52 protein-coding genes (1 of these 52 cut by a window edge) are annotated in these 57,671 nt (G+C 59.2%); 41 read left to right on the top strand and 11 right to left on the bottom strand.

Going from position 1 to position 57,671, the window contains the following annotated elements; all coding sequences use genetic code 11:
* The first annotated feature begins 179 nt into the window (after positions 1-179).
* From KGB25_RS05165 to KGB25_RS05130, 8 genes are all read left to right on the top strand, one after another.
* Positions 180-1,460 carry a cytochrome P450 gene (locus KGB25_RS05165; protein ID WP_223434437.1) on the top strand — a complete coding sequence of 427 codons (1,281 nt, stop codon included), beginning with the start codon at positions 180-182 and terminating at the stop codon, positions 1,458-1,460.
* Complete coding sequence (locus KGB25_RS05160) at positions 1,457-1,666, top strand: ferredoxin (RefSeq protein WP_223434433.1); 210 nt, start codon at positions 1,457-1,459, stop codon at positions 1,664-1,666. Before KGB25_RS05165 ends, KGB25_RS05160 begins: the two co-directional genes overlap by 4 nt.
* A 52-nt stretch (positions 1,667-1,718) precedes the next feature.
* Positions 1,719-3,338 carry a GMC family oxidoreductase gene (locus KGB25_RS05155; protein WP_223434432.1) on the top strand — a complete coding sequence of 540 codons (1,620 nt, stop codon included), beginning with the start codon at positions 1,719-1,721 and terminating at the stop codon, positions 3,336-3,338.
* Positions 3,335-4,825, top strand: a complete 1,491-nt coding sequence (locus KGB25_RS05150) for an aldehyde dehydrogenase family protein (RefSeq protein ID WP_223434431.1) — start codon at positions 3,335-3,337, stop codon at positions 4,823-4,825. The genes KGB25_RS05155 and KGB25_RS05150 overlap by 4 nt, the downstream gene beginning before the upstream one ends.
* Before the next feature lie 63 nt (positions 4,826-4,888).
* Entirely contained in the window at positions 4,889-6,556 is a 1,668-nt protein-coding gene (locus KGB25_RS05145) for a DUF1302 domain-containing protein (RefSeq protein ID WP_083376106.1), read from the top strand.
* A 27-nt stretch (positions 6,557-6,583) separates the two neighbouring features.
* The gene (locus KGB25_RS05140) at positions 6,584-7,945 is read left to right on the top strand and encodes a DUF1329 domain-containing protein (RefSeq protein ID WP_223434430.1); all 1,362 of its coding nucleotides are present in this window, start codon (positions 6,584-6,586) and stop codon (positions 7,943-7,945) included.
* Between the two features lie 210 nt (positions 7,946-8,155).
* On the top strand, positions 8,156-9,193 hold the full coding sequence (locus tag KGB25_RS05135; protein ID WP_083376108.1) for an amidohydrolase family protein: 1,038 nt from the start codon (positions 8,156-8,158) through the stop codon (positions 9,191-9,193).
* The gene (locus KGB25_RS05130; protein WP_223434429.1) at positions 9,190-10,377 is read left to right on the top strand and encodes a phosphotransferase; all 1,188 of its coding nucleotides are present in this window, start codon (positions 9,190-9,192) and stop codon (positions 10,375-10,377) included. The genes KGB25_RS05135 and KGB25_RS05130 overlap by 4 nt, the downstream gene beginning before the upstream one ends.
* Positions 10,378-10,437: 60 nt before the next feature.
* Here KGB25_RS05130 and KGB25_RS05125 read toward each other — a convergent pair whose 3' ends face one another.
* Positions 10,438-11,322, bottom strand: a complete 885-nt coding sequence (locus KGB25_RS05125) for a DMT family transporter (RefSeq protein WP_223434427.1) — start codon at positions 11,320-11,322, stop codon at positions 10,438-10,440.
* A 64-nt stretch (positions 11,323-11,386) separates the two neighbouring features.
* Positions 11,387-12,232, bottom strand: coding sequence for an SDR family oxidoreductase (locus tag KGB25_RS05120; RefSeq protein WP_083376110.1), 846 nt, complete (start codon positions 12,230-12,232; stop codon positions 11,387-11,389).
* A 421-nt stretch (positions 12,233-12,653) separates the two neighbouring features.
* Between KGB25_RS05120 and KGB25_RS05115 the strand changes: the two genes are divergently transcribed.
* From KGB25_RS05115 to KGB25_RS05080, 8 genes are all read left to right on the top strand, one after another.
* On the top strand, positions 12,654-14,315 hold the full coding sequence (locus KGB25_RS05115) for a DUF1302 domain-containing protein (RefSeq protein WP_223434425.1): 1,662 nt from the start codon (positions 12,654-12,656) through the stop codon (positions 14,313-14,315).
* A gap of 30 nt (positions 14,316-14,345) precedes the next feature.
* On the top strand, positions 14,346-15,713 hold the full coding sequence (locus KGB25_RS05110; RefSeq protein WP_083376112.1) for a DUF1329 domain-containing protein: 1,368 nt from the start codon (positions 14,346-14,348) through the stop codon (positions 15,711-15,713).
* Between the two features lie 95 nt (positions 15,714-15,808).
* On the top strand, positions 15,809-16,939 hold the full coding sequence (locus KGB25_RS05105; RefSeq protein ID WP_223434424.1) for a YCF48-related protein: 1,131 nt from the start codon (positions 15,809-15,811) through the stop codon (positions 16,937-16,939).
* Between the two features lie 35 nt (positions 16,940-16,974).
* On the top strand, positions 16,975-19,506 hold the full coding sequence (locus KGB25_RS05100) for an efflux RND transporter permease subunit (protein ID WP_223434423.1): 2,532 nt from the start codon (positions 16,975-16,977) through the stop codon (positions 19,504-19,506).
* 46 nt (positions 19,507-19,552) lie between these two features.
* A complete protein-coding gene (locus KGB25_RS05095; protein ID WP_223434421.1) occupies positions 19,553-20,524 on the top strand; it encodes a lactoylglutathione lyase in 972 nt (323 codons plus the stop codon).
* Positions 20,521-21,339 carry an enoyl-CoA hydratase/isomerase family protein gene (locus KGB25_RS05090; RefSeq protein WP_223434420.1) on the top strand — a complete coding sequence of 273 codons (819 nt, stop codon included), beginning with the start codon at positions 20,521-20,523 and terminating at the stop codon, positions 21,337-21,339. Before KGB25_RS05095 ends, KGB25_RS05090 begins: the two co-directional genes overlap by 4 nt.
* A 30-nt stretch (positions 21,340-21,369) precedes the next feature.
* Positions 21,370-22,191: an SDR family NAD(P)-dependent oxidoreductase gene (locus KGB25_RS05085; protein ID WP_083376117.1), complete on the top strand. Its 822-nt coding sequence runs from the start codon at positions 21,370-21,372 to the stop codon at positions 22,189-22,191.
* Positions 22,192-22,289: 98 nt separating this feature from the next.
* Positions 22,290-23,894, top strand: a complete 1,605-nt coding sequence (locus KGB25_RS05080; protein WP_223434416.1) for a phytoene desaturase family protein — start codon at positions 22,290-22,292, stop codon at positions 23,892-23,894.
* 163 nt (positions 23,895-24,057) lie between these two features.
* Here KGB25_RS05080 and KGB25_RS05075 read toward each other — a convergent pair whose 3' ends face one another.
* Positions 24,058-24,723 (bottom strand): TetR/AcrR family transcriptional regulator, encoded by a 666-nt coding sequence (locus tag KGB25_RS05075; RefSeq protein WP_223434415.1) that lies wholly within the window; start codon positions 24,721-24,723, stop codon positions 24,058-24,060.
* 182 nt (positions 24,724-24,905) lie between these two features.
* On the opposite strand from KGB25_RS05075, the gene KGB25_RS05070 reads away from it, so the two are divergent.
* From KGB25_RS05070 to KGB25_RS05050, 5 genes are all read left to right on the top strand, one after another.
* Complete coding sequence (locus KGB25_RS05070) at positions 24,906-26,183, top strand: cytochrome P450 (protein ID WP_223434414.1); 1,278 nt, start codon at positions 24,906-24,908, stop codon at positions 26,181-26,183.
* A 51-nt stretch (positions 26,184-26,234) separates the two neighbouring features.
* Positions 26,235-27,266 (top strand): hypothetical protein, encoded by a 1,032-nt coding sequence (locus KGB25_RS05065; protein ID WP_223434413.1) that lies wholly within the window; start codon positions 26,235-26,237, stop codon positions 27,264-27,266.
* Positions 27,267-27,351: 85 nt separating this feature from the next.
* A complete protein-coding gene (locus KGB25_RS05060; RefSeq protein ID WP_223434412.1) occupies positions 27,352-28,140 on the top strand; it encodes an SDR family NAD(P)-dependent oxidoreductase in 789 nt (262 codons plus the stop codon).
* A gap of 32 nt (positions 28,141-28,172) precedes the next feature.
* A complete protein-coding gene (locus KGB25_RS05055; RefSeq protein WP_223434411.1) occupies positions 28,173-29,471 on the top strand; it encodes an MFS transporter in 1,299 nt (432 codons plus the stop codon).
* 23 nt (positions 29,472-29,494) lie between these two features.
* Positions 29,495-29,845, top strand: a complete 351-nt coding sequence (locus KGB25_RS05050) for a nuclear transport factor 2 family protein (RefSeq protein WP_083376123.1) — start codon at positions 29,495-29,497, stop codon at positions 29,843-29,845.
* 43 nt (positions 29,846-29,888) lie between these two features.
* Here KGB25_RS05050 and KGB25_RS05045 read toward each other — a convergent pair whose 3' ends face one another.
* The 4 genes from KGB25_RS05045 to KGB25_RS05030 form a co-directional block, all read right to left on the bottom strand.
* The gene (locus tag KGB25_RS05045; protein ID WP_223434410.1) at positions 29,889-30,722 is read right to left on the bottom strand and encodes an oxidoreductase; all 834 of its coding nucleotides are present in this window, start codon (positions 30,720-30,722) and stop codon (positions 29,889-29,891) included.
* Positions 30,723-30,807: 85 nt separating this feature from the next.
* The gene (locus tag KGB25_RS05040) at positions 30,808-32,043 is read right to left on the bottom strand and encodes an NAD(P)/FAD-dependent oxidoreductase (protein WP_223434409.1); all 1,236 of its coding nucleotides are present in this window, start codon (positions 32,041-32,043) and stop codon (positions 30,808-30,810) included.
* Positions 32,044-32,063: 20 nt separating this feature from the next.
* On the bottom strand, positions 32,064-32,384 hold the full coding sequence (locus tag KGB25_RS05035; RefSeq protein WP_223434408.1) for a 2Fe-2S iron-sulfur cluster-binding protein: 321 nt from the start codon (positions 32,382-32,384) through the stop codon (positions 32,064-32,066).
* Positions 32,385-32,411: 27 nt separating this feature from the next.
* Complete coding sequence (locus tag KGB25_RS05030) at positions 32,412-33,674, bottom strand: MFS transporter (RefSeq protein ID WP_223434407.1); 1,263 nt, start codon at positions 33,672-33,674, stop codon at positions 32,412-32,414.
* A gap of 362 nt (positions 33,675-34,036) precedes the next feature.
* On the opposite strand from KGB25_RS05030, the gene KGB25_RS05025 reads away from it, so the two are divergent.
* The 6 genes from KGB25_RS05025 to KGB25_RS05000 all read left to right on the top strand — a co-directional run bounded on the left by KGB25_RS05025 (position 34,037) and on the right by KGB25_RS05000 (position 39,485).
* A complete protein-coding gene (locus tag KGB25_RS05025) occupies positions 34,037-34,273 on the top strand; it encodes a ferredoxin (RefSeq protein WP_020300797.1) in 237 nt (78 codons plus the stop codon).
* Between the two features lie 51 nt (positions 34,274-34,324).
* Positions 34,325-35,083, top strand: coding sequence for an SDR family NAD(P)-dependent oxidoreductase (locus KGB25_RS05020; protein ID WP_223434406.1), 759 nt, complete (start codon positions 34,325-34,327; stop codon positions 35,081-35,083).
* A gap of 66 nt (positions 35,084-35,149) precedes the next feature.
* Positions 35,150-36,100: a VOC family protein gene (locus KGB25_RS05015; RefSeq protein ID WP_223434405.1), complete on the top strand. Its 951-nt coding sequence runs from the start codon at positions 35,150-35,152 to the stop codon at positions 36,098-36,100.
* A gap of 1 nt (position 36,101) precedes the next feature.
* On the top strand, positions 36,102-36,986 hold the full coding sequence (locus KGB25_RS05010) for a fumarylacetoacetate hydrolase family protein (RefSeq protein WP_223434404.1): 885 nt from the start codon (positions 36,102-36,104) through the stop codon (positions 36,984-36,986).
* Positions 36,987-37,024: 38 nt separating this feature from the next.
* Positions 37,025-38,611 (top strand): MFS transporter, encoded by a 1,587-nt coding sequence (locus KGB25_RS05005; protein WP_223434403.1) that lies wholly within the window; start codon positions 37,025-37,027, stop codon positions 38,609-38,611.
* An 88-nt stretch (positions 38,612-38,699) separates the two neighbouring features.
* Entirely contained in the window at positions 38,700-39,485 is a 786-nt protein-coding gene (locus KGB25_RS05000; RefSeq protein ID WP_020300792.1) for an IclR family transcriptional regulator, read from the top strand.
* Positions 39,486-39,494: 9 nt separating this feature from the next.
* Here the strand turns inward: KGB25_RS05000 and KGB25_RS04995 are convergent, their stop codons facing one another.
* Positions 39,495-40,685 carry a thiolase family protein gene (locus tag KGB25_RS04995; protein ID WP_223434402.1) on the bottom strand — a complete coding sequence of 397 codons (1,191 nt, stop codon included), beginning with the start codon at positions 40,683-40,685 and terminating at the stop codon, positions 39,495-39,497.
* Positions 40,685-41,083 carry a Zn-ribbon domain-containing OB-fold protein gene (locus KGB25_RS04990; protein ID WP_223434401.1) on the bottom strand — a complete coding sequence of 133 codons (399 nt, stop codon included), beginning with the start codon at positions 41,081-41,083 and terminating at the stop codon, positions 40,685-40,687. Before KGB25_RS04990 ends, KGB25_RS04995 begins: the two co-directional genes overlap by 1 nt.
* 139 nt (positions 41,084-41,222) lie before the next feature.
* Between KGB25_RS04990 and KGB25_RS04985 the strand changes: the two genes are divergently transcribed.
* The 4 genes from KGB25_RS04985 (at position 41,223) to KGB25_RS04970 (ending at position 45,108) form a co-directional block, all read left to right on the top strand.
* The gene (locus KGB25_RS04985; RefSeq protein ID WP_223434400.1) at positions 41,223-41,924 is read left to right on the top strand and encodes an SDR family NAD(P)-dependent oxidoreductase; all 702 of its coding nucleotides are present in this window, start codon (positions 41,223-41,225) and stop codon (positions 41,922-41,924) included.
* A complete protein-coding gene (locus KGB25_RS04980; RefSeq protein ID WP_223434399.1) occupies positions 41,921-42,919 on the top strand; it encodes a fumarylacetoacetate hydrolase family protein in 999 nt (332 codons plus the stop codon). Before KGB25_RS04985 ends, KGB25_RS04980 begins: the two co-directional genes overlap by 4 nt.
* A gap of 123 nt (positions 42,920-43,042) precedes the next feature.
* Complete coding sequence (locus tag KGB25_RS04975) at positions 43,043-44,443, top strand: Rieske 2Fe-2S domain-containing protein (RefSeq protein WP_083376135.1); 1,401 nt, start codon at positions 43,043-43,045, stop codon at positions 44,441-44,443.
* An 89-nt stretch (positions 44,444-44,532) separates the two neighbouring features.
* On the top strand, positions 44,533-45,108 hold the full coding sequence (locus tag KGB25_RS04970; protein WP_020300786.1) for an aromatic-ring-hydroxylating dioxygenase subunit beta: 576 nt from the start codon (positions 44,533-44,535) through the stop codon (positions 45,106-45,108).
* Positions 45,109-45,192: 84 nt separating this feature from the next.
* Here the strand turns inward: KGB25_RS04970 and KGB25_RS04965 are convergent, their stop codons facing one another.
* Entirely contained in the window at positions 45,193-45,933 is a 741-nt protein-coding gene (locus KGB25_RS04965) for a DUF2889 domain-containing protein (protein ID WP_083376136.1), read from the bottom strand.
* A gap of 101 nt (positions 45,934-46,034) precedes the next feature.
* On the opposite strand from KGB25_RS04965, the gene KGB25_RS04960 reads away from it, so the two are divergent.
* Positions 46,035-46,835: an SDR family NAD(P)-dependent oxidoreductase gene (locus tag KGB25_RS04960; protein WP_223434398.1), complete on the top strand. Its 801-nt coding sequence runs from the start codon at positions 46,035-46,037 to the stop codon at positions 46,833-46,835.
* Between the two features lie 125 nt (positions 46,836-46,960).
* Here KGB25_RS04960 and KGB25_RS04955 read toward each other — a convergent pair whose 3' ends face one another.
* On the bottom strand, positions 46,961-48,592 hold the full coding sequence (locus KGB25_RS04955) for an ATP-dependent acyl-CoA ligase (RefSeq protein ID WP_223434397.1): 1,632 nt from the start codon (positions 48,590-48,592) through the stop codon (positions 46,961-46,963).
* Between the two features lie 183 nt (positions 48,593-48,775).
* Here KGB25_RS04955 and KGB25_RS04950 point away from each other — a divergent pair, with 183 nt between their 5' ends.
* From KGB25_RS04950 to KGB25_RS04910, 9 genes are all read left to right on the top strand, one after another.
* The gene (locus KGB25_RS04950; protein ID WP_263286174.1) at positions 48,776-49,507 is read left to right on the top strand and encodes a TetR/AcrR family transcriptional regulator; all 732 of its coding nucleotides are present in this window, start codon (positions 48,776-48,778) and stop codon (positions 49,505-49,507) included.
* Positions 49,508-49,855: 348 nt separating this feature from the next.
* Entirely contained in the window at positions 49,856-50,920 is a 1,065-nt protein-coding gene (locus KGB25_RS04945) for an amidohydrolase family protein (protein ID WP_020300781.1), read from the top strand.
* Entirely contained in the window at positions 50,920-51,771 is an 852-nt protein-coding gene (locus KGB25_RS04940) for a fumarylacetoacetate hydrolase family protein (RefSeq protein WP_223434396.1), read from the top strand. The genes KGB25_RS04945 and KGB25_RS04940 overlap by 1 nt, the downstream gene beginning before the upstream one ends.
* Positions 51,772-51,784: 13 nt before the next feature.
* Complete coding sequence (locus KGB25_RS04935) at positions 51,785-52,687, top strand: 3-hydroxyacyl-CoA dehydrogenase (RefSeq protein ID WP_223434395.1); 903 nt, start codon at positions 51,785-51,787, stop codon at positions 52,685-52,687.
* Positions 52,684-53,859, top strand: a complete 1,176-nt coding sequence (locus KGB25_RS04930) for a thiolase family protein (RefSeq protein WP_223434394.1) — start codon at positions 52,684-52,686, stop codon at positions 53,857-53,859. Before KGB25_RS04935 ends, KGB25_RS04930 begins: the two co-directional genes overlap by 4 nt.
* A 1-nt stretch (position 53,860) precedes the next feature.
* Positions 53,861-54,364, top strand: coding sequence for a carboxymuconolactone decarboxylase family protein (locus tag KGB25_RS04925; protein WP_223434393.1), 504 nt, complete (start codon positions 53,861-53,863; stop codon positions 54,362-54,364).
* A gap of 139 nt (positions 54,365-54,503) precedes the next feature.
* Positions 54,504-55,781 carry a cytochrome P450 gene (locus KGB25_RS04920; RefSeq protein WP_223434392.1) on the top strand — a complete coding sequence of 426 codons (1,278 nt, stop codon included), beginning with the start codon at positions 54,504-54,506 and terminating at the stop codon, positions 55,779-55,781.
* 112 nt (positions 55,782-55,893) lie between these two features.
* Positions 55,894-57,201, top strand: coding sequence for an amidohydrolase family protein (locus KGB25_RS04915; RefSeq protein ID WP_083376144.1), 1,308 nt, complete (start codon positions 55,894-55,896; stop codon positions 57,199-57,201).
* Positions 57,202-57,311: 110 nt separating this feature from the next.
* On the top strand, positions 57,312-57,671 hold the start of the coding sequence (locus KGB25_RS04910) for an acyl-CoA dehydrogenase family protein (RefSeq protein ID WP_083376145.1). Its footprint extends 789 nt past the window's final position; the window shows 360 of its 1,149 coding nt (coding positions 1-360); its start codon is at positions 57,312-57,314; the stop codon falls past the right edge of the window.

The raw sequence follows: 57,671 nt of genomic DNA, 5'->3' as shown, positions 1-57,671 counted from the left end.
GGTGATCGGCACACAATGACAGAGGATGTTTGGCACCAGCAGAATTAGTTTTAGAACATTTTCAACGAAAGTGTTAATGAATTCCGTTTATGCCGTACAGATTTGCGCTTCTGTTCGTTGTGGCTTTGCGCCTGCGGCCTTACCGTTTCTCCAGTCCGATAGAGACCTGGAGAACAATAATGAGTAACGCTCCTGAAACGCCTGCACCTGTTCCTGCGCACATCCCCATGCACCTTGTCCGCGATTTCGATCTGTGGGCGGAGCTCACCGCCCAAGGCGAAAACGCCTATGCCTGGGCCGCCGAACTGCACCGGACAACCCCGCCGATTTTCTGGATTCCACGTTTAAGCTTCTTACCCGGCACCTGGGTACCTCGGCGTGCCGAGGACCTGCGGCGTATTCTGCAAGACCCGCAAACCTTCAGCAGCGTCGGCCTTACACCCTACGCGATGTTGCTCGGTGAAAGCTGGCGCCTGGCGCCACTGGAAATCGATCCGCCTGAACACGCCAAATACCGCGCATTGCTTAATCCGCTGTTCACGCCGAAAAAGGTTGAGGCCCTGGAGCAGAACATCCGCCAGTTGGCCAACCAATTGATAGATGAGGTGCAAGCCGACGGTCGTTGCGATTTCAACGAAGCGTTCGCCAAACCGTTTCCCACGTTGATCTTCTTGACCCTCATGGGCTGGCCGCTGGAAGACCGGCCATTGTTCCAGCACTGGACGCAGACACTGATCAAAAGCGTCGACCTGCAAACGGTGACCGACAACGCACGGGCGATCACCGACTGGATCCGCAACCACATCGCCGAGCGGCGTGCCAATCCCGGTGATGACTTCACCAGCTATCTGCTGACCAGCGAGATTGATGGCCGGCCGCTGACCGACGATGAAATGCTCGGCATCAACTTCCTGATTTTCATTGCAGGCCTGAATACGGTGACCTCTTGCCTGGGTTTGTTTTTCCGGCATCTGGCGCGCAATCCCGAGCAGCAAGCCCAACTGCGGGCCAACCCCGAACTGATTGGCGACGCGGTGGAAGAGCTGCTGCGCTCTTACTCGATCGTCAATATGCGCCGCACGGTGACCTGCGACGTGCAGATCGGCGAAGTCATGATGAAGAAAGGCGACATGGTGCTGATCAGCACCGAGTTGGCCAACCTCGACCCCGAAGTATTCGATGAGGCTGACAAAGTCGACTTCCAGCGCAGTGCCGGTGCATCGCCGCACATGGCGTTTTCCTATGGTGTGCACCGTTGCGTCGGCTCGCACCTGGCGCGCCGTGAACTTCGGATTGCCCTGGAGTTGTGGTTGCAACGGCTGCCGCCCCTGCGCATCGCTGACGACACCACGCCCAAATTCAACGCCTTCGGCGTATTCGGTATGGAAGACTTGCACCTGCAATGGGACCAGCCGGGCACCACGGCAACCGCCTCGAACAAACAGGTGGCCAACGCATGAAAGTGTTGATCAATCAATCCGGCTGTGTGGGTCATGCCCGCTGCAACAACGTCGCGCCCACGCTCTATCCACTCGATGACAACGGCTACATCGCCAGCAGCGGCTTCAGTGTACCGATTGGGGAAGAGGGGCTGGCGAAACGGGGCGCCCGGGCCTGCCCGGAACGGGTGATCGAGGTTCGCGAGACATCAGACGAACCCCGGTGAGTGCCGCCCTGTCGATGGAAGACTTTCAGCAACCCGCAAAAGAAGAACAACAATGAGCAAAACCTACGACTACATCATCATCGGTGCGGGGTCATCTGGCTGCGTTTTGGCCAATCGCTTGTCCGCCGACTCGACCGTTTCGGTGCTGCTGATCGAGAGCGGCCCGGATCACACCAGCCCGTTGATTGCCATGCCCCGTGGCATTGGCAAACTGCTCAGCCCCGGCAATCCGCATGTGTGGAGCTACAAGGCGGCACGCGGTGAGGGCATGAGCGACGAGCAATGGCTCAAGGGCAAAACGATTGGTGGCTCCAGTTCGGTCAACGGCATGGTCTACGTACGGGGAGCACCCGCCGATTATGACCATTGGGAAGCGCAAGGCTGCGCCGGTTGGGGCTGGAAAGACATGGGCCGGCAGTTTGTCGCCCTCGAAGACCACCAGTTGGGCAAGAGCCAATGGCGCGGAGTCGGTGGTCCGCTCAAAGTCACCGTGCACCCGTCGGGCCACGCCCTGTGCGATGCCGTCATCAGCGCGGCCGGTGAGCTGGGTGTGGCGCGCACTGAAGACACCAATCATATCGACTCGGTCACTCAGGGTGGCTTCGGCTATCAGCCGCAAACCACCTGGAAAGGCAAGCGATTCAGCGCCGCCAAGGCCTTTCTCGACCCGGTGCGCGCACGTCCGAATTTGACGGTAATGACCGGCACGGATGTGCAACGCATCGAGTTCAGCAAGCACCGTGCCTGTGCCGTGCAGGTCAACAACAGTGCCGGCAAGGGACGCTTCGAAGTGCGCCGCGAGGTGTTGTTGTGCGCCGGTGCCATTGAATCGCCGAAGCTGTTGCAACTGTCTGGCATCGGCCCGGCCGCACTGTTGAACTCGCTGGGTATCCGTGTGCTGCACGACGCCCCCGAGGTCGGGCGCAACCTGCGTGAGCACGTGTACATGGCCATGCAGTACCGGGTCACCCGTGGCAGCTTCAATCATTGCTTCCATGGGATTGGGTTACTCGGTGCAGTGGCCCAATACTTTTTGCGCAAGAAAGGACCGATGACCCACGCCGCCCACGAGGCCGGCGGCTTTATTAAGACCCGCCCCGAACTGGAGCGACCGGACGCGCAAATTGGCGTCAGCCTCTATTCCATGGACGGTGACGGCAACAAGGTCGAAATCGACAAGCAGCCCGGCCTGACCATCGGCGGCTATTTCCTGCGTCCACAGAGCCAGGGTGAGGTGCGCATTCAATCGGCAGACGCCACGGTTCCACCCCGGATTAACGCCAATTATTTGAGCGCCGAGATCGATCGCACCTCCGCAATTGCCCTGTTTCGCTGGTTCCGCCGTCTGGCTGCGCAGCCGGTGCTCAAGCCATTCATTGTCGGCGAGCTGACACCGGGGCCGAAGGTTGAAAGCGACGCGCAAATTCTTGCCGCGTTCCGCCGCTTCGGCCAGACCGCCTATCACGTTTCCGGAACCTGTCGCATGGGTGCCGACAGCGCCTCGGTGCTCGACCCTGAACTGCGAGTGCGTGGCGTCGAGGGCCTGCGTGTGGTCGACACCTCGGTGATGCCGTGCCTGGTTTCTGGCAACACCAATGCCCCGGCCATGGCCATTGCCATGCGCGCTGCAGAAATCATTACCGGCAAAGTCTCAGGAGATCCAACACCATGAGTGTTCCCTTTACCCAGCTGGACAAGCTGTACATCAATGGCGCGTGGGTGGGTGTCGACGGTCCGCGCGAAGCGGTGCTCAACCCCGCCACCGAAGCGGTCATCGGTCATGCACCGAGCGGTGATCTGCACAGCGCCGACGCGGCCATTGCCGCCGCTCGCAACGCCTTTGATAACGGCCCCTGGCCGTGGCTGAGCATGACCGAACGGGCCGGGTACATGCGGCGGATGCACGCCGTTTTGGTGGCCAAAAGGGAGCAGATTGCCGCGCTGATCATCGCTGAAGTCGGCTGCTCGCAAGGCGTGACTTACGCCATGCAGGTAGATATGCCGCTGGGCCATGTGCTGACCGCGATCGAGCATTCTCTGCACAGCGACAGCCTGCAGATTCCGGTGCAGGCCAATCCCAACCCGTTCAACCCGACCGGGCCGATGATTCTCGGCAGCGGCACGGTGGAACGTGAGGCCATCGGGGTGGTGGCTGGCATCACTGGCTACAACTTTCCGTTTCTGCTCAACCTGGCCAAGGTGTTTCCCGCCTTGCTGGCTGGCAACACCCTGGTACTCAAGCCTTCGCCATTTACCCCGTACTCGGCGCTGTTGTTCGGTCAGATCGCTGAAGAAATCGGCTTGCCCAAGGGCGTGCTCAACATTGTCACCGGCGGTATCGAAGTGGGCAGCCTGTTAAGCAGCGACCCGCGGGTGGACATGGTCTCGTTCACCGGTTCGGAAACGGTGGGCATGAGCATCATGAGTCAAGCGGCGCCGACCCTGAAGCGCGTGCATCTGGAACTGGGCGGCAAATCGGCATTGATCGTGCGCGGCGATGCCGACATTCAGGCCACCGCCTTGGGGGCCGTTGCCGGGCTGGCGGTCAACGCGGGGCAGGGCTGTGCGCTGCTGACGCGCTTCGTGGTGCATCACTCGGTACGCGAGCAATTCGTGCAGTGCGCCAAAGCCATTGCCGGGCAGTGGAAGGTCGGTGACCCGGCGGATCCCAGCGTGATGATGGGCCCGCTGATCCGCGAGTCGCAGCGCGCCAAGGTCGAGCATTTCATCGCCAGCGGCCGCGATGCCGGGGCCACGCTGGTGTGTGGTGGTGGCCGACCTGCGCACCTACGCCAGGGCTTCTTCAGCGACATCACCCTGTTCGATGACGTGCGCAACGACATGCTGATTGCCCAAGAGGAAATCTTCGGGCCGGTGGGGGTGGTGATCGGTTTCGACAGCGATGACGAAGCCGTGGCCATCGCCAATGATTCGCGCTTTGGCCTCAACGCTGCCGTGGCCTCGGCCGATGCCGCCACCGCCTACGCCCTGGCCAGACGCATCCGCGCGGGCAGCGTGTACCTCAATGGCGGCAGCGGCAGCCTGCCTTATGCGCCGATTGGCGGCTTCAAGCGTTCAGGCCTGGGCCGCGAATTCGGGCCGAACTGGCTCAAAGAGTTCACCCAGGAAAAATCCATCATTTACCCCATCGGGCGCTAGCCATGCCGCCCTGCGACCGGGGTGCAGACAAACGACTGACAATAAAAACAAAAGGTGGTTTGCATGAAAAAGATCAGTAAACAGGGGCGCATGCGAGCCCAGCGGGCGATGGTACTGCTGGCGGTCGGGGAAATGGCGTTGGGTTTCGGTGGTGCGGTGTTGGCGGCGCCGATCGAACTGTCCAACCCGGACTTTCACCTGCGTTGGGACAACACCCTGCGCTACAACCTGGGGATGCGCATGGAAGACCAGGACCGGCGCATCATGAACAACCCCAACTACGATGAATCCGACGGCAAGTTCGACAAGGGCGACATCGTCACCAACCGTATCGACTTGCTCACCGAACTCGACTTTGCCTACCGCAAGGACTGGGGAGCACGGCTCAGCGCTGCCGGCTGGTATGACCAGGCGTACCACGATAACGATGTGCGCAGTCATGTTGCCGGATTCCAGACCAGCTACGACAACGATCATTACAGTTCGGAAGTGAAGCGCTACGTCGAAGGCCCCTCGGGGGAAATACTCGACGCCTTCGTCTGGAAGAACTTTCGTCTGGGCGATGCATCGGTCAACGTCAAGATTGGCCGCCATACCAACTTCTGGGGCGAAGGATTGCTGTTCGGCGCCCATGCGATTTCCTACTCGCAGGCGCCGCTCGATGGCGCCAAGGCGGTGACCAGTCCTGGCATTGAAACCAAGGAAGTGTTCTTGCCCATCGGACAGATATCCGTCAAGGCCCAGGCCACCGACAACCTGACCCTGGCCGCGCAGTATTTCTACGAGTGGGACTACACGCGCATCCCGTACGGCGGCACCTACTTTGGCGCGGCGGACCCGTTTTTCGAAGGCCCGGACCGCTTGCCGGTAGCCCCGGGTTTTTCCTTCAATCGGGAAAAATCGAAATACGGTCGCGACTCCGCCAACTGGGGTCTGATGGCCAAGTACGACGTTGAAGCGATCCAGTCGACGTTGGGCGCGTACTACCGCCAGTTCGATGACTACCAACCCTGGCTGGCGCCAGAAATTTCGGCTGCCACCGGCAGCTACCGCCTGGTATACCCACGCAGCGTCAAACTGGTCGGCCTGAGTCTTTCGACTGTGCTCGACACGGTGTCGATCGGTAGCGAGATCTCGTATCGCAAGGGCGGTGCCTTGAACGCGGTCGGCGTCGACCCCTCCGACAACGAAGGGCCGCGTGGCGATACTTTCCACTTCGTCGCCAACGCCGTGTACGGCGTGCCGCGTAACTTTATCGCCAACAACGCCACCCTGGTGGGCGAGTTCGCCTACAGCCATCTGCGCAAAGTGACCGAGCACGAAGAGCTTTATCTGGGTGAGAACAGCAGCAACTGCGTCGATCCACGAGTGGGCACGCCCGGCTCAGGTGGCAAACGCGACGGCTGTTCGACCCGGGATTACGCGGCTATCGCGGTCAATTACACACCTCAATACCTGTCGGTATTCCCGTCCTGGGACATGACCGTTCCGCTGACCGTCAATTATGGTCTGTCGGGCAACGCCGCCAGCGCCGGCGGTGGTAACGAAGGCGCGCTGACCTGGTCTGCCGGCGTGCAACTGACCTATGCCCAACGTTACGAATTTGGCTTGCGTTACTCCGACACGGACGCCCAATCGAAGAACATCCCCGGGGACACCGTCGGGGGGAACGGCGCCGTGGGCGGAACCGACCGTGGCTGGCTGGCCTTTACCTTCAAAACCTCCATCTAAAAGAGCCAAGAAGCGGAGTACCTGTTTATGAAAGGACAATTTGCATGGGCATTGGCGCTGTTGAGCATCGCTACTTGCAGCCAAGGGGCGGCACCGGCCGACCAGGTGGCACAAATCGGTAAAACTGTGACGCCGTTCGGCGCGATCATTGCGGGTAATGCCGATGGCAGCATTCCCCCGTACACGGGTGGCCTGACGCAGAGCCCGCCAGGCTTCAGGCCGGACAGCGGATTCTGGGCCGACCCCTTCAAGGATGAAAAACCGCTGCTGCGGATCAACTCGAAAAACATGGAGCAGTACGCCGACCGCTTGAGCGGCGGGCAAAAAATGCTGCTGAGTAAATTCCCCGACTACTATCTGGATATTTACCCCACCCACCGCACCGCGGCGTACCCGCAAGCGTTGCTCGATGCCTCGCTGCGCAACGCCAGCAACTGCCGCACGACCAAGGACAACCTCGCGGTCGATCCGGCGTGCCGAGGGGGGCTGCCGTTCCCGCTGCCGCAAAACGGCAACGAGGTCATCTGGAATCAGCAACTGCGCTACAAGGGCACGGGGTACACCACCACGGCATCGTCCAACAGTTGGGTAGTCGATTCCCAGGGTTCGGTGACCAAGACCGCCGAGTCCGCGACCATGGAAGAGGCGCCGTACTACCAGACTCAGCAGGCCGATCGCGATCCGCAGTTGTATTACCGCGCCTGGGCGTTGGACAGTTACCCGGCCCGCAGCGCCGGGCAACTGATCATCCTCGCCGACTACCTCGACCCGCAAAGCCAGCCACGGCGTGCCTGGAGTTACACTCCAGGGATGCGCCGCATCAAGTTGGCGCCGGAGTTCGCCTACGACACGCCAGTGCCCAACCAGGGCGGTGTGAACCTGTTCGACGAATTGCAGATGTTCTCCGGCAGCCAGGACCGCTTCGACTACAAACTGGTGGGCCGCAAGGAGATGTACATTCCGTACAACGCCTACAAGTTCTACTTCAGTTGCGGCCAGGAAGAACAGTTCAAGCCGCATCATGCCAACCCGGCTTGCGAGCGCTGGGAACTGCACCGGGTGTGGGTGGTGGAAGCGACCCTGAAACCGGGTAAACGCCACGTCTACAGCAAGCGCACTTACTACCTCGACGAAGACACCTTTGGTGCCGGCCTGTATGACGCCTGGGACCAGGGCGGGGTGCTGTATCGCGCACTGTTCCAGAGCGGCGTGCAGCTGTACGACAAAAACCTGCCGTACACGGTGAAAAACGTCAGCTATGACTTCAACAAAGGCATGTGGTCATTGCTCAACGATGGGCTCAAGGGCGGATATCGGGTACACGATGCGCCATTATCGGAGCGCGATATGAAACCTGAGTCGATTGTTTCACAGGAGACACAACGCTGATTTCATCGAGTGGACACGCATTTGCGGCCTGAGAGGGCCGCTTTTTTTTGTGCGGATTTTATAAAAAGGCAGCCCTGCGACTCATATTTAAATGAACACATATTAGAAATGTGTTTATATTATTAGAGGTGCAGTTATCCCTTAAATTGATCCGAATGCCCTGCGAGCGGGTCGTTCGGTCTGCTGGCTAATTACAACAAGGAGAACGCCATGCTGATTGATGTCCACGCCCACTTGCTGACTGAGGGCATGCTGAACCGCCACGAGTTTTGGGGGCCATTCATGAAAGTGCAGGGGCTGACCGTGGGGCATTTTTCCCTCGGCACCAAGCAACCGGCCAAAGCCGCGACGGATGCCGAAGCGCAGGCCAATATCCTCGCGCGCATGAGCCACGCCAGCCGTCGCAAGCTGATGGCAGAGCGGGGTGTCGACAAACTGGTGATGTCGACGCCGTCTCACTGCTTTATGTATTGGGCGGGTGATTTCGCTAATGAATACGCACGCATTTGCAACGACGAGTTGTCGGCATTTTGCCGGGCTGATCCCGACCACTTCGATTTCTGGTGCCACGCCAACCTCGCGGATCCGCTGAATGCGGCCAAGGAAATCGAACGCGCGGTGACTCAGTTGGGCGCCAAGGGTGTGTGCGTCGGCGGGGCCAACTTCAATGGTCTGGAGGCTCACGACGAACGCCTGTTCCCCGTCTGGGAAAAACTCACCCAGCTGGATGTACCGATCATGGTGCACGGCTTCAACCAGTCGATTTACTGGGGTGAAAAACACACGGACGACAAGTTCGAAACCACGTCCATCGTTGGTGACTGCGTCGATGAAACGCTGTTCTTCTGGTACCTGATCTGCGGCGGCGCGCTGGATGTTTTCCCGACGTTGAAAACCTACATCACTCACGCCGGTGGCATGGCGGTGTTCCAGTTGGGGCGCCTGAGCGAACTGAATCGGGCCATGGCACCGGACTCGCGCAATCAGCGGCCGTTGATGGATTACCTGCAGAATTTTTACTTCGACCTCGACGTTCATGCGCCCGGCTTGCGTCGCGGTGTTGCCGAGGTGGTGGGGGCGGAGCGTCTGCTGTACGGCACCAACTTTGGCGGGGCCTATGACCATGGCGATCTGACCGAAGGCATCGGCTTGTCTGCTGAAGACCGCGAGAGGATTCGCAGCGGTAACGCGATTGAACTGCTCAAGCTGAAGGTGCCGGCCAACGCTGGTCGGGTGCTGACACCGTGACGGATAGTCCGCTGGGGCGGCCTTACCCGCAGCGCAGCGGACGCCTGCCTCGACACCTGAGCGAGATCGACGCCGCCTGGCTTACGCAATTATTGCAGCCGCGCTACCCAGGCATCGAGGTGCTGGCGTTGACGGCGGTGGAGGTACGTAACGGGCACACCACCAAATTCCGCGTCAGACTTGAGTTGAATGAGGTCGGTCAGCGCGCGGGTATTCCTGCGCACGTGTGCCTGAAGTCGAATTGGTCCGAAGGTTTCGAGAGCGGCGATATCTGTGAGCTGGAAGCGCGCTTTTATCAGTTGGCGAGCGGCTGGCCCGACGCGCCACTGCCAGAAATCTATTTCACCGACTGGGACGCCGATGGAGGCGGCCGAGGCGTGGTGATGATGGAAGACCTCGGCCTGGCCGCGGGGCAATTTGGCCATAGCACCGATCACCTGGGCGTGGACGGTGTGGCTCGGGGGCTGGAATCACTGGCGACCTTGCATGCTGCCACCTGGAACAGTCCGCAGCTACGGGGCCAGGGCTGGCTGCCGGTGTCGATGGACAACCCGGTGGACAGCGACGGTCTGCTGCGCATGTACAACTACATCAAGGTCAATCTGCGCAAACCGGAATACCAGCGGTTGTTGCCGAAATGGATGTACGAGACACCGGAGTTGTTCAGCCATGCCTTCGACGAATTGGCTGCCTTCGAACGGGAGCAGACTTCTCCCAGTTGTCTGATCCATGGCGACTCGCACCAGGGCAACAGTTTTTTACGCAGTGACGGTCAACGTATCTGGCTGGATTGGCAACTCGCCCGGTATGGCCGGCCATGGCGCGATGTCGCGTACTTCATGCTGGGTGCGTTGACCGTGGCGGAGCGCCGAGGCGATGCGCAGCGATTGCTGGCGATATACCGCGACAAATTGATCAGCCTCGGTGCCCAGGGCGTGCTCGACCAGAACGCGGCCTGGGAGCAATTGCGACGTTGGCCGGTTTGGGGGATGCAGACCTGGATGTCGAACATGGATGAATGGGGGCAGGCAGGGCTGCCGATGGTGGAACGTTTTTTCGCCGCCGCAGAAGACTTCGATACCGTACGTTTGCTGACGCATGGCCGTAAGCCTCGGCGGACGCCTTTGCTTGGGCAGGATGCGCGGCCACTGACGCAAGCCTATCAGCACCTGTTGGATAATTGAGCGAGACCAATCAGGAATAGTGCGGACTCGCTCGACAATGCGAAACCATGGGCAAGTCAGTCAGGTAGCGGCTTCGGTCAGGAGCCGTACGGGTTTCCATTGCGCCAATCCAATCCCCAGCAAAATCAATCCGCCGCCGACCGCGTGGTACAGGTGCAATGTTTCCCCCAGCAACACAATCGCCAACACCGCGGTAAATAACGGAACCAGGTTCATCAGCACGGCGGTTTTTTCCGGACCCAGGGTTTGCAAACCACGCATCCACAAGCCGGGTGCCAGCGCCGAGGCAAACAGACCTGCGAACAACACCAGCGGGACATTAGCGGTTGTCAGGGCTATCGAAGGGGCCAGCACAAAGGGCGGCACCAACAGCAGGGTGCCGCAGATTATTTGCACGTAAAGGCTTTCCCAGGTCGGCAGGGGAATCTGCCAGCGCTTGACCAGCACGCAGTACAACGCGTACGACAGCGAGGCCAGCAACATCATCAATTCCCCTCGGCCAACCCCGTGTGCAAAGAGCGAGGGCAGGTCGCCTGCGGCCAGCAACCACGTCAGCCCGGCAAACGACACCAGAGCACCGACCAATAACGTCGCGGTCGGTCGGGTATTGAGCAGGGGAAAGGCGAGCAGCACGGTGAGCAGAGGCATTGTCGCCAGGATCAGGCCCATGGAAGTGGCGCTGACAGTGTGCGCAGCGAAATACGCCAGCGACTGGTACAGCGACATGCCGAGCAGGCCCAGCAACCACAGCTTGGCCAAGTGCGGCCGAATCTGCCGCCGCAACCGCCAGACCCTGGGCAACAACACCGGTGACAACACCAGCAGCGCGACCAGCCAGCGGTAAAAGGATATGGCGGCGGGGTCAATCACCCCAACCGACAGGCGATTGACCACGGTACTGGCGGCCCAGATCAGTGTGGCAAGAACAGGGAACAGCAAGTTCATCACGGGTGCGCCAACGTTGAGGGTGCGCAGTGCGCACCGGAGCGGTTGTCGATGTGTAATCGCGTTATTCGCTGGCAGCGTTACGTGCGGCGATCGTCGCGGCAAAATCGCGTTTAAGGGTTGGGAAGTAGGCAATCTGTCCGCCCATGCCGCCGGCAATGTCGATCGAGGCGGCGCTGATGAAACTGGCATATTCGCTGGCGAGAAACAGTGCCATGCCGGCAACGTCTTCTGGTTTACCGTAGCGGCCGAGCGGTACTACCTTCATCACCATGGCGTCGAATTCCTCGCGACTGACGCCCGGTCCCATTTCCTTGTAATGACGGTCCCACTGGCCGGTATCGATCCAGCCCATGTTCAGGCTGTTGACCAGGATATTGTCCTTGGGCAGCGACATGCCCAGTGAGCGGGAGAGGGCGATGCACGATGCGCGGTTAATCACCGAAGGGATGCCGTCGGGCGTTGGAATCACCCCGGCCAGGGCGTTGATTTCGATGATCCGCCCCCAGCGCTGTTCACGCATGAACGGCACCACCGCCTGCACGAAGCGGAAATGCCCCATTTGCAGAATGTTGGCATGTTCGAGGATGACTTCCGGGGTCAGGGTGTCGAGGTTGCCGCCACGGCCTTGACCGGCGTTGTTCACCAATACATCGACCCCGCCCCACGCGTGTGCAACTTCAGCAACAAACGCCTTGACCCCCTCACTGTCCGTCACGTCGACAGCCCGGGCAATCACCGCCTGGGCGTGTTCCGCGAGTTGCGCGCCAACTTCGCGGACGTCTGCCTCGCTGCGTGCGCATATCGCTACCCGTGCCCCTTCAGCTGCGAATGCCCGGGCGATGGCCAGACCAATGCCTCGGGAAGCGCCTGTGATGATCACGCGCTTGGCCCTCAAATCAATATTCATGGTGGCTCCTCTTGTTTTTTTTCTGTCGGTTCAACTGCGGTTTTTCCTGCGCAACGCCACGAGTTTTGTGGGTATGACAGGGGCTATTGAAAGCCTAAAGCCGAAAAGCGTCAAAGTTTATTTGAACGTTTATTGGTTTTGTGTGCAGTATCTACCAGTGGGAGCACCTTTGCTGGAACGATCCTTCACTTTGATGGGTGTAAAATTCTAGATAGAGAATTGAAATCTTTATGTGGAATTTTATTTTGCGATCCGTTACGGTGACTTCAGCTGAGGAGGAGAGCGGTTCTGGATGCGTGCCAGACCTCTTGAGCGGACTGTCCAGGCGAGACATTCAACGATATTGTGGGGTTGCGCAAATCGCTGGAAGGACCGTTTGAACGCACATAGCGACTGAAAATAACAATAAAAGGTAGTGTGTATGAATCATAAGACCAAGCAGAGTCGGCTGGTACTGGCTCAAGGTGCGCTTACGCTGATGATGGTTGGGGGCGCTCAAGGCGTCATGGCGCTCTCGTTCGATCTGCCGAACCCCGACTATCGCCTGCGCTGGGACAACACAGTCCGCTACAACCTGGGCATGCGGACTGACAGTCAGGACAGTCGCATCATGAACACGCCGAACTTCGACGAGTCCGACGGCAAATTCGATAAAGGCGATATTGTTACAAATCGTCTCGATGTGTTGAGTGAACTCGACTTTTCCTACCTCAACGAGTGGGGCGGACGCCTCAGCGGTGCAGGCTGGTTCGACCAGGCTTATAACGATCACGATGTGAAAAGTAACGTTCCCGGCTTCGCCACCAGCTATCACAACAACCGCTACAGCGATGAAGTGAAGCGCTACATGAACGGCCCGTCGGGAGAGATTCTCGATGCCTTCGTCTGGCGCAACTTCAACATCGGCGAGACACCGGTCAACCTGAAAGTCGGTCGGCATACCAACTACTGGGGCGAGAGCTTGCTGTTCGGTGCACACGCCGTTTCCTACTCCCAGGCACCCAGCGATGGCGTGAAAGCCTCTACCAGCCCGGGTATCGAAACCAAGGAAGTGTTCCTGCCGGTCGGGCAGATCTCGGCCAAGGCCCAGGTCACTGATCACCTCTCCGTTGCCGGTCAATACTTCTATGAATGGGAGCCCACTCGCATTCCTTATGGTGGTACCTATTTCGGCGCGGCCGATCCCTTGTTCGAAGGGCCAGACCAACTGCCAGTAGCGGCTAACGGAGCGACGTTGCAGCGTCAGGATTCGCGCTTCGGTCGCGACGGCAAAAACTGGGGCGTGATGGCCAAACTCAACGTTGAAGAAGTCGAATCGACGTTCGGCGCCTACTATCGCCAGTTCGACGACTACCAGCCTTGGCTGGCCCCACAGGTCAAGGCAGCGCTGGGTTCGTATCGGGTTGTTTACCCGCGTGGCGTGAAGCTGGCGGGCGTCAGTTTTGCCCGGGTTTTCAATACGGTCGCGGTCGGCTCTGAACTGTCCTACCGCATGAACGGTGCCTTGAATGCCACCGGCGTCAGCGCGCTGGACGACGAAGGCCCGCGCGGCGACACCATTCACTTTATCGCCAACGCTGTTTACGGCGTCCCGCGTAACTTCATTTCGAACAACGGGACTCTCGTCGGTGAGTTCGCCTACAGCCACTTGCAGCGCGTGACCGAACACGAAGAGCTCTATAAAGGTGTCGGAAAAGCCGCTTGCACCAACGCCAGAACGCCAGGCATCGCCGGGTCCGGCAGTGAGTCGGATGGCTGCTCCTCGAAAGATTATTACGCGGTCGCGGTCAACTACACTCCGCAATACATCTCGATCTTCCCCTCCTGGGACATGGATGTACCTCTCACTGTCAATTACGGCCTGCATGGCAACGCACCAACAGCCGGTGGCGGCAGCGAAGGCGCGCTGTCTTACTCCGTTGGCGTCAAACTCACTTATGCCCAGTTGTATGAATTCGGCCTGCGTTATGCCGATACAGCGGCCCAACCGAAGAACCTGGCCAATGGCACCGTCGCCGGTAACGGCAACGTAGGTGGTGAAGACCGCGGCTGGCTGGCTTTTACCTTCAAGACCTCCTTCTGATAAATCAAACAAGAATCGGAGAACGTGTTCATGAAACGTCCACTTGCATTAACTGCCGTCCTGATGAGTTTTGCGACCTGTAGCCTTACAGCAGCCGCTGCTGGCGACGCCTCGGACCTGGGTAAGAGCCTGACGCAGTTCGGAGCGATTCAGGCCGGTAACGCCGATGGCACGATCCCCGCTTACGAGGGCGGCCTGACCACCGCACCAGCGGGTTTCAAGCCCGACAGCGGGTTTTGGGTTGATCCGTTCAAGGATGAAAAACCCCTGTTTCGCATTGACGCCAAAAATGTCGACAAGTATGCGGACAAGCTCAGCGAAGGGCAGAAAACCCTGATCAAGAAATACCCGACTTACTACATCGACATTTACCCAAGCCATCGCACCACCGCCTATCCCAAAGCGGTGCTCGATGCCACCGTGCGTAACGCCGGCAGCTGCACGATCCAGAAAGACGGCCTGGCCGTTGATCCATCCTGCCGTGGCGGCCTGCCGTTCCCGATTCCGAAGACCGGCAACGAAGTGATGTGGAACCAGCAGGTGCGCTACAAGATCGGCACCGGCTACTCGACCACGTCTTCGTCCAACAGCTGGGTAGTCGACGCCAACGGCTCGATCACCAAGACCGCCGAACAGGCGACATTCGAAGAAACCCCGTACTACCAGGTGACTCAAGCGGATCGAGATCCACTGATGTACGCCCGGGTGTTCTCGCGCAATGACTATCCGGCCCGGCGCTCCGGTGAAGTGGTGGTGCTCACTGACTTCCTCGATCCGTTGGCAAAGGCCCGTCGCTCGTTCAGTTATTCCCCAGGCCAGCGCCGGGTAAAACTGGCACCGGAATTTGCATTCGATACGCCCGTGGCCAGCCAGGGCGGTGTGACGCTGTTCGACGAACTGCAAATGTTCTCCGGCAGCCAGGACCGCTTTGACTACAAGCTGGTTGGTCGCAAGGAAATGTACATCCCGTACAACGCTTACAAGTTCTACTTTGGCGTCGGTAAGCAGGAAGATCAGTTCATGCCGCACCACGCCAACCCGGCGAACGAGCGTTGGGAGCTGCATCGGGTGTGGGTCGTGGAAGCGACGTTGAAGCCGGGCATGCGCCACGTCTACAGCAAACGCACCTATTACCTGGATGAAGATACTTTCGGGGTCGGCCTGTATGACGCCTGGGACAAGAGCGGCGCGTTGTATCGCTCGATCTTCCTCAGCGGCGTTCAGCTCTACGACAAAAACATTCCCTACAACGTGAAAAACGTCGTGTATGACTTCAACAAAGGCATGTACGCGTTGCTCAACGATGGTTTGAAAGGCGGCTACAAGTTCATCGACAAACCACTCTCCGAGCGTGACATGAACCCTGAAGCCATTGTGGCCCGGGTCACCCAGCGCTGATGTGATTTCGCCTGTCCTGCCTGCCGGTTTGCGCATCAAGCCGGGCAGGCAGAACAGGTGAGTTTGCCACGCGGGATGGTTAAGGAATAAAAATAATGACTAGCCCTTGCCCTGCTTCTTTTCTTCTTTCTACTTCGCGCCTGCTCCTGGCTGTCGCGTTGACGGTCGGCGCGAGCTCATTGCTGACAACGCCTGCCTACAGCGCCGCCGCGTTGTCGGCCGACTCGCTCGACGTGCCAGCGCAGCGGGTCGATGAACACCTGCCCGCACCCTTGCTGTCGGTCGCCACGGCGGGCAACACGATGATCGGCGTCGGCCTGCACGGGTTGATCCAGCGCTCCACCGATGAAGGCCGCACTTGGCAACAGGTCGCTAGCCCGGTGTCCAGCGATCTGGTGCAAGTACGGTTTCGCGGCGAGCGTGATGGCTGGATCGTCGGTCACGATGCGGTGGTCATGCACACCACCGACGGCGGTGACAGCTGGCAAGTGCAACTCGACGGGCGCCGCCTGTTGACCTTGCTTAACGCTTACTACGGCCCTCGCGCTGAACAAGGCGATGAAGTCGCCGCCCAGATGCTCAAGGAAGTGGCGATGGCCGCCAGTACCTCGGCGACGCCGGACGTGTTGGCCGCACCCTTTCTCGATGTGATGTTCGATGAGCACGGCAGCGGGTTTGCCGTGGGTGCCTTCGGCCTGTTGTTGCACAGCACGGACGACGGCCAGAACTGGCAACCGTGGACCGAGCGCAGTGACAACGATCGGCGCATGCACCTGTATGGCCTGGCGGAACAGGCCGGCACTTTTTACATCGGCGGTGAGCAGGGTCTGCTGCTGCGCCTGGATGGTCAGCAACAACGTTTCGTGAAAATCGATACGCCCTACACAGGCACGTACTTCGGCGTGCGCGCCTTCGACGGTCTGCTGCTGGCGTACGGACTGCGCGGCAATCTGTTTGCCAGCCGTGATGACGGCCAGCAGTGGCAGCCGGTGGCAACCAATCTCAATAGCAGCCTCGTCAGCATCGTCGAGCAGGGTTTTGCCTTGATCGTCGTGAGCCAGGGTGGGCAACTGGTCAGTGTTGACCGGCAGAGTTTGCAGGTCACGCCGCTGGCAGACGCGCGGGTAGGCGAGGTGTATGCAGCCAGTGCCACCAAACAGGCTGGGAGCCTGCTTGTCACGCGCTTCAGCGGCGCCAAGGTCATCGATATCGCCCAGGCCAACTAACGCCGTCGGCACGATTCCCCTACGAGAAAGAAAAAATGGTCGAGCAAAAATTCAACAGCGGGATGCCAGTGATTGCCAACCTAGAGGACTTTGACAAAAACTCCGGTGGCTGGTTTGAACGGGTCATTTTCCGTCATCGCATGGTGGTCGTCGTTGCCTGCTTGCTCGCCACGGTGGTGTTGGGCTTCTTTGCTACACGGCTTCAGGTGAATGCCAGCTTCGAGAAAATGATTCCCAGCTCCAGCCCGTACATCAAGAATTACCTGGCCTATAAAAACCAGTTACCGGGCCTGGGTAACAGCATTCGCGTAGTGGTGGAAAACAAATCCGGTGATATCTACGACGCCGACTATCTGCTGGCGCTGCAAAAGGTCAACGACACCCTGTACCTGATTCCGGGAATCGACCGCTCCTGGATGAAATCGCTGTGGATGCCCATCGTTCGCTGGAAAGAAGTGACGGAGGAGGGCATTGATGGCGGTGCGGTCATGCCATCGGATTACGACGGCAGCGACAAGTCGATCAAGGCCCTGCGCCGCAATATCATGCGCTCCGGGATCATTGGCAACCTGGTGGCCAACGACGGTCAGTCGAGCATGATCGTCGCGCCGCTGCTCGATACCAATCCGCAGACCGGGCAACCCCTGGATTACGGTGATTTTTCCAAGCAGCTGGAAGCGCAGATTCGCTCGCTGGAAAGTGACAAGGTGGGCATCCACATTGTCGGTTTCAGCAAGCTGGTCGGCGACCTGATCGACGGCCTGTATTCGGTCATGCTGTTCTTTGGCGCATCGGTACTGATCGCCGGGTTGTTCGTCTATTTCTATACCCGCTGCCTGCGCAGCACGTTGCTGCTGGTGAGCGTGGCGGTGGCGGGGGTGGTGTGGCTGCTGGGTTTGATGCAAATCCTCGGTTACGAACTGGACCCTTACTCGATCCTGGTGCCGTTCCTGATTTTTGCCATCGGGATTTCCCATGGCACACAAAAAATGAACGGCATTCTTCAGGACATTGGCCGTGGCACCCATAAATACATCGCTGCGCGCTATACCTTCCGCCGTTTGTTTCTCACCGGCCTGACGGCGCTCCTGACCAATATCGTCGGTTTTGCCGTGCTGGTGATCATTGATATCCCGGTGATCCGCGACCTGGCCCTGACCACCAGCATCGGTGTCGCCGTGCTGATTTTCACCAAACTACTGCTGATTCCGGTGGCGCTGTCGTACCTGGGCGTCAGTAAGAAAGCCGCGCGTATCGCCATCGCCAAAGATCAGGCGGGCGCAGAAAATCGGGGCTTGCTCGGACACCTCTGGCACAGTCTCGACCGCTTCACCGAACGTCCGTGGGCCACGGCGGTCATCGCCTTGTCGCTGCTGGTGACCTTGGGTTGCAGTGTGGTGATGATGCACCTCAAGGTGGGCGATCTGGACCCCGGCGCGCCCGAGTTGCGCGCGGATTCGCGCTACAACCTCGACAATGCCTACATCACCAGCCACTACGGACTTTCCAGTGACCAGTTTGTGGTCATCATGAAGACCAACGAAGACAGCTGCCGTCTGTACCAGTCGCTGCAAAGCATGGACAAACTGGCCTGGCGCCTGCGCCAGACGCCCGGTGTACAGACGACCCAGTCGCTGGCCGAAACCGTGCGGATGATCAGCTCCGGCATGGCTGAAGGCAGCCCGAAATGGCTGAGCATCAGCCGTGACCAGGCGATCACCAACTCGGCGGTGGATGCGGCGATGATTTCTGCTCCGGGGATCACCAACCAGCAGTGCTCGGTCACTCCATTGATCGCCTACCTGGCCGATCACAAAGCGGACACCCTGAGCCGGGTTTTGAAGGTCTCAGAAGAGTTTGCCAAGGAAAATAACAGTCCCGCTGGCGCTGAACAGCCCGTGGAATTCCTCTTGGCCGCAGGTAATGCCGGCATCGAAGCCGCCACCAACATCGAGGTAGAGAAGGGCATCATCACCATGTACCTGGCGGTGTATGGCGCTACGGCCTTGCTCTGCCTGCTGACCTTCCGCAGTTGGCGCGCAACGTTGGTGGCGCTGATTCCTTTGCTGATGACCACGATCATCTGCAAGGCGCTGATGGTCTGGTTGGGCATCGGCCTGAAAGTGGCGACCTTGCCGGTCATCGCCGTGGGTGTCGGTGTCGGGGTCGACTACGCGTTGTATCTGCTCAGTGTGCAACTGGCCGTGCAGGAACGCGGTGGCAGCCTGGCGGTTGCGTATCGCCGCTCGCTGGACTTCACCGGTCGTGTCGTTGCCCTCGTTGGCCTGACCATGGCCGCCGGGGTGATTACCTGGGCCTGGTCGCCGATCAAGTTTCAGGCGGACATGGGCATTCTGCTGACCTTCATGTTCCTGTGGAACATGCTCGGTGCGCTGGTGCTGATCCCGGCCCTCTCGCACTACCTGCTCAACCCTAAAGGCAACTCCAAGGCCGGCGTGACCCTCGATCTGGAGGACGCGCGCGCCCAGCAGGAACCGCGCAAACCCGCGGCCGGCGCACCTGCACCCCAATTGACTGAGCTCGCCTTACCCCGGCGCGTCCGCTGACTAATAGCCGGGCACAGACCTGGCTGGCAACTGCAAGGAGAGAACAATGTTCGAGTTATTGATGAGTGCCGACATGATGGTTCCGGACCCGGACGGCATGACGGAAATGTTGGTCGACAAGCTCGGCATCTACAAACACGAACGCTGGCGCCAGGCGTTCGATAATCACCCGTACATTGCGCATTTCCTGCGGGTGCACAAATCCCTGGCGGTGTCGCCCACGCGCATCGAACCGCAATGGCACCTGGACCGGCCGAACCCCGGTGATCCGTTGTTCCATGACTTTCTGGAAAGCCTGAAGGATTTCCAGGGGCATCATCGGCCGATGCTCACGCACTCCATCGTGCTGGCCCTGCACGGGGACAAGTTCGACGCGCTGGTCGACAAACTGATGCGTCGTCGCTTGCCGTTCCGCATGGCGCAGCGCACCCCGGAAATGCCCTTCGACCGCTTATGGCTGGGTGCTACTCCCGAGCAACCGTATTACCAACCCACTGTGGATGGCGGTTTGTGCATTGAAATCATGCCGACCGAGCCTTTGCAGATGCCGCCGGAAACCTATCAGTTACCGCCGATGCAGCCGCGCGATCTCAAGCCTGGCGATATGGTCCGCGTCACTGCTCGTGGCTTCCTGGTGCGCGATCTCGACGAAACCCTACGCAAGGTCTCGACCAACCTTGACTGGGAACCGAGCGGGCCTGTCGAGAACATCGGCAGCGAAGGTTATCGCCGTGCGCGAATGGGTTTTACCGTGCCGAACAGTGCCACCCTCGATGTGCTCGAGGCGACGTACTGGAACACCGACGCCGGCCACTACGTCAATAACTGGGGGCCGGGTCCGTACTACATCCGCATCGGTGTCAACGACCTGGCGGCCAAGGCTGAGGATCTGCGGTCTCGCGGCACGCGGTTCCAGTGGATCGAATCCTCGGAGGCCGTCGGCGGCCGTGCGTTGATCAAGATCGATCCACAAGAACTCAATGGCCAGGTCTTCGAGTTCGAGGAGTGCCCTGTATGAGCACAGCGCAAAAACCGCAGCCTCCCGTGCTGATCAACGACGCGGTGCGCCTTGAGCGTGATTCCATGGTGGGCTGGGTGGTACTGACCCGGCCCCGGCAGATCAATGCCATCAACGACGACATTCGTCAGGGCGTGCCGCAAGCACTGGCGCTGCTGCAGCAAGACCCGGACATTCGCGTGATCGTGATTCGTGGGGAAGGGGAGCGGGGCTTTTGTGCGGGGGCCGATATCAAGGAGCGCCGCGGCCCGGAATCGAGCCTGCAAGTTCGGCAGCGCATGGAACAGGTGCGCTGGATCGAAGCCCTGGACGGCATCAGCAAACCGGTGATCGCTGCTATTCATGGTTATTGCATGGGCGGTGGGCTGGAACTGGTGCTGGCGTGTGACATCCGCTTCGCCGCGCCCGATGCCGTGTTCGCCTTGCCGGAAACCGGCCTGGGGCTGATTCCCGGTGGCGGTGGTACGCAACGGCTTTCCCGAGTGGTCGCGCCGGGCCAGGCGTTGGACATGTTGCTCACCGGAGACCGGGTGGGTGCCGAGCAAGCGCAGCGCATTGGTCTGGTCAGTCGCTTGGCCAGTGATAATGCCAGCCTGCTGGACGAAGTCCGTGCCTTTGCTCAGCGCATCGCCAGCAAACCACCCACCGCGTCGGCTTTTGTCAAACAAGCGGCTCGGGCGGCACTGGACATGGACCTCAAACGTGGCCTGGATCTGGAGCTTGATCTGTTCGCCTTGCTGGCCCCGACCAAGGATGCCCGCGAAGCGGCCCAGGCGTTCAGCGAGCGGCGCGAACCGCGGTTTACCGGCGAGTAAAGCGCCACCCAAAACAATAAGGAACAGAACATGAGCACAGGAAAACTGGCAGGACGAGTGGCCATTATTACCGGCTCCGGTGGCGGCCTGGGCGCTGAGTGCGCACGGGTGCTGGCGTCGCATGGTGCAAGTATTGCGGTGGTCGATATCAATTTCGAGGGGGCCACAGCCGTGGCCCAATCACTCCTCGCCGAGGGTCATCAAGCCTTGGCGATCGCCACTGACGTGTCCTCGGAAGACGCCGTGCGGGCGATGGTTGCTCAGGTTAAACAGCATTTTGGCCGTATCGATATTCTGCACAACAACGCGGCGATCCTGAACGCCGAGCAACGTCAGCTGGACCGCGATTTCGTCAATCTCGACATGCAGGCCTGGGACCGCGCCATCGCCGTCAACCTTCGTGGCGCGGTGCTGTGCACCAAGCATGTGATACCGGTCATGCTGGAGACCGGCAAGGGGTCGATTATCTTCGCCACTTCGGGGCTGGGCATGCAGGGCGATATGTCCCTGACCGGCTACGCCACCTCGAAGGCGGGGCTGATGATGCTGCCGCGCATGGTCGCCTCGCAATACGGCAAACAAGGCATTCGCGGCAACGCCGTGCAGATCGGCCTGGCGCCTTCGGAACACGCCATGCCTGAACCCTTGCTCGACATCCTGCGCGACAACCACTGCACCGCCGAGCTGGGCACGCCTCGGCAGATTGCCGATGTGGTGGCGTTCCTGGCCAGTGACGAATCCTCCTTCGTCACCGGTACCACGCTGGTCGCCGACGGTGGTTTCAGCAGCCACACCCCCTCCCTGGTGGCGATGCGCGCGCTGTTTGCGCAGATGGGTCGCACCGGCATGTAACCCTTGCCCGGCGCACCCTGTGCGGTGCGCCGCGGCTGATCTTTGCCGCCATAGCCGCCGTGTGCCGCCGTGGTTGAACTTCGACTTGGAATTAATTGATGAACCAGAACCAAAATGCGAGCACTACGGATTTTGATGTGATCATCGTCGGCGGTGGCACCAATGGCCTTTCGGCTGGCTGCTACCTGGGCTTGGAAGGCAAGAAAGTGCTGGTTCTGGAGGCATTGGACAAGGTTGGCGGAATGGCCTCCTCGGGTTACCTGATACCGGAAGCGCCGCAGCATCTGGTTCATCCCTGTGCCCTGGACATGATGTCGATGCGCGTGCATTCCCATGTACCAGCGGAGTTGGGACTTGATCGACACGGTTTCAAATCGATAGAGCTTGCGCCGGGGTACGTGTACCTGCACCCGGATGGGCAATCTCTGATTTTCTGGCGCGATCGCGAGAAAACCGCCGCCGAGATCCGCCGGTTCAGCAGCAAGGACGCCGAGGCGTTTCTGCAGTTCATGAAAGTCATCGACATGTTCCTCGATATCGCGTTGCCGATGATGCGTGTCGACCCGGCCAAAACAAACCTCGGTGTGAAGCTGAAAATGCTTGGCACCGCGATCAAACACAAAGCCTTGAAACCCGAATTGATGGCGCTGATGACGGGCTCTGCATTGCAGGCGGCGCGTGAGCGCTTCGAACACCCGGTGACCATTTCCGCAATGTGCGCACTCACTGGCCTGGCGGGGGACATCAGCGCCGATGGCGGTGGCATCTATTACGCCTTGCTCGGTTTCCTCCATCGTTTTGGCGTGGGCCGGGTATTGGGTGGCATGCAGCAGTTGAGCAATGCCATGCAGGCTCGACTGGAAGAGCTGGGCGGGCAAGTGCTGGTGTCGGCCAGCGTCAGTGAAATCGTTGCCAGGGACGGTCTGATCAAAGGCGTGAAACTGGCGGATGGTCGTCAGTTCACCGCACGGGCAGTCATTGCTGGCTGCCACCCCAAGCCGGCGCTGGATATGGTTACCCCCGGCGAGATTCCCCAACACCTGTTGACACGCATTGCCATGGCGCCGGCCAACGGCAAAGGCTCGGGGCCGTTAAAGATAGATGTTGCCTTGCGTGGGCAGATTTCTGTGCCACGTTTCGCTGCCATTCGCGGCGACGGCGTTGATCTACGTAAAACCGTCATGCTGATCGGTACCGAAGAAGCCGTGCTGGAAAACTTCGCCGCCTGCGCCCGTGGTGAAGTGCCGAAGTTGCCCTATATCACCGTGGCCGCACCGAGTGCGGCCGACCCGTCACAAGCGCCAGCCGGGCAAGATGTGTTGTACATCTATCCGCCGGTAATGCCGGTCAATCCCAATGAAGGTTGGGACGCGCTGCGTGAGCGGGTGGCCGACCAGGTGCAGGAACAGCTGTATGACTACATCGATGGGATCGAGGGGCAGGTGATTGGTCGACACATCGAGGCGGCTCCGGATTTTACTGCGCGCTTGAACACAGTGAATGGCTGCGTGGTGCATATCGACACCACCTCGATGCGCTCGAGCACCATGCGACCGGCGTACGGTTTGGGTGGCGATACCTTGCCTGTGGCGGGGTTGTATCTGGGCAGTGCCGGTAGTCATCCGGGCGGCGGGGTCAATGGCATGGCCGGGCGTTTGGCAGCCAAGCGGGTGAGCAAGTATTTGCGTAAAAAGGCTGACTAAAGCGGGTCGCTGATCCCAAGCCCCACAGAGAACCCACTGTGGGATCAAGCCTGCTCGCGAAGAGGGAGTGTCAGTCCCCATGAATGTGGGCTGACCCACCGCCTTCGCGAGCAGGCTCGCTCCCACAGGGAAAGCTCATTGGGCGAGAGTGTGTGAACGGCGCTTAAACGCCGTCGACGTTCTTTTCTGCCCCCAGCGAAATACTCGCCAGCACAAAATCCGCCGAGTACTGCCGCCACGTGGCCATGCCTTGCTCCGAGTCCGTATCCAGTCCTGCAAGTGCCGACATCGAATACCGATTGGTAAACCAGCCCGTAGTCACCAACGAAGCACTGGCCAACAACAAACGCGGGTTGATGCCGGCGCGAAAATCACCACTGGCGGCGCCGCGCAACAGAATCGCGTCAAGCTTTGCAATCAGCTTCGGTGCCATTTCCAGAAAGTGGTTACGCGGTGTTTCGTGGGTGTCATGGTAGCGAATGCCTTCCAGCGCCAGGCTGCCGAGGAAGGGGTCCAGACGGTACTGGTCAAAAAAATGGTTGAGCACGGCGCGCATCGCCACTGGCGGTGAAAGCTCTTCGACATTGAGGTTGACCAGCTCGGACATGATGTTGTCCGAAGACTCATCCAGTACCGCAACAAACAGGCCTTCCTTGGAGTTGTAGTAGTGGTAGACCAGCTGCTTGGTGACGCCGGCTTCCCGGGCAATTTCTTCCACGCGCGCACCGGCCAGGCCTTTTCTGGCGAACTCCACGCGCGCTGCCGCGAGCAGGCGATTCATCGTATTGCGTTTGCCCTGTTCGCCACCTTCGCCTGCCTTTACCGCCACCTTGTACTCCTTATGCCTGAATGGGTCTGGCTATTCATACCTTGAAGCATTTTCCCTGAGGGCTTCGTTTGACCCCGAGTCAAACGAAGCGGGTCACCGGTGTAGAGGCAACCGCATACCATGGGGTGGCAGCCGGGCAATCTTGGTATGCAAGAAGAACAAAAACAAGACTGGAGATCCTGATGAGCAACGAAAGCGCAGCACTGGACCTGGCAACCGCATACTCCGCCGTGTCGGAAATGTATCGTGGCACCGACCTGGATATTCACGCGGTGTGCCGCGAGCAACGGTTGAAATCGCCCATCTATGAAGGCGACTTCATCACCCAGTTTGGCGTCCCGACCAATGCCGGCACCCAGCAGGGGACTCGCCCGACCTTCGCCTTGTTCAAATACCAGGACGTGATGACGGTTCTGCGCGATGGTGCGACTTACACCAGTGGATTTATTGCCGAAGGACTGGGAGCGTTTTTCGATGGTTTGATCATTCTGGCCATGGACGGTGACGAGCACCGCAAAGTGCGTGCCTTGTTGCAACCGGCGTTCATGCCGGAGACCGTGAACAAGTGGCGCCCACAGATCGACCAGGTCATCCGTGAGGAGTACATCCAGCCGATGTTGCCGGCGAAGAAGGCCGACTTGATGAAGTTCGGCCTCGAGCTGCCGATTCGCGTCATGTACGCCCTGATGGGCTTCCCCTCGGATGAACCCTCCAAGTACAAACAATACGCGGCCTGGGCCTTGGCCATTGTCGGCGGCAACCAGATTGACCCGAGCAAAATGGTCGAAGCGCGGCGACAGGCCGGGATCGCCGTCAAAGGTCTGTACGACGCGCTTGCCGAGGTCGTGGTGCAACGTCGTGCCGAGGGCAGCCAGGGCGATGATGTGGTCGGTCGTTTGCTGCGCGCGGAATACGAAGGGCGCACGCTGGATGACCACGAGGTGATCACCTTCACTCGCTCACTGTTGCCGGCCGCCGGCGAAACCACCACGCGCATGTTCGGCTCGGTGATGACCTTGCTGCTCACCACACCCGGGTTACTGGACCGGGTCAAGGCCGACCGCTCGCTGATCGGCAAGCTGATGGATGAAACCACGCGATTTGAACCGGTGGCCACTTTCAAAGTGCGCGAAACTGCCAAAGAAGTGGAATTTCATGGCGTGAAAATCCCGAAGGGTTCGTTCGTCCAGTGCATGGTGGTGTCCGCCAACCGCGACGAAGACGCATTTGAAAACCCCGATGAATTCGACATTGACCGCAAGCCCAAACCCTCCTTCGGTTTCGGCTTCGGCCCGCACATGTGTATCGGTCAGTTCGTTGCCAAGGTGGAGATCAACTGCGCGGTCAACGCAATCCTCGACCTCCTCCCTAACTTGCGCCTCGACCCGAGCCAACCCGTCCCGCAGATCGGCGGCGCACAGTTGCGTGGCGTATCCACGCTCCCGGTGATCTGGGACTGAGCCACGGTGCACTCCCGTTTCCCTGCCTCAACAAAAACAACAGAGGGCATTATGAGAACGTTTAAAACCATTCCAGAACGCGGTGATTTCGGCTTTCAACAACTGGTTGGGCCGCACCAGGTCACGGGCGCGTCGATGTCATCCGAGCGCGGCTTCTTCGGCCTGCACCTGAGCAAGAGTTCGCCGTTCGGATCGGTGCGCGATGAGCAAGGCAATATCTATTCTTTCGTCCGCTCGCTGATGGCGCCCAATGGCACACCGAACCCGACCAAGTTCTTCTACCTGAACAACCATGTCGACAACGTTCACCTGCGCATGGATCACGAAAAAATGGCCCGTCAGGCACTGACGCCGTTGCCGGTGCACAGCCTGGAAGGCGATGTTGCACGCTGGGCCAGCCAACCGGGTGAAGCCGGTAACGCTTGGGAAATAACGGCCAGCAGCGAACGCTTGACCTGGAAAGAAGAAGGCCTGTTTCACCTCGAAGGACGTCTGCTCGGTCCGGGACTGCAGTGGTATTTACCCGGCGTGGAATGGGGCACTTTCTACGTTTCGCAGTTGTGGGACATCGCCGGCGTCTGCGAAGGGCGTCCAGTCAAAGGCGCGATGGCACTGGATCAGTTTTACATGGCTGAAGGCGGCGCCATCCACTTCAAGAAAGACCTGGTGGTGAACAACAACAAGCATGTGATCTGGTGGTCTTTCGTCACCGTTTATAAAGACGGCACGTGGGATACCGGTTCTTTCATGGTCGGTCACGACCACTTGGGTTACGCCATTTTCAACAATGAAAAAGGCGAAGTGCGGGTGACCACCGATATCGAAGGACACACCGAGCACAAGGACGGCAGCTACTTCCTCAAGTCCGCGAAAATTGTGCTTGAAGGCGAGGAAGCGTGGGAGTTCCTGCCGGACGAGAAGGGCGAGATGATCGACTTCGTCGGCGGCTTCCCGATCACGGCGCAGCAGGAAGGCCGTTGGCGCCGGGTGGGCGATACCCGCGAGCCGTCTCACTGGCTGGGCTGGGGCGAATCGGACCGGCGTAACGGCTCGGCCCGCAACGTTCCAGGCAAGGACCTGTAATCAGCCGGGTGCGCCGGGTTGCGATCATTATCCGGCGCATACGCTGCATCAGTAGCCTCTCTAATAACAACAATGAGGAATCACGATGAAATTCCGTGACAAAGTCGTGCTGGTCACTGGTGCCGGCCGAGGCATGGGTCGCGCCATTGCCCTGGCCTATGCCCGAGAGGGCGCCAAGGTGGTCGTGTCAGCACGCACCGCTCGATACGGCGAGGAAACCGTTGCCCAGATCAAGGCCCTGGGCGCGCAAGCCTGTCTGGTCGGTGGCGACATCGCCGACCGCGAGGCGATCAAGTCAATGGTGCAAGGTGGTGTAGAGCATTTTGGTGGTCTGGATATCGTGGTGCATTGCGCCGCCGATACCAGCCACGGGCTGATCGCCGAAATGGCCGATGACACCTTTGATCACATCGTTCGCAGCAATATTCAGTCGCTGTTCTGGCTGGCCAAGGACAGCGCGCCATACCTGTCCAAAGCGGTCGACAAAGGCCGGCTGATTTTCATCTCGTCCGGCGAAGCCAACCGTAAATATACCCCTCGACTGATTGCCTATGGTTCCAGCAAAGCCTTCATGAATGCCTTCGCCCGTGGACTGGCGGTGGAATTCGGCGCCATGAACATTCTGGTCAACGTCGTCGAGCCTGGACTGATCGGCACTGACCACATGCTCGAAACTCTTGGCAATGAACTGCCGCATAAGCTCGCCGCACATTTCCCGGTGGGGCGTTTGGGCGAATCCGCCGACATTGCCAACGCCGTCCTGTTTCTGACCTCCAACGAGGCTTCCTATATCACCGGCACCTCGCTGCTGGTGGATGGCGGCGCCACCATGATCGCGCTGCCCAAAGTCGAAGAAATCCTCAAGGGCCATTAATCAAGTCGCACGTGCGCGATGGGAGTCAGGTCATGACATCGGATACACGCAGTAGCAGCACCACAGCCCACGCTGGCAATGATTTTTCCGAGTTCAAGCGCGGCTGGCGCGTGGTTGTCCTAGGCCTGTTTGGCATCTGCACCAGCATTACCGCTGCGTTGCTGTACGCCTTCGGCACACTGGTGATTCCGCTGGAGCAGGCGTTCGGTTGGAGCCGTGGCGACTTGCAAGCCTCCATCACCTTTCTCTTCGCCGGGGTGGCGATTTCCACGCAACTGGTCGGCTGGCTGTACCGTCGTTTCGGCCTGCGCCGGGTGGCGATTGTTTCGATTGTGCTGCAGATCGTCGGTTACTTTGCGATCACGCGGATTCAGGGTTCAATCGGCTGGTTGTACCTGGCGTTTTTCAGCATGCCCATCATCTGTGCCGGGACCATTGCGATCACCTGGACACAATTGGTCAACCTCTGGTTCGAGCGTAACCGTGGACTGGCGTTGGCTGTGATTCTGTGTGGCACCGGGCTGATGGCGATGATTCTGCCACCCTTGTTGTCGCGGCTGATTGCCGCCTACGGTTGGCAAGCCGGATTTATTGCATTGGGCGCGATGCCGTTGCTGTTTACGCTGCCCTTGGCATTGATGTGGTTGCGCATGCCGGCGCTGCTCGCCAGTCCTGACACGACGACGCAAAAGGAACTTCCGGAGCTGTCCGGCATGTCCTTTAAACAAGCAGTGCGCTCAGGGATGTACTGGGGCTTTAACGTCGCGTTGATATTGTCGGTGTCGTTGACCGTCGGCATGGTCACCAACATGGTGCCGATGCTGCAAAGCAAGGGCCTGAGTGCGCAGCAAGCCAGCCAGATCTTCAGCACCTTTGGTATTTCCATCATCGGCGGACGCTTGTTGGTGGGTTATCTGCTGGACCGCTATTCACCTTCGGTGGTGGCCGCCGTGAGCCTGGCGCTACCCGCATTGGGCTGCGCGATCTTTCTCTTTGGCGGCGCGCAGAACACACCGTTGCTGGTGCTGGCGACCCTGTGCATCGGCGCCAGTGCCGGGGCTGAGTTCGATCTGGCAGCATTCCTGATGGCGCGCTATTTCGGCTTGAAAGACTACGCGCGGATATTTGGCCTGCACCTGTGCCTGATCACCATAGTTTCCGGTCTGGTGCCCATGCTGTTCGGCCATCTTTATGACCTGTACGGCAGCTATTCCGCCGTGCTGGTGTGCTGTTTCTGCTGCGCCATTATCGGCCCGACCATTCTGCTGTGGTTGAGGATGGAGCCGGCATTTCTCGCCCGTCAGCAAAACCTGCAACGGCAACACGCCTGAACCCACCCGAGGATGAACGTGATATGAGCATGGACAAATACGCAATCGAGCACTTTCTACACGGGCAGATCGACTGTTGGAACCGGGGCGATAAGGAGGGCTTTTTCGCTCACTACCGCAGCGTCTCGGCCAACGGCTTGAGTATCGAATACGTCGGCAAGCCGCAGGCTGATGCATGGCAGGTGCTGGAAGGCATGTGGGCGCAGCAGCAAACCAGGGTTCGCGTCGAGGTACGCCAGTGCATCGTCAATGGCAATGAAGCGGCGTGCCATCACCTGAACGCCTTTCGCGAGCAGGAAGGTGGCATCGAAACGATCGAGTTGTATCGGTTCGAAGATGGAAAGTTGTCCGTGCGTTACTTCATCAACCAGTAATCGTTGCGCACAGCCTCGTCAGAAAGGCTGTGCGCGTCGGCGCCTAGACACCATCGGTGGAATGGGACAACTGCTGCCATTGCTCGATTTCCGCGAGCATCCTGTTGAGCTTATCACTGACCTGCTGATAAGCGTCGGAGCCCGCCAGATAACGCAGCGGTGGATGTTCGCTGTTGGCCAGGTGCACCAGCGCATCGCCCAGTTTCGCCGGGTTGCCGGTTTGCTGATGGTTGTAGGCGGCCGAAGCGCCTTTGACCTTGGCGGTGAAGGCGGCGTAATCCTCCAGCCCACGTTTACCGAAGACCGCTGAGCTGGGGTCGAGAAAGTCTGTACGGAAAACCCCGGGCTCCACCAGCGTGACCTTGATGCCGAACTGCGCTACTTCCTGGGCCAGGGATTCGGAAAAACCTTCCACAGCAAATTTAGACGCGCAGTACAGCGCCGCACCGCCCATCCCGACCACGCCCCCCATTGAAGACACGTTGAACACCCTGCCGCTGCGTTGCTGACGCATGACGGGCAGCACGGCGCGGCAGACGTTGAACACACCAAATACGTTGGTCGCGAATTGCTGGTCGGCGTCGCTGGCGAAATTGTCTTCAAACGGCGCCAGTTGGCCATAACCGGCGTTGTTGACCAGCACATCGATTTGGCCGAAATGCGCCATGGCGGTCTCTACGGCTGCCAATGCCTGGGCTTCGTCGGTCACATCCAGGGCCACGGCCAGCACACGTTCGCCGTACTCGGCGAAGACAGTTTCCAGTGCTTCGATACGCCGGGCGCTGACCACCACGCGGTCACCGTCTGCCACTGCGGCCTTGGCAATAGCGGCACCCAAACCTCGGGCCGCACCGGTAATAAACCAGACTTTGTTCATTGCATCGCTCCAGTCGTTGTGCAAAAAAATGCCGCGTCAGCTCTGAGGCGGGCGCGGCAGCGTGCGTGAAGGATCAGCGCGGTGTTCAGTCGCGGTTGGCCGCTTCCCAGGCTTTCAGGTCGAATCCGTCAGCGGCGGCCTCGGCCGCCGTCAGCTTGGGTGCGCGGGCGAGAATCTTGCGCGCCGCCATGTGATCGCCCATGCGATTGCAGGATTCCACGGCCACCAGACGGTCTTCGCGAAAGCACAGCACTGACGCTTGATGTTCTTCGACTGAACCGAGCACGACGGTACTGTCATAGCCATGGGAGAGACCGGCAATCTGCAGCTTCAAGTTGCCTTGATCAGTCCAGAACCAGGGGAGGGCGCTATAGGGCGCCGGTTTGCCCATCAATCGTGCGGCCACGGCGCGGGCCTGGTCGACGGCGTTCTGCACCGACTCGAGGCGGGTGTGTAACTCATTGTTTTGCAGGCACGGGAAGCTGGCGACATCCCCCACTGCGGAAATTTGTGGGTCAGAGGTCAGCAGACTGGCGTCCACCTTGATGCCGTTCTCGATGTCCAGACCGGCTTCAGTCGCCAGTTGCGCATTGGGGATCACACCGATACCAAACACCACCAGGTCAGCAGGGAGCGCACGTCCGTCACCGGTTTGCACCGCGCACACCTTGCCGTTGTCGCCGTCGATTCGGCTCAAGCCCTGGCGGAAGTCAAAATGCACACCCCAGCCTTTATGTGCCTGGCGAAACAACTCCGACATCTCCCGCGAAACGGCGCGGGCCATGGGGCGCTCGCCCAGCTCCAGTACGTGCACATTAGCCCCTAGGGCAGCGGCCACCGCCGCGAACTCAAGGCCGATAAACCCGGCACCAATCACCACCACGTTGCGCGCCTCTTTGGCCAGCGGCGCCAGGGCATCGGCATCGGCTTTGGTTTTGATACCGAACACTTGCGGCAGCTCTGCGCCGGGAACCGGCAGGGGGCGGTTGTGGGCTCCGGTCGCCAGCACCAAGTGGTCGTAACTGACGGCAGCACCCGAGGCCAACACCACGCGTCGGTTCAGGCGGTCGATCGCGGTCGCCTGGTCATGCAGCAGTTCAATGCGCTGGGTGGTGTAGAAATCAGCAGGACGAAACAGCAGATTGGTCGTCTGGATCTTGCCAAGCAGATAAGCCTTGGACAATGGCGGGCGCTGGTAGGGCAGGCCTGGCTCATCGCCGATCAGGGTGATGCGCCCGTCATAGCCTTCCTGACGCAGGGAGGCAGCGACCTGAAATCCGGCCTGGCCAGCACCGACGATAACGACTGAGGCGAGGGTCATGAGAGCTCCTTCAAGCGCATTCAGAATTGCGACGACGGCAGGTGCAGAACCATGCCGTCCATGTCTTCGCTGATGATCATTTGACAGCTCAAGCGGCTGCTGTCACGGCGTTCGAAAGCGTACTCGAGCATGTCGTTCTCCATGCCTTCCGCCGCTTGCACCTTGCCCAGCCAGGCCTTGTCGACATAGGTGTGACAGGTGGCGCAACTGCAGGCACCACCGCAATCGGCAGAAATACCCGGCACCGAGGCGAAGGTCGCGGCTTGCATCACCGATTGGCCGATGTCGCCTTTGACCTGATGGGCGGTGCCGTTGTGTTCAATAAACGTCAATGTGGGCATGTTCTGCTCCGATTCTTGTTGGGGGGCTCAGGATTGGCTGGGAATGGTTTGCGCATTGAAGTGAGGCACGCGGCCCAGGGTCAGTAGCAACAGCGGACCGATCAGGCAGCAGGCAGCGCTGTACACCAGCATCGCGTTATACGAACCGGTGCGCGCCAGCATGTACGCGAAGAGCAGCGGCGCCAGCGCCGAGGCCACGGTATTCAGGCCTTGATGCACGCCGAACAGGCGGCCGTATTCGCGCAAGCCGAAGTAGCGGGCAATCAGGAACGCGGCAATATCGAACTCCGCCCCGGCGCCAAAACCAACCAGCACCGCCGCCAGCATCAGCGGGGCAAATTCGGTGGTTGGGCTCAGGTAGATGAAACAACCGACGGCGGGCAGCACCAGGCTGATCGCAGACACAATCGGCGGCCACAGACGATCGAGCAGATAGCCGATAAGCATGCGGCCGAAGATCAGCGAAATACCAAAGCAGCTGAAGATGGTGGCCGCGTCCCCGGCGGACAGACCTCGGGCTTGCAGCATGGGCACGGTGCTGGTGACCATGCCGACAATCGAAGAAATCACCAGGCTGAGCGCCAGGTTGCAGGTCCAGAATTTCAGCGAGCCCATACCTTCACGAAAAGACATGCCGGGCAATTGCTCCAGCGCATGACCGTCGTCACGCTGACCTGCAACAGTGGGTAGCTTGAACCACAGCAGAATCAGCGGCAGCAGCACCAACAGGTTGAGCAGCGCGAGAATCACGAAGGCCGCGCGCCAGTCCCATTGCTCGATACCCCACGCCATCAGGCGAGGAATGGTGGCGGCGGTGACGCCGGTCCCGGACAGACCAATGGCCAGCGCCAGGCCGCGATTGGCGTCGAACCAAAGGCTTATCAGTTGGGTCCAGGTCACCGCCAGCGCGCCCATGCCGACGATGGGCAGTAGCGCAAAGGCGATGTACATCGACCAGATCGATTGGGTCAGTTGCGTGGTCGCCAGGTAGCCGAGTGACAACAGCAGCAGGGAAATAACCGTCACGCGCTTCATGCCGTAGCGCAGGTTGAACCAACCTACCAACTGCAATGACACCACCGCGCCGCCAAACAGAAAGGTGATGCAGGCTTGCAGTTCACTTTTGCTCCAGCCAAAGGCATCGCCTAGCGGCACCACCAGTGTGCCGAAGCCATAGAGCAGAGCAGCGTTGATGCTGATCGCCACTCCGGCGACCGACAAAATCAGGATTTTCCAGCTTTGGCGGAATTCGCGCAGATCGATTGCCGCTTCGTTTCTAGACGGGTGCATGAAGTTGGCTTCCTCATAGGTTTTGTTGAGCCAAGCACTGCTACAAGTGGTGATGTGGACCACCGCCAGCAGATTCTTTGAACAGAATCTGGTTTTTTAATCAGAATAAAATCAGAAATTCGCCTTTGTCCAGCGCAGCTATCTGACTAACGGACAAACGATTTTCATGCGTTGCACCCACTGTTGAATCACTCTGAAGCCAGCCGTGTTCAACATCCTGCTGCGATTCACCCGTTTTGATGCCAAGGCAGTGACTAGCGACAGCGGATGAGTCTCAGCATATCCGCGTTAAAAATTAATTGCACATAAAATAAATAAGTGTTCATAATTTGCAGAGGCTGAACCTGATAAAGGAGAAAAAAATGAGTTCAGAAAAAGCGCAATTCAAAGCGGTGGCCGACCGAAGCCGCTGCTGTGGTTATGGCTTGTGTGCTGCGATTTGTCCCAGCCTGTACAAGCTTGACGCCGATGGCATGGTGTACCTCGACGACGCCCGGGTACCGCCGGAGTTGGAGGAGGAGGCGCGTGAGGGTGCGGCCGCCTGCCCAGCGGAGGCCATCTGGCTTGAACCCATCACCCCGGATGACGAAGCTGTTTGATGGCGTGAGCGTCAGCTGCAACGTGATAACCACTGAGGTGAGGATGTGCTAATGGGACGATTACCAGACAAGGTCGCGCTGATTACCGGTACTGGCGGCGGCCAGGGCAGGGCTGCGGCGCTGCGTTTTGCCCGTGAAGGGGCGATTGTGGTCGGTTGCGATTTCAACGCCGAAGGTCACGAGGAGACTGCAGCGTTGATGCAGGCCGAGGGGTTTACCCTGTACGGCTCGGCACCCGTGGACCTGGGAGATCACGAACAGGCCAAGGCCTGGATCGATGCCGCCGTGGCTGAACACGGGCGCATCGACATTCTCTACAACAACGCTTCCGCCGCACGTTTCGGATTGGTCAGCGAGCTGTCGATCGAAGATTGGCAGTACACCATGCGCAATGAAATCGACCTGCTGTTCTATACGACCAAATATGCCTGGCACCACTTGGCCGAACAGCGCGGGGTGATCATCAACGTATCGTCCACCGCCGCCTGGGGTGGCTCGAAAGTTGCCGGCATTTCCGCGCATTCAGCTGCCAAGGGCGCTGTGGTGTCCTTCACTCGCCAGTTGGCGGTAGAAGGGGCGCCGTTCGGTATCCGTGCGGTCAGTTTGAGCCCGGGATTTGTCGCGACGCCTGGCACCCGGCCGTTTCTGGAAGACCCCAAGATGCGTGCCATGTTGCTGGATGGCGTATTGATGGATCGCCCCGGCGAACCCGAGGAAGTGGTGGCGATGGCGGTCTTTGTCGCCTCGGATGAAGCTTCATTCATTACCGGTTCGGACTTCGTCATCGATGGCGGGTTACTCGCGATCTAGCACGCGCGGCGCTCCGACAGGGGCTACCGGCACCCTTTCATCTCGAACAATAACAAGGTGAATAACGTGGACATCATCGGTATCGGTTACATGGGCTTTGAGACCCCCAATCTCGAAGCGTGGCGTGAGTATGGCCCGCAGGTGATGGGTTTTGGCATCGGCAAGAACCCCGAGAGTGATCCCGATTCGCTGTACTTCAAAATCGATGATCGCCGCCATCGCTTCGCTTTTCATCCAGGCAAGGTAGACCGAATTGTCTACATCGGCTGGGAAGCGGTGGGGCGCATGGCGTTCGAGGACGGTATCAAGAAGCTCGCGGCCGCCAATGTCGACTTCACCCGCGGTGATGCCGAACTGTGCGAAAAGCGTGGCGTGCGTGAATTGGTGCGTTTTCGTGATCCGGTGGGGTATCAGCACGAACTGTTTTACGGGCAAAAATGGCTGCCGCGCTCGTTCCAGCCGGGCCGTCCGCACAGTGGTTTCCTTGCCGACGAACGGGGTGCGGGTCATGTGGTGCTGATCACCCCGGACTACACGCCGGAACTGGAAGACTTCCTGCTTAACGTCATGGGTTTCAGCTGGTATGGCGCCGGTGCGGGCAAAGGACGAACCGGTTTCTTCCGCTCCAAACTCAACCATCACACCAGTCATGACATCGCGTATGGCCACGGCCCGGGTCGCATGGGCGTGCAACATGTCGGGCTGTTTGTGCGCAACGTGCGTGATGTCGGTGAGACCTACGACATCGTGCGTCAGCGTGAACTACCGATGATGATGACCCTCGGCCAACATGCCCAGGATCCCCATCTGTCGTTCTACCATTTCAATCCGTCCGGGTTTGCCTTTGAGACCATTGCTGAAATCGAGCCATGGCAAGGCGATCCCTACGAGCTGAATCCGGAAAAGCTCAGTCTGTGGGGCCACGAAATGGTCGGGCCAATTCTTGGTGCCAGCGTCAAGACACCGGAAGAAGTACTCGACGCCGAGTACCTGCCGACGTACCTGGCCAAGCGCTGATATGCGCCTGTCGCGGGTCGAGGTGGACGGGCAAGCGTTCTGGGCGTTGCTGGATGCGCAAACTGACCGCCTGCGGCGTATTCATGCGCCGTTCACCCACTGGGCCGGGCTAGGGGCGGATCTTACGCCAGACGCCCTGGACCTGAGTGGCGAATGGTTGCCGTTGTCGGCTTCGCGCCTGCTTGCGCCGCTGGAACCGGCCAGCCGGGTATTTGGTGTGGGCCTCAATTACCTCAGCCACCTCAAGCGTCTGGGCAGTGAGGCGCCGGCGCACCCGCTGGCCTACATGAAACCTGAGTCAGCGCTGGTCGGTGCCAATGACGAGATCGATTATTCGCCGCTGACCACCCAGCTTGATTACGAGGTGGAACTCGTCGCCGTGGTGGGTCGCCCTTTGCTGGATGAACCCCATGCCAGCGCTTGCCTACTGGGGTACACCGTAGGCAATGACATCAGCGCGCGGGATGCCGGCAAGCAGATTGGTCGTCTTGACCTGTTGACCCAGAAATCCATGGACCGCACCACGCCAGTGGGGCCCTGGATTGTGACCGCCGACGATCTGGGCATTACCGGGCAACCGACACTGGATATGCGCCTGAGCGTAAACGACGAAGTGCGCCAGCAGGACAATACGCGGCAAATGATTTTTCCCCTGGACGAGTTGCTCAATTATCTGGATGCACGCATCAGTCTGCGTCCTGGCGATCTGGTGTTCACTGGCTCAACCCACGGTGTAGGGCTGGAAAGCGGGCGTTTTCTGCAGCCGGGTGATTGGGTCGAGGCTGAAATCAAAGGCATCGGCCAACTGCGCAATTCCATCGCTCAGCCGCGTCAGCTCAGCCCTTCGCGGGCGATGGGGCGACTGGGTCAGCCGCTGGACAAATAATTCCTGATTTTGACTGGCGTAGCCGCTGAGGAGTGAAGATGAGCGAGGGCTCGGCGTGGGCGCCGTTTCGCAATAAAGCGTTCCGCGGCTTATGGCTGGCAGCCGCAGTGGTCAACATGGCTATCTGGATGCAGACGGTCGCCGCGGCGTGGATCATGACCACATTGACGACCTCGGCAGCCATGGTCTCTCTGGTGCAAACCGCCGTGACCCTGCCGGTGTTCCTGTTTGCCTTTCCCGGTGGGGTGATTGCCGATCGGGTGGACCGTCGCAGTTGGCTGATCATTACCCAGTGCATGATGCTGTTCGCCGCGCTGGTGTTGTGTGGGCTGGCGTACAGCGCGCACCTGGAAACCTGGGGCTTGCTGGCGTTTACCTTTGTGCTCGGTACCGGCAGTGCGTTGGGCATGTCGGCGTGGATGGTGACCATGGTCGGTGTACTGCCCCGCGACCAAGTGCCGGCCGCAGTGTCCTTGAACGGAATTTCCATCAATGCCACCCGCGCTTTGGGCCCCGCGCTGGCGGGTGCACTGATTGCGTACTGGAACACGACCTCGGTATTTCTGGTAATCGCGCTGTGTATGTTCGCGGTGCTGGCCTTCCTCTTTCGTATCGCGCCCAACCCGCCCACCGTGGGCTTGCCACCGGAAACCATGACCGGCGGCATGCGCAGTGGCCTGCGCTACATCCGGCATTCAGCGGTCCTGTTCAGCGCCATGAAGCAGGTTCTGGTGTTCACCATGAGTGCCAGCGCTTTGTGGGCCTTGATGCCACTGGTGGCCAAGCAGGAATTGGGCATGGATGCCGGTGGTTATGGCTTGCTCATGGCGTTTCTTGGTGCCGGTGCCGTGTTGGCTGCACTCAGCTTGCCGCGGCTGTATCGCGTACTGGGCATGCGTCATCTGCTGGTTTGCGGCGCCATCTCCTTTGCCCTCGCCACTCTCACTGCCGCGCTATCCAACAACCGCTATGCGGTCTGCGCGATGATGCTGCTGGCGGGGTTTGGCTGGATGGCGGTCAACGCGACCATTTCCACGGTGGTGCAAACCTATGCCGCCAACTGGGTGCGCGCGCGGGTCGCATCGGTCTATGTGTTGATCCTGATGGGCGCGATGGCAGCCGGAGGTGCGATATGGGGGGCATTGGCCGAATACCTGGGGTTGAGCCAGAGCTTGCTGCTCTCGACACTGTTGTTGCTGGTCGGTATCGCGCTGACCCGCAATGGCCATGTGGAGCTGGGCCAGGAAGCAGACTTTGCCGAGGTTCAGTTGACCGACACACTGCAACTGGCCAGTCCAGTGTCCCATTCCGATGGACCGGTATCGGTGGAGATTGTGTACCAGGTGGCGGCGCCAGATCGCGATGACTTTCTTGCCGCGGTGTACAAGGTAGGCAAGGCACGACGGCGCAACGGCGCGCAAAACTGGCGTTTGTACCGCGACATGGCGGACCCGCAACTCTACAGCGAGCGCTTTATTGTCGAGTCCTGGCTGGAATACTTGCGCCAACAGGTTCGGGTGACCCAGGCCGACCATGCCCAAGAGCGTCTCATCGAGCGTTTTCGTCGCGAAGATCTGCAAACCCGCCGTTTGATCTATCAGCCGCCAGTGAAACTAACCGATTGAAGTGATCGAGTAATTCCCAGATAAAACTTTTACGGCGCCAATCATTCTCAGGCTAGAATGGCGCCACTCTAAAGTTACTGGATCGGGCATGGAACTCACTGACGTCAACGACAGCAGCAAATCGGCCGGCGCAACCCTCGTCAAGCCGGTTTCTAACGCCATACGCATCTTGCGCTATCTCAGTCAGGTGGGTACGCCGGAACGCTCAGTGGACATCGCCCGGCAACTGAAAATCAACCCTAGCACCTGCTTCAACATCCTGCGTACCCTGGTGCAAGAGGAGGTGGTCGATTTCAGTGCGCTTTCCAAGCGTTACACCGTGGGCCTGGGCCTGGCGCGTCTGGTCGAACAATTGGTGACCCAGGGTCATCGCGTACAGATGGCCAAACCGCTGTTGCAGAACCTGGCTGCGCGCCAGCGGGTGACCATCACCCTGTGGCGCAAAATGAGCCCTGACCGAATCGTCATTGTCAGCTCCGCTGCGAGCCCGACCGATGTGCGTATCGACATGGCCGAAGGTCAGCGTCTGCCGATTCTGATGGGCGCCAGCGGCCGGTTGTTCGCCACACAGATCGACCTCGACGACCCGGAAGTACAGAGCAGCTTCGAGACGATTCGCTGGGCCCAGCCACTGTCGCTGGAGGTCTATCGCGAAGAGGTCCGGGAAGCTGCCGAGCGCGGTTGGGCAATGGACGATGGGCATTTCTCGGGAGGGATTCTAGCCATTGCAGCGCCGGTCTTTTCACCGACCAACAGCATCGATTTCACCGTGTCGGCGGTGATGTTCCGTGGCCAACGGGATGAAGAGGGCCTTGCCGAACTGGGCAAGGCGCTGATCGAGTTCTGTAGCGAAGTAGCCGGCGTACTCTACTGAGGCGCGCCGTTACTCGCGAACCAGAAGCAGGCTGCCCCCCAACGGGCCGCCTCCGGCTGCCACCGTGCTGACGCGGTGTTCGCGGATTTGCCGGCCTTCGGCACGACCCCACAGTTGCAGACAGGCTTCATGCACGTAACCCACGCCGTGGGTGCGTCCGCCAGACAGCTGCCCGCCATTGGTATTGATGGGCAAGCTGCCCTGCAGCGCAATGCGCGTGCCACCCTCGACGAACGCACCACTTTGTCCGGTGGGGCACAGGCCCAGGGCTTCCAGCCAGATCAGGGTCAAGATCGAAAATCCGTCATACAACTGCGCAGATTCGACATCCTGCGGGGTGTAGTCGGTGCGCGCCCACATCATCTCGCCGACATCGAAGGCGGCCATTTTGGTCAGGGAGATCTGATCCCACGACCAGGGCTGGTTCAACGCTGCGCCCATGGCCTCGATGCGGATCGGTTTGTTCGGCTGGTCCTGGGCGATATCACGACGGGACAGGATGATGGCGGTGGACGCATCGCAATGCACGTCGCAGTCGAACATGCGCAGAGGCGTCGAAATCATCCGCGAGGCCATGTAGTCATCCATGCTCATCGGCGTGCGGTACAGCGCTTTCGGATTGCGCATGGCGTTCTGGCGACAAGTAAGGGCTATTTGCGCCAGCTGCTCCGGTCGGGTGCCGTACTCATGGAAGTGGCGCTGAGCATACAACGCCATCAGATTGATGCCCGATTGCACATTGAACGGCGTAAACCACTGCCAGGCGTAGCTGCTGTCGCGCCCCTGGGTTTTGTTGGTCAGTGCACCGGCCTGTTTGTTGACCATGCGCGCCGACGCTTCGGTGATGGTGCGAAACACCAGTACGTGCTTGCACAGGCCCGCCGCAATCGCCATGGCCCCGTTGATTACACCGGTGAGCGGGCCGGGCCCTTCATAACCACCACCGAACCAGTTGACGTTGAGCCCGAGGGCGCTCTTCAGCGCACTGGGACCGACCGGTGAAAACGGGTCGCCATTGTTGTTGTCGCCCGGCCAGCAGGCTACGCCGTCGATGTCGCTGCGTTGCAGGCCGGCGTCGGCAATGGCTTCGAGGCAGGCATCCAGGGTCAGGCGCATCGCTGACTTGTTCGAGGGTCGCCCGACTTCCGATTGGCCGATGCCGGTGATGGCTACGTCTTTCTCATAACGATGATCGAACATCACTGATCCTTCTCGAACAGAGGTAACCACACATCCTCGACATTGAGGAAGCTGACCCGTACCGGCATGTCGATATGCACATCCGAGACCGGTATGCCCACCACGTTGCTCACGAACTGCAAGCCGGGTTGTTCAACCAGCTCGATGATTGCCACCACATAGGGCACCTCCAGGTCGGGGGTCCAAGCCTGATAGTTGATGGTGAAGCTGAGCACTTTGCCCTTGCCGGACACCGCTTGCGGCGCGACGTCAAAGCTTGCGCAATGCGGGCACAGCGGGGCGGGCGGGTGGAAATACCGGCTACAGGCTGCGCAGCGATGAACGAGCAGTTCGCCCTGTTGACCGCCTTGCCAGAAGGCGCGGTTGTCGGCGTTGAGTGCAGGCAGTTTTCTAGGCATCAGCGGTCCGCAGGTGAGTGTTTGACTTGAAGTCATACGGTATCATTTGTACATATTTTCTAAAAGTGTCATATATTCATCCGGACAAAGGCGCGAATCGACCGTTCGCGCCGTAAAACAACAACAAGAGGATTTCGCGATGTCCCAATCACTATTGGACAAGAGGGTAGTCGTCACCGGCGGGTTTGGTGCCCTCGGCAGCGCACTTGGCAAATTTCTGCTGGCGCGTGGCGCCCGGGTGGCGTTGCTGGATCGTAGCGAGGCCCCAGCCGCTTTATTGGACACGGAAAATCTGCTGTGTGTGGGCGATGTCGACCTGACTTCGGTCGAATCGGCCAGCGCGGCGTTCGAGCAGATTGCGGCGCATTTGGGTGGCATCGACGGTTTGGTCAATGTCGCGGGCGGTTTTGCCTGGGAGACCGTCGAAGGTGGAAGCCTGCTGACCTGGGATCGGCTTTACCAGATGAACGTGCGTACCGCCGTGGTCAGTTCCCAATCGGCGTTGACGCACCTGCTGGATTCCGGGGCAGGGCGTATCGTCAACATTGGCGCGCTGGCCTCGGTCAAAGCCGCAACAGGTATGGGGGCTTACGCCGCCTCCAAGGCCGGTGTGGCCCGGTTGACCGAGGCGTTGGCCGAGGAGCTGAAGGATCGTGGTGTAACGGTTAACGCTGTGCTGCCGAGCATTATTGACACCCCCGCCAACCGCGCCGACATGCCTGATGCCGACAGCAGCCGCTGGGTCACCCCGCAGGCGTTGGCGGCGGTCGTGGCATTTCTGTTATCCGATGAAGCCGCAGCGGTAACCGGTGCGCTGCTGCCCGTGAGTGGCCGCGTATGAGACTGGTGACGTATACCGATGCCGAAGGTTTTGATCGCGCGGGAGCATTGCTCAATCGGGACCAGCAGGTCCTCGACCTGCAAGACGCTTACCGCTTGCTGGAAGGTCGCGACAGTGTGGCATTAAGCAGCATTCTGGCGCTGGTTGAGGCCGGTGAGCCGGCGCTTGAGTTAGCCCGTTCGTTGGTTGCCAAGGCTCCCTCGGCGGCAGTGCTGGAGCGTGACAGCGTGAAGCTGCGCGCACCGATCCAGCCACCTCCACAAATGCGCGACTGTTCCTGCTTCGAATTGCATCTGCGCCAGAGCTTCGCGGCGGCCCGTCGCGCCCGTGCGCTGCGTACCGAAGACCCCGAAGCCACCCTGAAAGCGATGAACACACGCGCCGACGACCGGGTCATCGAGACCTTCAACAAGCAGCCCATCTACTACAAGGGCAACCGTTTCGCGGTGATTGGCATCGACGATGAATTCCAATGGCCAAGTTTCAGTCGGGCGATGGATTTCGAACTGGAGTTCGGTTGCTACATCGGCAAGCGCGGCAAAGACATCAGCCGTGAAGCCGCCCGGGCGCATATCGTCGGCTACACCATCTTCAACGACATGAGTGCCCGCGACGCCCAGGCCCTGGAAATGCCGGGCATGCTCGGCCCGGCCAAGAGCAAGGATTTCGATACCGCCAACATCATGGGCCCCTGTCTGGTGACAGCCGATGAGCTGGGTGATCCCTATGACCTGAACATGGTCGCCCGGGTCAATGGCGAGGAGTGGGGGCGCGGCAATACCCGCGATATGCGCTGGAGTTTCGAAGACGTGATTGCCCACGTGTCTCGTTCGGAAACCCTGTACCCCGGTGAGTTTCTTGGTTCCGGCACAGTCGGAAACGGCTGCGGCCTGGAGCAATTGCGTTATTTGAAGCCTGGCGATGTGGTTGAACTGGAGATCGACGGCATTGGTGTGCTGCGCACTCAAGTGGGCAAGGCGTCGACCAAGGATTGACGCGTACGTGAATGACGGAAGAATTCACTTACAAGTGCAAAGTGAATTCTATGTACATAAATAGAGAAAGTGTCTTATATTTCGCTGCGACTAGTGTCGTGACGCTCTGATCAGGAGGCAATCATGCTAACAAGAACAAGCCCCGTATTGTCTGATGGAACCAAGGTCTCGGACCTCATCTATCCTTCTAGCCGTGAAGTACAAATGCGCGTGTTATCCGATCGCGAAATCTACGAGCTGGAGATGGAAAAAATCTTCGGCAAGATCTGGGTACTCCTGGGTCACGAGTCGGAGATTCCCAATTCCGGAGACTTCATGGTCCGCGACCTGGGCTCCGACTCGGTCATTGTTGCCCGTGGTAAAGAGGGCGAGGTGTACGTCAACCTCAACGTGTGCCCGCACCGCGGCATGCGCATCAGCACTGCCGATTGCGGCAACACGCAAATTCATAAATGCATCTATCACGGCTGGGCCTTCCGCCCGAATGGTGACTTCGTCGGCTCGCCTGTCGAGCGTGAATGCATGCACGGCAAGATGCTGCCCAAAGAAGAATTGGGCCTGAAAAAGGCTCGGGTCACACTGTATGGCGGTTTGGTTTTCGCGACCTGGAATATCGACGGGCCGTCGTTTGACGAATTCCTCGGCGATGCCAAGTGGTATTACGACATGCTCTTCTGCCGTTCCGACAAGGGCATGGAAGTACTCGGTCCACCGCAGCGCTTTATCGTTAACGCCAACTGGAAAACGGCTGGCGAGCAATCGGCGGCCGACGGTTTCCACACACTGACCTTGCATCGTTGGTTGGGTGAAGTGGGTAACTACGCCAAGAAAGGAGAGGGCGAAACAGCCGACCTCAGCCCGGAAATGATCGGCGTCGAGATCAGCTCACCCCATGGCCATGCCCTGCGCTGCATCGACCTGGCGCGCAAGATCAAGCGCCTGACCGGCCTCGATCCGGCAGAGTTGAGTGTGCAGCAAAAGCTCGAAGCATTGCCGCCTGCCGGCATGACCGCCGACATGGTCGAACAGCTGGCACGCAATCTCACCGAAGATCAGTTGAAAGTGCTCACCAGCATGCCGCCGCAAGTCGGTGGGATGTTCCCGAACATTCTTTTCGGTTTTGTCTACATTCCGCAGCCGGATGGCACTGTCGTCGGCTCGATGACCCTGCACGCCTACGTGCCGCAAGGTCCGGACAAGCTCGAGTTCGTCAACTGGGTATTTGCTGAGAAAGACGCTTCCCCGGAACTGCGCGACAAGATGCTCAAGCAAACCATCCAGCTGTTCGGCACGTCCGGCATGGTTGAGCAGGATGACTCCGACACCTGGCCGCACATGACCCTGGCCGCCAAAGGCGCGATGGGCCGCAAGAGCACGATGAAATACCAGGCGGTCTTTGAAACGGGCGCACCGGAGGGCTGGCCTGGCCCGGGCATCGTCAACGAAGGCTTTACCAAGGACGATACCCAGTGGCACTGGTGGTTGTACTGGCATGAGCTGATGACTGCATCGGACGACCAGTAAGCGTCCGTCACGCCTGGTTTGATCGCGGCCCTCGCGGGCCGCCGTCGCTGGTATCAGCATTCACAAGAATAAAAGTGAGGGAATGACTCATGGCTCAGGTTCAACAACGCGGTGTGGAGGATATCCAGCCGGGTTCCCCAGTCGGTACCAAGCGAGTACCGGTGGGTTCGCCGATTTACAACGATGTGGTGACCTTCCTCTACGAGGAGGCCACGCTGCTTGACCAGATTCGCCTGCAGGAGTGGGCCGAACGCCTGGACACCGACCTGGTGTACACCGTGCCGCTGCGTCAGACGCGCTTGGCCGCCGAGTTAAAAACCACCATCGTGCGCAGCGTTCAGCATTACCACGATGACTACCGCTCGATCATGGGCCGAATCCTGCGCCTGTCTGGCAAAAGCGCCTGGGCGGAAGACCCTCCCTCGCGTACCCGGCGTCTGGTGACCAACGTGTTTGTCGAAGAAACCGACAAGAGCGATGAGTTCGTGGTGACCAGTTATCTGCTACTGACCCGCAGCCGGTTCAAAGACCACCATGTCGACATCATCAGTGGCGAACGGCGGGATGTGCTGCGCCTGAGTGAGGCGGGATTCAAGCTGGCGCGGCGCGAAGTCATCATCGACCAAGCGGTGCTCGGAACCCCCAATCTGGCGGTCTTCCTCTAGTTCGTATCGGCGGTCTGGGTTGAACCCGGATCGCCGTGCTTTGAAAGCATTGGCCGCATTGCTCTTGACGCAAGAGCGGATCGACTAGTGCCGTTGTCTCAGCCATTCCTGATCCTGGGCGCACAATTTCAGCTGTTCATGACTGAAGTCCAGGGTCGAGCCCTTCATGCGCAATGCCTGCTCCGCGCGTTCGGGTTGTTGGCTGTAACAAAGAGCGGTGGTGGCGGCGTGAATCTGCTCGTCGAGGTTGTACGCGCGCCCCATGGAAATCAGGGTGCAGCGGCGCAGTAAAAGTGCCGCTTCGGCGGCTTCTTCATTGAGGGTATTCAGTGCCCAGCGTGCCATGCCTTCGCGAAGGTTGATGCCGCAATAAGGTGAAGGTCCTTCGATCAGGGTGCCGTTGACTTCCCAGGTCAGGTCTTCATTGCCGTCCCGTATCAACGTGGCGCGAGTGCGGTTGGCGATGCGCTGGCCGATGTTGACGTCATATCGGCGCTGGTGGGTACCTCGTGCGGCAGCGGCGACGGCAAGGCCCGTCAGGTCCAGCAGATGGGTGCATTGATGACTGGCATCGGTCTGTCTGGTGACGGAGTGGGCTATCCGGTCCAGTTTCATACCCAGCAGCTGCTGTAATTGATCGCAAGCCTGCGGACACAAGGAATAAGGGTAGCGCAGCGCTTCACCGCCAATGGCGGTGACTTCACCTTCATGGTGGCAGACCCAGACACGGAAGTGATGGAAGTCGTCCTCCAGGGTGGCGCGGACTTCACCCGTGCCATTGCCAGGATGAGCAATGATGTCCACGCGCCGACGAAATACACTCATCCTCAATATCCTTGTTTCAGTACTGTTCTGGCTGACGAAATCAGCTATATTTGAACACTATAACCAATAATGTTCATTAAAAAACAAGAAATGGAGTGGCTATGGCACTGCTAAACGAACAGGTCGCGTTGATTACCGGTGCAGGTGGCGGAATAGGCCGCGGCATCGCGCTGAACTTTGCCAAAGAGGGCGCTGCCGTGGTGGTCGCCGAGCTGGATGTCACCAGTGGCGAGGCCGTAGTCGCCGAACTCAAAGCGCTGGGTGCCCAAGCGATGTTCATCAAGACTGACGTGTGCAGCAAGGCCGATATCGAAGCCGCCGTGCAATTGGCCGTTGATCAGTTTGGTGGGCTGGACATTCTGGTCAACAACGCATTTGCACCAACGCCCAATGTTCTTCTCGAAGAGAAGACCGATGCAATGCTGGAGAAAACCCTCGGTTCTACAGTGTGGGCGGCCTGGTGGGCGATGAAGGCCGCGCTGCCCCACATGAAAGCGCGGGGTGGCGGCAAGATTATCAACTTCTACTCCATCGATATCGAGATCGGTGCCTGGTTGCATGGCGACTACAATACGGCGAAGGCAGCGATCGTGGGGCTGACTCGCAGCGCGGCCTCTGAATGGGGGCGGTTCAACATTCGAACCAATGCCATCGCGCCTACCGCGATGGGTGCCACGTTCCACAAGCTTGCTGCGGAGAACCCGGGGTTTGCCGAAATGTCCGCATCGATGCGTCCTTTGGGACGCTGTGGCGAGCCTGAGGCGGATATTGGGCCGGTGGTGGTGTTTTTAGCGTCCGAGATGTCGCGGTTTATCACGGGTGAAACCATCCACGTCGATGGTGGCCTTCATCTGCCCGGTTATAACTCCCGCCCCAAAGGTATTCCCGTACGCGAGTATTGAGTTCACCCGATTAATGCAGGAGCAAGCTCACTCCTGCAAAGGCGACACCAAGGCCCTAGAGACGCGAAAGCCCGCTGCAAGGCGGGCTTCGACATTGGGTGGCCGACACATGCCGGCCAGGAAAATTACTTTTTGGACACCACAATCGAAGTAGTTTCCAGATCCCAGGTTGTTTGGGTCTTGCCTTCATCACGCAGCAAATACTTCAACACTCGTCCCTGCGGATTTTTCGGCAAACTGCTGCGAAACTCGATATAGCGCGGCAAGGCATAGTAGGGCACCGAGTCGGTGGCCCAATGGAACAGTTGCTCCGGCTCAAGCGTCACGCCTTCATGCAGTACGGCAGTCACCTTCACATCATCCTCGCCTTTATCAGAAGGCACGGCGTGCACCGCCACCTCGGCCAGTGCAGGGTGAGAAGCAAAGGCTGCTTCCATTTCAAAGCTGGAAATGTTCTCTCCCCGGCGACGCATGTAGTCCTTCTTGCGGTCGACAAAGTAGAAGAAGCCATCATCATCGAATTTGCCAACGTCGCCCGTGTGGAACCACATGTTGCGCATCAGTTTCTGGGTGTCTTCCGGGCGACGCCAGTAGCCCTGGAACATGATGTCCGGACGGAGCGGACGCACCACGATTTCGCCAGGGGAGTTGGGCGGCACTTCTTGATCGAGGTCGTCGACGATTCTGACGTCAAAATCCGCAATACGTTTACCCGACGAGCCGGGCGCGGCGTATTCACCGGCAGCCAGCGAAGTGATAACGCAGGCTTCGGTCAGTCCATAGCCGTTGCCGCCTACCAGCCTGGTGCCGAAGCGCTCGCGCCAGATCTTCTTGGTGTCTTCGGTGTAAGGGTTGCCACGGGCGGTATGGATCTGCCCCACGCAGCGCAACATCGCTTCGTTATCTGGCGCCTGGGCGAGGAGGCCGCCCATGCCGCCCAGGATCGAGGCAATGGTCGCGCCCGAGCGCTCCACTTCCGGCCAGAAATTCGAGACCGAGAATCGCGCAAGAATGGCGGCGCGCGCACCCACCAGAATGCTGGCAATGATCGATACGCACAGTGCATTCATGTGGAAAAGTGGCAGCGGCGTGATGGTGACGTCGTCGGCACTGGCGGGGCCGGCGCGAAGTTGCAGGCGCGCCAGATTGCACATGAAGTTGTAGCTGATCATGCAGCCCTTGGAAGGGCCCGTGGTACCCGAGGTGTAAATCAGGCAGGCAAGGTCTGAAGGTTGCGGTTTATTGGCAAGTGGGGTGGCGTCATGGCCACGCCATTCATCCAGTGGCGCAATGCGAATCGGGCAATCAGGTACTGCCTTAAGCGTGCCACGGTGAAGAATGTGGTGGACGTCCTGCAGTTGTGCGGCGAGCGGGGTGATGCGTGGCAGGTAGGTCGATTCGCAAATCACCACTGAAGTGCCGGTATCGGCGATCTGATGGCGGAGAAACTCGCCCTTGAGCGCGGTGTTGATCGGCACACTTACAGCGCAGAGCTTGTTGATGGCCAGCCAGGTGGTGACGGCATCGATGTTGTTGTCCAGCATCGTCAGCACGGTTTCACCGGCTTTGACGCCCAGGGTGGCCAGTGCGTTGGCCATCTTGGTCGAGAGTGAGTCAACCTGAGCATATGTGTATAACTCACCACTGAAATCCAGCAATATTTTGTCTGGATGCCTTGCTACCGCACGATCTAACGCATCAATGACAGTGTCTCGTTCTCCCACTGCCCAGGTGTCTGGATTTCCACTGCTGCCCATCAGTTTTCTCCTTTTAGGCACCCATACCGGTCGGGTTGCCTGATTTTATTTTGAAGAGAGAATTCGATTCTAAATACAAACTTCGCAAATGTCTTTAGCTAAAAGTTGAACATATAGTGTTATTTATGCACAGATCCTGTGTTAACGTTGCACAATTCTTACTCTTCATGAGCCCGTCACTCCATGCCAAAAGCCGCATCCAAGAAAGCAGACGCGCCTGCGCCGGCTCCCAGATCCAAAAAAAATGCGGCGCCTGATGCTGGGGCGAGCCCGGTTAAACCCGTAGAACGCCGTGCTGCCGCCAACTCTGTGGCAGGCACCAAGGTCAAGCCGAATCGCCGTTCGGAAGAAACCATTGCCAACATCCTCAAGGCCACTGAAGAAGTCGTGCTGATGTCTGGCGCGGATCGTATTTCGATCCTGGATGTTTGCCAGGTCGCGGGCGTTTCCCGTGGCACCTTTTATCGCTATTTCGCCTCGCAAGAAGACTTGCTGGACACCTTTTCGCGCCACAAGCGCGAAAGTTTTCACAGCTCGCTGTCCCAAGAACTCGGCCACATCAGTGATCCGGAAGCGCGCTTGAATGCGCTGTTTGCCTATCTCGACAACTACCTGGAACAAAGTCGGGCGCGGCGTCTTCTGGTGGTTGCTCCCGACTACGCGCTGGGTTTCTTCCGACGGATTTTCCACGATTCGATCGTGCGCTTTCAGGATGGCCTGGGGATCGTTTTCGACGATTGGGACGAGCGACTCGGGGTGCGCCTTGACCGTGAACTGATCTGCGAAATGATCATTCGGTACGTGTTGAGCGAAATCCTCGTACCAGAAGCAGCGGGGCGTCGATTGTTCCCGGTCCGGGTGAAAAAACTCCTGGGTGCGCTGATCATGGGGTCTACCTCGCGCACCCGTCGCTGACCTTAAAGCACTGCCCATCACGCTATCCAAAGCCCCCGTATAATCGGGGGCTTTGCGTTTCCGTACGCTAATTTTTCCCCGCCTGCATTCCACTCTTTTTCGAGACTGACTCGAAGTTTTGCACCCCTGCAAGCATTTTTCCGACTCGGGTTGAAGGCTCTGGGTCAGGCCTCTTCGTGCGTCGATAAAATAATTTGAACAGTATTTTGATTTCTGCTCAATTTAATCTTAAGCTCTGGTCTTGGCAGTGAGCCGTCGGCTTCCCCTTTTCGTGGCAACGTGAACCAGGCCACGTGAAGGCACCGCACAAATAACCAACAAAAAGTGCCAACTTCGAGGTACCTAGACATGCTTATCGATCTTCACGCCCACGCACCGCACCCTGGCTATTACAACCAGCACCCTCACTGGGGCCCGTTCTTCGAGCAGCACGCCGATGGCGATATCAAGCTGCGTGTAGGTGACTGGATTCTCGGTCTTGGCTCGCCAGAGCGTAAGGCTGCCGTGCGCTCCGGCAAGGGTCCCAAGCTTGAAGAGTATTTTGCGCGCTGGGCTGATCCGAAAGTGCGCTTGGCTGGCATGGACGCAGCGGGACAAAACCTGCAGGTGGTTTCCGTTCCGTCCCACTGCTACATGTACTGGACCGAAGCCGAATTCGCCGTACCTTTCGCCCGCACCGTCAACGAGACGCTGGCGGAATACTGCTCTGCAGCCCCTGATCGACTGATGTTCTGGGCTCACGTGCCTTTGAATGCGCCAGAAGCGGCGGCGGCTGAATTGCGCTACGCCTGCACCGTACTGGGTGCCAAAGGTCTGGTCGCTGGCGGCGCCAACTTCGGCGGCCTGGAGTTCGATTCGCCGGAACTCGACGTGGTGTGGAAAACCCTCTGCGACCTGGACCTGCCGATGTTTATTCACGGCTACAACCAATCGGTGACCTGGGGCAAGAACGCCAACGACGACCGCTACGAAACCACCGCTATCGTTGGCATGCAGTACGACGAAAGCCGTTGTTTCTGGAACCTGATTTGCGGTGGCGTGCTGGATCGCTTCCCCGACCTGAAGGTGTACATCACCCATGGTGGCGGCTATGTCCCGTACCAGCTCGGCCGTCTGGCCAAGACCAACGAAAACCTCGACGTCAAATACAACAAAAAGCCGCTGCTTGAATACATGAAAAACTTCTACTTCGACGTAGAGCTGCATGAAGTGCCGATGCGCCAGGCCCTGGTCGATATCATCGGTGCAGACCATGTGTTGTACGGCAGCAACTTCGGCGGCAGTGATGCCGTGCGTCATGACCTGACCCATGGCCTGAAGTTGTCCGACGCCGACTTGCGCAAGATTCGCTACGAAAACGCATGCCGTTTGCTGCACATCGATCCTGCCAAGTTGGGCAAGGTAGGTGCTTGATGAAACTGGCGCGATGTGAGTATTTTGAAACGGGCGTTTTTTGGGCGGTGGTCGATGTCGCCCAAGATCAGGTGACGCCGATTTCCGGCAATTTCAAAGACTGGGCGCCCGGCGTGGCTGCCGGACGCGGCATCAGTTCGTTGCGTTTCGCCGGCCCAGCGCTGCCACTCTCCAAAGTTCGCCTGTTGCCACCGATAGAGCCCGTAAACCGCGTGGTCGTGGCAGGCGCCAATTACGCCAAGCATTTGGTGGAGTTTGGATTGAGTGCGCCGTCCCAGCCAGTCGCCTTTCTCAAGGCCTATGGCGCGCTGATTGGCGCCAATGACCCGATCCGCTTTCCACCGTTGACTGAAGAGCTCGATCACGAAGTTGAATTGGTAGCGGTCATCGGCACTGACGATATTGACCTGGAAAACCCGCTAGCTTGCGTGCTCGGTTACACCGTCGGCAATGACGTCAGCGCTCGAGACCTGCAGCGTAGCGGGCCGGCGGGTATTGGCATGGATCTGTTCGCAGCCAAAAGCCAAGATCAAACCACCGGACTGGGTCCCTGGATCGTCACGAAGGATGAATTTCCGCAAGGGTCACCGACGCTGCGCCTGACCTTGAAAGTCAATGGCGAAACGCGCCAGGACGGCTCCACCGGTGAAATGACCTGGGGCGTTGATCATCTGATCCGCTTTGTCCAGCAGCGCTCGAGTTTTGCCTGTGGCGATGTGTTGTTCACGGGTTCGCCGGCGGGAGTGGGGATGGGCACCGGTCTGTTCCTCAAGGAAGGCGATGTGGTCGAAGCCAGCGTCGAAGGCATTGGCACGTTGCGCAATGTGGTCAGTAAAAAGAACCGCGCCTAATCGAGAGCCAAACATGAACGCCAATAAAGAAAAAGTAGTCGTCGTCGGTGCGGGTCTGATGGGCACCGGTATTGCGCATGCGTTCGCCAGCTCAGGTTTCAGCACGGTGTTGGTCGATACCAATGCCGCCTCCCTGACGAACGCCAGGGCGAGCATCGAAAAAATCCTCGCCGATGGCGTGCGCCTGGGCAAAGTCAGCGAAGAAAAAGCCCAGCAATCGTTGGCCAATCTGCTGACCTGCAGCGACTTGAGTGAAGCGGCGAGTGGTGCCAATTGGCTGGTGGAGACGGTCTCCGAGCAGTTGGCAGTGAAGAAGGCGGTGCTCGCGCAGGCGGCGCCACTGCTGGCGCCGGACGCGATTATCGCGACTAATACGTCGGCCCTCAGCGTCACCGAAATTGCGGCGTCAGTGGAGTGTGCAGATCGTGTGATCGGCATGCACTTCTTCAACCCCGTGCACAAAATGAAACTGGTGGAGCTCGTGCGGGGGTTGGCGACCAGTGATGAGGTGGTGGCGCGCACTCGCGCCCTCTGCGAGCGGATTGGCAAAACCTCGATCATCGTCAACGAATCGCCAGGACTGACCACCAGTCGCATGTCTGCCCTTTTGGGTAACGAGGCGATGTGGATGCTGCAGGAAGGCACCGCGACCGCCGAAGACATCGACACGGCACTGCGTCTGGGCTTCAACCATCCGATGGGCCCGTTGGAACTGGGTGACCTGACCGGTTGGGATACCCGGCTGGCTGTTCTGCGCTATCTGCACCAGACCCTGGGTGAGAAATTCAGGCCGTGCCCTTTGATCATCAAAATGGTTGCTGCCGGGCGACTGGGACGCAAGTCAGGGCAGGGGGTTTACCGCTATGAAGAGGGTAAACAGGTTCCGGGTTCAGGGCTCAAGGCGAGTGCGCTATGAAAGACATCGTCATTGTAGATGCGGTCCGCACGCCGATCGGCAAGTTCCGCGGCAGCTTGGCTGGCGTACGCGCCGATCACCTGGGGTCGCTGGTGATCAGTCGCTTGCTGGAGCGGGTCGATGTGTCGCCCACGCTGATTGATGACGTGATCTTCGGCAATGTCACGCAAATTGGCGAACAGTCCGCAAATATTGCCCGCACGGCTTTGCTCGGTGCCGGTTGGCCGGTCACCGTGCCGGGGCTGACCATCGACCGCAAATGTGGTTCGGGCGAAGTGGCCGTGCATCTGGCCGTTGGCGCTATCGCGGCGGGTTCCGCTGATATCGTGGTGGCGGGTGGCGCGGAAAACATGAGTCGCGTGCCGATGGGCAGTAACCGTGAAATCCACGGCGAAGCGTTTGGCTGGATGGCAGCGCAACGCTATGAACTGACCAGTCAGGGCGAGGCTGCCGAGCGTATCGCCGACAACTGGGCGCTGAGTCGCGATGCGCTGGATGATTTCGCTTTCGCCAGCCATCAACGCGCTGCCGCGGCGTCCGATGCCGGTTATTTCGATAATGAAATAGTGCCGGTTGCGGTCGAGGCGCTACGTGAGCAGGTGCTGACGGAGCCCGCTGTTGTGTTGCGCCAGGATGAAACCATTCGTCGTGATACTTCGCGGGAAAAGCTGGCGACGCTTAAAACAAGTTTTCGTCCGGAGACGGGTCGAATCACCGCTGGCAACTCATCACAGATCTCCGACGGAGCAGCGGCATTGCTGTTGATGAGTGCCGAAACCGCGAAAAAACTCGGGCTCAGGGCTCGAGCGCGGATTGTTGCGTTCACCACCGTCGGCTCCGATCCGACATTAATGCTCACCGGCCCCATTGCTGCCACTCAAAAGGTGTTGAGCCAGGCTGGGCTGAACATCAACGACATCGACTTGTTCGAGGTCAATGAAGCGTTTGCCTCGGTGCCGCTCGCCTGGATGCAGGAGACAGGTGTGCCGCACGACAAGTTGAACGTCAACGGTGGTGCTATTGCACTCGGTCATCCTTTGGGTGCCAGTGGTGCACGATTGATGACCACCTTGTTGAACGAGCTTGAACGCCGAGGCGGGCGTTTTGGCCTGCAAGCTATTTGCTGCGCCGGCGGCATGGGTACGGCGACCATCATCGAACGGCTCGATTGATATGGCGCGCCTACCGCTGATCCCGCTGGATGCCATGCCGGCTGCGTTGCAAGACGCGGTGGAGCGGGGCCGGCGCAGTCGCATGCTCAGTTCAACGACACCGGTGCAGGTCTGGGCTCACCGACCCAAGGTAGCCCTGGCCTGGCTGGGTTTGATGGAGAGCCTGCACAGCGACAGCCTGCTTGATGAGCGTTTGCGCGAGTTGGTGCGGCTGAAAATCGCCAGCATCACCACTTGCCAGGCCTGCCAACTGGCGCGCAAGTCCGACGCAGTGACGGAAGAGGATATTGCGTGCATGGCCACAGACCGCGAGTCCTTCACGCCAGCCGAACGTGCCGCGTTGCGTTATGCCGAGTTGTTTGCCAGCGATTACCTGGAGATCGACGACACGCATTTCTTGCGACTCGGGGAGTTTTTCTCTGATGCCCAAGTGGCAGAGCTGGGGCTGTACTGCGCGCTGATGTTGGCGGGTGGCCGCATGACACTGGTGCAGCAGGCCTACTGACACGTCTCGCAGTACAAATAGTTGATCAAATAATTAATAAGTGTCCAATGCAGGTCCAGTCGGGCCTATTATCAGCCAGAAGGCAGGGCCTTCAGCTGCTGCCTGACAAAAAATAATGACAAAAATAGCGGAGACGATCATGTCCACACCGGCGCAGAACGACCTGACGAAGGCTTTCACCGATGTAGCCAGTAATTATCGCGGTACCAGCGATATCGACCTGCACGCGACCTACCGCGATATGCGCGCCAATTCGCCCGTGCTGCAAGGCAACTTCATGGCGAGTCTGGGCGTGCCATCGATTGCCGGCCTGGATGCCAGCCGGCCGACCTTCACACTGTTCAAATACGACGATGTCATGGCGGTCATGCGTGACGCCGGCACCTTTACCAGTGGTTTCATCGCCGAGGGGCTGGGTGCGTTTTTCGATGGCTTGATCCTTACCGCAATGGACGGGGATGCTCACAAGAACATCCGTAACCTGCTGCAACCGGTATTCATGCCCGAGACGGTGAATCGCTGGAAAGAAACCAAGATCGATCGCGTGATTCGTGAGGAGTATCTCAAACCGATGGTGCCGGCCAAGGGCGCCGACCTGATGGACTTTGCCCTGTATTTTCCGATCCGGGTGATTTACTCCTTGATCGGCTTTCCCGAAGACCGTCCCGAGCAGATCGAGCAGTACGCAGCCTGGGCGCTGGCCATCCTTGCCGGCCCGCAAGTCGATCCGGAAAAAGCCGCCGCCGCCCGTGGCGCCGCGATGCAAGCTGCACAAGCTTTGTACGACGTAGTGAAAGTCGTGGTGTCCGAGCGTCGCGCTGAGGGCGCATCGGGCGATGACTTGATCAGCCGGCTGATCAACGCGGAGTATCAAGGACGGTCGCTGGACGATCATGAAATCGCCACTTTTGTACGCTCATTGCTCCCGGCCGCCAGCGAAACCACGACTCGCACCTTCGGCACTTTGATGTCGTTGCTGTTGCAACACCCGGATGTGCTGGAGCGGGTGCGCAATGACCGCAGCCTGGTGAACAAAGCCATCGACGAAGCGGTGCGCTTTGAGCCGGTGGCCACCTTCAAGGTGCGTCAGGCCGCCAGGGACCTGGAGATTCGCGGTGTAGCCATCCCTGAAGGGGCAATGGTGCAGTGCATAGTGACCTCGGCCAATCGCGACGAAGACGCCTTCGAAATTGCCGATAAATTCGACATCGACCGCAAACCCAAACCATCGTTTGGCTTCGGCTTTGGCCCGCACATGTGCATCGGTCAGTTCGTGGCCAAAACCGAAATCAACTGCGCACTCAATGCAATCCTCGACCTGATGCCCAACATCCGTCTCGACCCCGACAAACCCGGGCCGCAGATCGTCGGCGCACAGCTGCGCGGTCCGCACTATCTGCACGTGCTGTGGGACTGATGGACTGTGTGCTTGAATTAATATGAACACATTCAAAAAATGTGTTTAATTAGTTGGTGATGTGCACTATGATTCAGGCACAACAACAAGCCCGAATGCGAAGGGGAAAACAATGAAAGTTGAAGATCTGATTCTTGTCAGCGTCGATGACCACGCGATCGAGCCGCCGAATGCTTTTGCTCGCCACATGCCTGCCCGTTTCAAGGGGCGTGAGCCGCATGTGGTCAAAAAGGGTGATCGTGATGTGTGGGTCTTCGAGGAGCAGGCCACTGGCTACATGGGCCTTAACTCCGTGGTTGGTCGACCCAAAGAGGAATACGGCATGGAGCCACTGGGCTACGACCAGATGCGCCGTGGCACCTGGAACATCAAGGACCGCGTCGACGACATGAACGCCAACGGCGTGCTCGGTTCATTGTGTTTCCCCACCTTCCCGGGCTTTGCCGGCCAACGTTTCCAGGTACACGCTGACCGCGATGTGTCGATGGCAGCCATCCAGGCCTACAACGACTGGCATTTGCACGACTGGTGCAACGCTGCGCCAGGCCGCTTCATTCCGCTGATGATCGTGCCGTGGTGGGACATGAAAGCCGCCGCTGCCGAAGTCGAACGTCTGGCCAAACAGGGCGTGCACGCGCTTTCGCTGTCGGACAACCCGGCCATTCATGGCTACCCGTCGATCCATAGCGATTACTGGGACCCGCTGTGGAAAGCCTGCAGCGATAACAAGGTGGTGATCTGCTGCCATATCGGTACCGGCGTGAAAGCTCAACACGCTTCGGATTTGTCGCCTATCGACGCCTGGATCACCTCCATGCCGATTTCCATCGCCAACTCCGCCGCTGACTGGATCTGGGCGCCGATGTGGAAGAAATTCCCCGACCTGCGCATGGCCCTTTCCGAAGGCGGCATCGGCTGGATTCCTTATTTGCTGGAGCGTGCTGACTTCACCCACCGTCACCATAACGCGTGGACCAATTCCAACTTCGACGGGAAGATGCCCAGCGACATCTTCAACAAGCACTTCATCACCTGCTTCATCGAAGATAATTTCGGCCTGAAGAACCTTGATTACTTGAACGCCGAGATGGTCACGTGGGAAAGCGATTACCCGCACTCCGACTGCACCTGGCCAAACTCTCCGGAGACCGCGTGGGAAGGGTTGCAGCACCTGCCCAAAGAGATGATCGACAAGGTCACTCACCTGAACGCCATGCGTGAGTTTTCCTTTGATCCGTTCTCCATCCATGGGCGGGAAAACTGCACGGTCGGCGCGCTGCGGGCTCAGGCCACGCACGTCAGCATCGAGCCAGCCCTGGGCTTAGGTGGTGCCGATCACGGTCGCCACGACAACAAGCCGGTCACCTCCGGCGACATCAATGCGATGTTCGCCGACGCTGACGCGCAAACCGCGTTGTAAGTTGCCGCTGTTCCTACAGTCGCCGGCCAACGGCGACTGTGGAGCGGTTGCCGTTCTGTGGTCGCTTCGTTCGAAGCGATTGCGCCTGTGTTCAGCGTTAGAGAGCGCATATGGCCATCAGTCAATTTTCCTACAGCAATATTCCTCCCGAGGCGGAAGCGCTTCGCACCGAAGTGCGGGCGTTCATTCTCGACACACTGGCCGATTACCCACCCACCTTGAGTGCGCAGTCCTGGATGGGCTTCGACGCTGAATTCAGCAAGAAACTCGGCGCGCGAGGCTGGGTCGGCATGGCCTTGCCCAAAGCCTACGGTGGTGGCGAGGCGGGTCCTTTTGCGCGCTACGTGATCATAGAAGAATTGTTGGCCGCCGGTGCGCCGGTATCGGCCCACTGGATCGCCGACCGGCAAAGCGGACCGCTGATCAATCGCTTCGGTACCGAGCAACAAAAACGGCACTACCTGCCAGCC

The sequence above is a fragment of the Pseudomonas sp. BF-RE-21 genome (assembly GCF_019947305.1).
In the GTDB taxonomy this organism is placed as follows: Bacteria; Pseudomonadota; Gammaproteobacteria; order Pseudomonadales; family Pseudomonadaceae; genus Aquipseudomonas; species Aquipseudomonas migulae.
This window is presented reverse-complemented; position numbering and strand designations above follow the sequence as displayed.

Coding starts and splice junctions, on each gene's coding strand:
- KGB25_RS05165 (WP_223434437.1), top strand. CDS start 180: ATGAGTAACGCTCCTGAAACGCCTGCACCTGTTCCTGCGCACATCCCC.
- KGB25_RS05160 (WP_223434433.1), top strand. CDS start 1,457: ATGAAAGTGTTGATCAATCAATCCGGCTGTGTGGGTCATGCCCGCTGC.
- KGB25_RS05155 (WP_223434432.1), top strand. CDS start 1,719: ATGAGCAAAACCTACGACTACATCATCATCGGTGCGGGGTCATCTGGC.
- KGB25_RS05150 (WP_223434431.1), top strand. CDS start 3,335: ATGAGTGTTCCCTTTACCCAGCTGGACAAGCTGTACATCAATGGCGCG.
- KGB25_RS05145 (WP_083376106.1), top strand. CDS start 4,889: ATGAAAAAGATCAGTAAACAGGGGCGCATGCGAGCCCAGCGGGCGATG.
- KGB25_RS05140 (WP_223434430.1), top strand. CDS start 6,584: ATGAAAGGACAATTTGCATGGGCATTGGCGCTGTTGAGCATCGCTACT.
- KGB25_RS05135 (WP_083376108.1), top strand. CDS start 8,156: ATGCTGATTGATGTCCACGCCCACTTGCTGACTGAGGGCATGCTGAAC.
- KGB25_RS05125 (WP_223434427.1), bottom strand. CDS start 11,322: ATGAACTTGCTGTTCCCTGTTCTTGCCACACTGATCTGGGCCGCCAGT.
- KGB25_RS05120 (WP_083376110.1), bottom strand. CDS start 12,232: ATGAATATTGATTTGAGGGCCAAGCGCGTGATCATCACAGGCGCTTCC.
- KGB25_RS05115 (WP_223434425.1), top strand. CDS start 12,654: ATGAATCATAAGACCAAGCAGAGTCGGCTGGTACTGGCTCAAGGTGCG.
- KGB25_RS05110 (WP_083376112.1), top strand. CDS start 14,346: ATGAAACGTCCACTTGCATTAACTGCCGTCCTGATGAGTTTTGCGACC.
- KGB25_RS05105 (WP_223434424.1), top strand. CDS start 15,809: ATGACTAGCCCTTGCCCTGCTTCTTTTCTTCTTTCTACTTCGCGCCTG.
- KGB25_RS05100 (WP_223434423.1), top strand. CDS start 16,975: ATGGTCGAGCAAAAATTCAACAGCGGGATGCCAGTGATTGCCAACCTA.
- KGB25_RS05095 (WP_223434421.1), top strand. CDS start 19,553: ATGTTCGAGTTATTGATGAGTGCCGACATGATGGTTCCGGACCCGGAC.
- KGB25_RS05090 (WP_223434420.1), top strand. CDS start 20,521: ATGAGCACAGCGCAAAAACCGCAGCCTCCCGTGCTGATCAACGACGCG.
- KGB25_RS05085 (WP_083376117.1), top strand. CDS start 21,370: ATGAGCACAGGAAAACTGGCAGGACGAGTGGCCATTATTACCGGCTCC.
- KGB25_RS05080 (WP_223434416.1), top strand. CDS start 22,290: ATGAACCAGAACCAAAATGCGAGCACTACGGATTTTGATGTGATCATC.
- KGB25_RS05070 (WP_223434414.1), top strand. CDS start 24,906: ATGAGCAACGAAAGCGCAGCACTGGACCTGGCAACCGCATACTCCGCC.
- KGB25_RS05065 (WP_223434413.1), top strand. CDS start 26,235: ATGAGAACGTTTAAAACCATTCCAGAACGCGGTGATTTCGGCTTTCAA.
- KGB25_RS05060 (WP_223434412.1), top strand. CDS start 27,352: ATGAAATTCCGTGACAAAGTCGTGCTGGTCACTGGTGCCGGCCGAGGC.
- KGB25_RS05055 (WP_223434411.1), top strand. CDS start 28,173: ATGACATCGGATACACGCAGTAGCAGCACCACAGCCCACGCTGGCAAT.
- KGB25_RS05050 (WP_083376123.1), top strand. CDS start 29,495: ATGAGCATGGACAAATACGCAATCGAGCACTTTCTACACGGGCAGATC.
- KGB25_RS05045 (WP_223434410.1), bottom strand. CDS start 30,722: ATGAACAAAGTCTGGTTTATTACCGGTGCGGCCCGAGGTTTGGGTGCC.
- KGB25_RS05040 (WP_223434409.1), bottom strand. CDS start 32,043: ATGACCCTCGCCTCAGTCGTTATCGTCGGTGCTGGCCAGGCCGGATTT.
- KGB25_RS05035 (WP_223434408.1), bottom strand. CDS start 32,384: ATGCCCACATTGACGTTTATTGAACACAACGGCACCGCCCATCAGGTC.
- KGB25_RS05030 (WP_223434407.1), bottom strand. CDS start 33,674: ATGCACCCGTCTAGAAACGAAGCGGCAATCGATCTGCGCGAATTCCGC.
- KGB25_RS05025 (WP_020300797.1), top strand. CDS start 34,037: ATGAGTTCAGAAAAAGCGCAATTCAAAGCGGTGGCCGACCGAAGCCGC.
- KGB25_RS05020 (WP_223434406.1), top strand. CDS start 34,325: ATGGGACGATTACCAGACAAGGTCGCGCTGATTACCGGTACTGGCGGC.
- KGB25_RS05010 (WP_223434404.1), top strand. CDS start 36,102: ATGCGCCTGTCGCGGGTCGAGGTGGACGGGCAAGCGTTCTGGGCGTTG.
- KGB25_RS05005 (WP_223434403.1), top strand. CDS start 37,025: ATGAGCGAGGGCTCGGCGTGGGCGCCGTTTCGCAATAAAGCGTTCCGC.
- KGB25_RS05000 (WP_020300792.1), top strand. CDS start 38,700: ATGGAACTCACTGACGTCAACGACAGCAGCAAATCGGCCGGCGCAACC.
- KGB25_RS04995 (WP_223434402.1), bottom strand. CDS start 40,685: ATGTTCGATCATCGTTATGAGAAAGACGTAGCCATCACCGGCATCGGC.
- KGB25_RS04990 (WP_223434401.1), bottom strand. CDS start 41,083: ATGCCTAGAAAACTGCCTGCACTCAACGCCGACAACCGCGCCTTCTGG.
- KGB25_RS04985 (WP_223434400.1), top strand. CDS start 41,223: ATGTCCCAATCACTATTGGACAAGAGGGTAGTCGTCACCGGCGGGTTT.
- KGB25_RS04980 (WP_223434399.1), top strand. CDS start 41,921: ATGAGACTGGTGACGTATACCGATGCCGAAGGTTTTGATCGCGCGGGA.
- KGB25_RS04975 (WP_083376135.1), top strand. CDS start 43,043: ATGCTAACAAGAACAAGCCCCGTATTGTCTGATGGAACCAAGGTCTCG.
- KGB25_RS04970 (WP_020300786.1), top strand. CDS start 44,533: ATGGCTCAGGTTCAACAACGCGGTGTGGAGGATATCCAGCCGGGTTCC.
- KGB25_RS04965 (WP_083376136.1), bottom strand. CDS start 45,933: ATGAGTGTATTTCGTCGGCGCGTGGACATCATTGCTCATCCTGGCAAT.
- KGB25_RS04960 (WP_223434398.1), top strand. CDS start 46,035: ATGGCACTGCTAAACGAACAGGTCGCGTTGATTACCGGTGCAGGTGGC.
- KGB25_RS04955 (WP_223434397.1), bottom strand. CDS start 48,592: ATGGGCAGCAGTGGAAATCCAGACACCTGGGCAGTGGGAGAACGAGAC.
- KGB25_RS04950 (WP_263286174.1), top strand. CDS start 48,776: ATGCCAAAAGCCGCATCCAAGAAAGCAGACGCGCCTGCGCCGGCTCCC.
- KGB25_RS04945 (WP_020300781.1), top strand. CDS start 49,856: ATGCTTATCGATCTTCACGCCCACGCACCGCACCCTGGCTATTACAAC.
- KGB25_RS04940 (WP_223434396.1), top strand. CDS start 50,920: ATGAAACTGGCGCGATGTGAGTATTTTGAAACGGGCGTTTTTTGGGCG.
- KGB25_RS04935 (WP_223434395.1), top strand. CDS start 51,785: ATGAACGCCAATAAAGAAAAAGTAGTCGTCGTCGGTGCGGGTCTGATG.
- KGB25_RS04930 (WP_223434394.1), top strand. CDS start 52,684: ATGAAAGACATCGTCATTGTAGATGCGGTCCGCACGCCGATCGGCAAG.
- KGB25_RS04925 (WP_223434393.1), top strand. CDS start 53,861: ATGGCGCGCCTACCGCTGATCCCGCTGGATGCCATGCCGGCTGCGTTG.
- KGB25_RS04920 (WP_223434392.1), top strand. CDS start 54,504: ATGTCCACACCGGCGCAGAACGACCTGACGAAGGCTTTCACCGATGTA.
- KGB25_RS04915 (WP_083376144.1), top strand. CDS start 55,894: ATGAAAGTTGAAGATCTGATTCTTGTCAGCGTCGATGACCACGCGATC.